Raw genomic sequence first — 55,523 nt, 5'->3', positions numbered from 1 at the left:
ATAAAATGTTATTTAATTTCAACTGGTTGATGTTTGCCTAATCATTGAGGCTGAATGTTCAGTTTAATCACCGTGTAAGCTTATTCGTTGATGATTAAAGTGAAGCCGTTGTGTTTATAAGTCATTGAAATAAAATGTTATTTAATTTCAACTGGTTGATGTTTGCCTAATCATTGAGGCTGAATGTTCAGTTTAATCACCGTTGTAAGCTTATTCGTTGATGATTAAAGTGAAGCCGTTGTGTTTATAAATCATTGAAATAAAATATTATTTAATTTCAACTGGTTGATGTTTGCCTAATCATTGAGGCTGAATGTTCAGTTTAATCACCGTTGTAAGCTTATTCGTTGATGATTAAAGTGAAGCCGTTGTGTTTATAAATCATTGAAATAAAATATTATTTGATTTCAACTGGTTGATGTTTGCCTAATCATTGAGGCTGAATGTTCAGTTTAATCACCGTTGTAAGCTTATTCGTTGATGATTAAAGTGAAGCCGTTGTGTTTATAAATCATTGAAATAAAATATTATTTGATTTCAACTGGTTGGGGGTGCCTAATCATTGAGGCTGAATGTTCAGTTTAATCACCGCAGTAAGCTTATTAGTTAATGATTAAAGTGACGCTGTTTTTATCATTCAGACTCACTTTAATCATGTGCGGAAATAAAGTCTTTGTGATTAAAATTTTGTTATTGCCACTGCGTTATATTATCAGGTTATTCTCTCTCCTATTGTTACTTTTAATTTTCCCTGTTTATTGACGTACGGCCGTTAATTATTTACTTGCACTCATAGTAGTATGTAAGTATCATGGTTTTATTCAAAAAACTTACATGTATCACTTATTGTTACATGTTCTATTTAAAGTTACATAATCGCAGTCATTCTTATATAGGATTTACATATGGATAGCATGATACAGTCAAAACGGATGGCAGCTCGTGCTGGTAGCATGTTGCAATCGTTAACTACTGATATTACAGATAAAAAACGTGAGTTTGAGGCTGTAGATTACTGGAAGCGTTATACTAAGCATTCATTAAAAGATCTGCCAAATCTATCGCGAGCTCAAGCTGATAATGCTATACATGATATGGAAGTTGCTGGTTATGTGTTTCCTAAAATTCCTTCAGGCTCTACCGAAAAATATAATTTAACTATTCGTGATGTATCTAATCTTTACGAACACCGTGGTGTAGCTAAATATCGTGATAGTCATCGTGGCGGTTTTGTTGTGTTTGTTACAAACCTTAAAGGTGGAGTTAGCAAAACGGTATCTATTGTTAATCTTGCGCATGGGCTACGTGCTCACGATAATTTACTCAAAGAAGATATTCGGGTTTTAGTTGTAGACTTAGATCCTCAAGCATCAGCAACAATGTTTAATGATGAAACGCTTGCGATTGGCCAAATTGATAACAGTTCAGCGCAAGCTATACTTCAAAATGTTAGTCTTGCTGAATTAAAGAGTAATTTTATTAAGCCAACTGGTATGGATGGTGTCGATATTTTACCGGCCAGTATCGAAGATGCTTTTATAGCAAGTGATTGGCTAGAGATCTGTGCAGAAAACTGGCCGAATAAGAATCCATACGAATTATTGCAGCAGAATCTTATTGATAAACTACGCGATGATTACGATTTTATTCTGCTTGACACTGGTCCTCATCTAGATGCATTACTTCTAAACTCTTTAGCATGCGCTGATCTGTTAATGACACCTGTTCCACCTGCTCAAGTCGATTTTCATTCCACGCTTAAATATTTAGAACGTCTGCCTGTTTTACTTGAGCAACTTCTTGAAAGTGGTGTCGAACCTCATTATTTAGCCAATATTGGCTACATGACCAAAATTTCTAAAAATAAAAGCGATCATAAAGAAGCACAACGCTGGGCAAAAAAAGTTTTTGGAGCTGATTTTCTAGATGTTTCACTACCTAAACTTGATGGTTTTGAGCGCGTAGGTGAATCATTTAATACAGCTATTTCGGCGAATCCTAAATTTTATGATGGCAGTGCTGCAGCGCTAAAATCTGCGCGAGAAGCTGCATTTGATTTCGCATATTCTGCGTTTGAACAGATAGAAACGCTACGTCAAATGAATTCAGAAGAAGAATAGGCACTAGAATGAATAAAAATACTCCCATTGGTCGTCGCGGTTCTCTGAGCAGATCATCGTTACATGTGTCGTCTGCGATGAAAGGCGGTACATTACCTCAACCACTAAAACTGGATGATGATATTGTTGTTAATTGGTCGTACTTTGAAACTATCAAAGGTGACAAAATTGCTGATATTTGTGTTAAACACGTTGCTAATACACGCTCAACTGAAGATCTTAATGCCAGAAATCTATCCGATTTAGATGATTTACATGTACAACAACGAGAGTACTGTTACGCACAATTAGTTGACGGTAAGTTGCATGTATTAGAGGGGTGGCGTCGAACGAATCAAGCAAAACTAAAGCAATGCGATCTAACTTACTTAGTTACTGAAGATGAGCTTAGCTATGCTGATTGGTTAAAAGTAGTTAAAAAGTTGAGTGAAAAGAAACCACACTCTCCTCGTGATCAAGGACTTTTTTATCTTGATTATATGCGTGATCATGATGTTGATATTTCTGCATGCGCTGACGTACATAAAATAAGTGAAAAAACGATAAAACGTTATATTGTTATAGCAAAATTATCCCGAAGCTGGTTAGATATTATTTTCGATTTTGGTACGCTTTCTCACACTGACTTTGCGCTACTTAAAAAGGTTGAGAACTATTTTGCATCAACTGTAAAAGAGAGTACTCCTAGTTTTTATAAGAAAGAGAAATCTATACAAGTTGAACTAGTCAATCAGGCTGTTGAAAAAGGGATTACGGATTTAGCTAATCTTTGTACTGATAGTGAAATAGTAGATAAAGAGTCAGCTGAAAAACTGAAATTTATTAATGAGGTTTTTTTTCCAGTAATACCCGTGGAAAAGAAGATTACGTCTCTTATTAAAGTAAATAAAAATAAGTTTGCTAGCAAAGAAGTTAAAGGTGATGTTACAACATTTAAGTTAAGTCAAATGCCTAAGGAACTCTTAGAGCAGATTGAAGATCTTATTGTTAATTACAAATAACATTAATCAATTTTCTTCTTTCATGGATTTGAGAAAAGATCTTATATCCAATGTTTAACTTAGGGTTTTACAATAAAGTTGAGCATGTTTGTTATTAGCTATATCAGCAGTGTTTTTTATTCTGCTGATATAGTTTCCGAAGAATATTACTCTTTGATTCATCTCGGATTTATAAAAAGTTATCTTTCCCGAGTGAAGGTTTTTATCTATCATTATATAACCCCACAAATAGTCTCTTATTTCACATTCGAAATGATTCAAATTCTTGGGTTGCAGTTCTCCGCTCCACTTCTATATTTTAAAGTTAATAGTAGTAATTAAATTTTGATGGGCGAATAGTAGATTCATGCCTTTGTTGAAATGCTTGACTTGTCGTTGTTTAATCCCCTTTCGCAGATATACCTTTTTAATTAAGTGCATTAGTATAGTAAGAATCTTTACCTGTATTGAGAGGTTACTATTTAGTTTTTAATGATTTTGACTTAATTTTCCTGAGCCAGCATGAAGAATTTAGCCCTGTGAATTGAGGCAATGTAACTCCTTAGGTAAGGATAGCAGAATAAAGGATTTCCATTTTAATTCAGGGGGGATCATTGTTTAAATAAGGAAAGCCGTTATTTTCAGTCCCATTTTGGTTTGGCTTAAGGTATAAATATTGATACGCTTTGCTCATAAGTAAAAGTTACATCATCACTTTCGTAATCTGCTAAATATACAGCAGTTATCCATTGGATTTTTACGTGATTTTCTAAATCTTTCGCTGTATGAGTTAGATGTTTTTTATTCCCTCAATATTTCAGTAACTATTGTTGTGCTTATTGACAACAGTATTCAATGATTGAAGACTATGACCTTCCTTTGTTAACTCTACCGGTAAAATAACGGCACTATAAGGTATTTTTGATAAATGAGTGATCTCATAATGATATTGCTTTATCCATAAACTAACTCAAAATAAATTTTTAAGTGTTTATGTTGATTGAAAATACTCTTGCTAATCCATCTTTCCTATATTTATATAAAGCTACAATTATACTTATTTTAGGTCTATTTTGTGGCGGAGATTGGATAGTAAAAACGCAGATTAATAATTCTTTGTTATCTTGTTAAATAATCCAAAAATATTTTGCTATTGTGGATGTGAGATGTTGATATTTACAATCAGAGATGATGTATGAATGACGGCTATTTATCACTTCGTGTCTTGTTTGAGATTGTTTGCTTTTATATTTTTAAGTTGTAACACATTGATCATTATTTTGAAAACATGTCCGATACTTATGTGATTCTAGAAATGCCATGTATTTGATGAACTGGTCATGATATTACAGCGTTATTGAAACATCATCAGAAAAGATTTAATAAATCGATCTATTCCCCATTGGTGCTTGTCAGTGCTGAGATTGTAATCAGAACAAAAAGGGTCAGGCCTGTCCAGAATTGGAATTTGGACAAAAAGGGTCAGGCCTGTCTAAAATTGGAATTTGGACAAAAAGGGTCAGGCCTGTCCAAAATTGGAATTTTGATCGTCTGTTTTAATCGTTAACTATCTAATATTAGTTAAGTAAGAATTTTATAAGCTATGAAAAGTATACTGATTGTATGTCCCCTTTTTTAATAATAGATATTCAAATATGTAAATGCTAGCCATTGATGCTGTTAACCTCTATTAATTATACTTCTGTCATGACAGAGGGATAAATACCAACCGATTCTGTCATGCTCTTATATTCTAGTTATCATCTTACTTATTTTACTAACACTTCTATATTCATTAATTCTAAGCTTTCTGATGCTTTGGTAGTGGTAATTTCCATCGTAATATTTTGCTGTTTAAGCATCTTCATCGGTTGTATTGATGTCTATGGAAGCCAATAATGTCAGTTCGATAATCTTATCTTCAACGAGCTCCGGTATATGGTTTTTACTGCGTTTATGTGGCTTATTAATTATTTTAAGAACGATTGGTTTTTGTTCTTCCATCATTTTTTGGTCAGTATAAAAGTAGCCAAGGATTCGAGCTGCTTTAGCTATGCTACCGAACTGCTCAACAAGTTCTAACGCTTCTATTTTTCGATAAACCTCTTTACCGTATTCATGGTATTTTCTAAGTTCTATTAACTCTGTGATATCAAGCTGACAGTTATCCAAACAAGTGGAGAATGTGCTATCAAACAGGCACTAGATCTCTACTTTCTGACTCGATTTTTATATCGTTGAGCACATTTAATATGATGGATATCGTCCGCCCAAGCTTGCAAGGTTTTACACTTAATAGCGAACCTGTCATTCTTTTCAAGCAATTCGGATAGATGTTGCAGGTTAAATTGAATTAATTAATTTGTATGAGGTTTGAAGCTCTTTTTTGAGTGAATCTGGGATTTTATTAACTGGTGAGTGGACTCTATTATCATGAACAACGAACCAGTAGCTGTTACGGTATCGAGTTAGGTGAGGTTCTACAGTTCTCCACGATGTATTAATTAAGGTTGTAGCACTATTAATGCTGCTCTTTTGCTGATGATATCGACAGTGAATTGGGAGTTGGAATCTATATAGAACATCTTTCGCTGCTTCTAAAGTTTAATTAACTACTTTATAGGGGGAAGCTAATTGAGTTTCGTCAGATCCCCCTCGGTAGTTAGTGTCATGACAAAGTCGCTTGGCGATCATAAAATTTTGACTTACTTTCTAGTATTAAATATGACGATGTTGTTTATTTGATTTTGGTAAATAATACTAGCCATTATGAATTTGTGATGGTTTACGGTTACTCTGATGCCATTATCAGTATCAAATTAACTTATTCTGGATTCTATAAACGATTAAAATATGAAGCCAGCGTTATGGTTGAAAACAAAGCATTAAGAGTCGCGCTGGTATTAGCGAAAGAAAATTAAGAGTTCTCTCAAGAACGAATTTGCAGTAATGAAATACTGGCAGCGACCAATGAATATTACTTTGATAAAAGGCTAATATTATGTGAGATATCTATTAGGATTATTCTATTTGAAGAATAACTCCACCTTGTTCAACTTAAAATTTGTGATAGAACTTATTGTTTAAGAAACTGAAAAATGATCAGTTGTGATTAGTTAACTTGTTTTTCAACGTGGTTGATGTGAATGGGGTTATCAATCGATAATCATAACCGTAGCGGCGTATTATTTTTCTTTGGGTTCATACGCTGAACTTTTTCAGTAAGTTCTATTTTCACTCTCGGTAAGAAGATCGATATATTAAGAAACGAATACTGATCGATTTTGCTATTGGATACTTACAAATAATTCTGCAGTAGTATTAATTTTTTTAGTTGCCTGAAGTATTGTTTGTTCAGCTTGTATGTTAAGAGGTCGAATATTTAATAACAATTGAGCCCGATTATTCTGCAGCCTAAATTGAATATCGCTTTTGCAAAAAGATCATGCCCTGGAGTAAGGTATTAACACTATCTTGGAATGTAGCTATTTTATCTCTTGATGAGCACTATTTGAATATGGGCTTAGGTGGCAATTCCACGTTATGGAAAGCAAGATAACCAATAAAATCATCTGGTTTTGATAGCTATAAAGGTTACTCACGTGCGAGCTATAAATTTGCTGACTGATCATGATGCTAAGATCTTAGAATAGCTATTTGCAAATCAGATAAAGAATATGTTTGATTTCGTGAACAATCTTTTGCTGATTGAGGACAAATTAAATTCTCTTTAGCCAGTAATCGATGTCTTGTTTCGATATCGGCCGAAATTATTTATCGATAATATTAAAGTTCATTATGCGCGCATAAGCTAACGATTGCTCCAACTTGATTAATTGCTTTTTAAGCAGAAAAGGGTTGATGCAAGTAATGGTTATTAAATAATAATGACCAGCAATAAACTCAAACCGTTGAGTCTGTAATACAACAAAAGGAGCGTACATATAATATTGTTTGAGAGTGTCAACATATTGATTTAAATAAGATGAGTAGCCTTATTAATTTTAATAACTCTTATAATATTGATAGTAAAAATATTGAATACCCGCAACACAAGCAGCTTGGTCTATAGAGCAGCGAGCAAAAAGTAATTCAATACTTTCTGGCTATCTATTGGTCTTTAAATCTCGAATATAATCTTTAGCGCCTAGAGCAATAGCAATTAATTTTTTAGATGTAAAAGCTATTTCTTTTGTATTCGTGATCCCTTGTGTTGATCCAATTATTGCGAGTAATCTCGTTAAACTAATTTTTCTACTGCGGCAATGACCGCATTAACATTATTTAAACCAAATTAACAATCAACAGAGTTTATACGTGCCAAAGCTTTAATATTTTGGTAAAGAGAGGGGGAATGTATTAAAAAGAATAAGACGTCAGTATCTTTTTGATCTAATGCAACGGTCTTCTAAATCAAACATGATGGTATCGATAAATGAATTTGGAACTACTGCAGCATTATGTACGGGAAAAAAGCATAGAACGACGAAGTTTCATAGTATTAACGACAGGGATGTTTCTTGCGATTAAGTTCAATGTAATATTCGTGGTTTTTATGTTAGAAACCGTCCTTGCGGACGGTTTTTAGTATGTTGGGATTATATTATCTTTAATCTACTTCTTTAATAAGAAAGTCGTCCAAGTTAGCACCATTTTCTATAGATGTTTTTAAAGCTTTTGGTGTGCGGCCTTGTCCCGTCCATGTTTTTTCATTACCATTATCATCAATATATTTATATTTACCTGGACGTTTTATTCGAAGATTTTTTTGCGTTTTATCTGGCATAGATAAAAGGTCTTCAGGAGTAAGACCATCTGATAATAGCATTTGACGATAAATTTCTAATTTTTCATCACGCTCCTTGGTTGCTGCTTTTTCTTGTTCTTCTTCTGTAATACGTTCATTTACAACTTGTGTCAGCTTATCTAAGGCCTCTTGTAGTTGCTCTAACGTCATTGATTCACGAGTAAAAGAACGAAGGTTACGAATGTCCATTAATAGCTTTATAGCGTCTGTCATGATTTCTTTTTCTTAATCGATTGATTTTGTATTTTACAATAAAAGATGATTTCCTTGATATGGTTGATGAATTATATTCGATTTAATATCTCTAAATAAAATAAGAATAGAACAAAAAAAGCACATAATGGCTATTGTTTGTGATCATTAGTTGCAGTTAATGTAAGGCTTATTGCTATAATTATTGTTTAATGCATGATTTAGTATTCTCCTTTGGTATAGTTGGTTTTTCTGAGATGATGATTGTATCGATCATTTATACGGTGATAATTAGGATTTTATACTGGCAAGGAACCCTTGTTAGTAATTAAAGCTTTTAATGTAATTATTAGAGTTGATAAATACTTATAAAATTATTTTATTCGATAGAGTTTTATATAAGAAAGTTTATTGAGATCGTTTATAGCGCGGATTTTTATCGTTAGAGGCTGTATCTGCGTGTTGATTGTAGCTGTTAATACTATAAACTACTTAAGCATAGTAAAATTTGACTGTTTTTAGGTACAGTGATAATCGATAAGTCATAGTGTAAACATAATTATATAATGGGATGGTTATGGAGCAAGAGTATAAATTACGTAATGAGATTACCAATAATATTCGTTGTAAGTTGTTGATAAAATTAAATGAAGTTAGAGAGGCAATAATTTCGGAAGCTCAATGCAAATTACCCGAACTCCTAATGGAGTTAGATTTGTATCAACAAGAGTTCGAAAAAATCTATATTAAGTAGTGGTATTTAAAACTCGTGAAAGTGATCATTTCTATGTCTGATGATAGTTAACTTTCAGATTCTATTAATAGATTTATCGTTAAATGGTCATTATTGAGAGGATCTTTTATCACAATTAATTACATTAATATTATTGAGTAATTGAAAAGTCATCTCATGATTTTTTGTATTTGGATGTTATATTGAGCTGTTAGAGCTTAAAATAGCAGCGACTCAGTCGCTGCCAAAAAAGATTAAATTAATGCTAATATTTAAATTTGTTTAGCTTATCTTCAACCTCACTAGTTTGTTCTAAGATCCCTTGCGCCTCTTGGTTTGATATTTCGGCGCCTTGAGCGGCTTTGATAGTTATATCGGTAATGGCATTGATATTACGATTGATATCTTCAGTTACCTGATATTGTTCTTCTGAAGCAGTGGCTATTTGACACATCATATCTTGGATGGTTGATATGGAAACCATCAATGATTCTAATTCTAAGACGACTGTTTTACTGCTCTCGATACTGTTATGGGTAAAAGTTCTGCCATTTGCAATAGTATCTGCTGTCAGTTTTATTTGGCCTTGGAACTGGTTAATCATCTGCTGAATTTCTTCAGTGGAGTTTTGCGTTTTTGATGCCAATTGACGTACTTCATCAGCAACGACGGCAAAACCACGACCGTATTCACCAGCGCGTGCAGCTTCAATCGCGGCATTTAAGGCTAGTAAGTTGGTTTGATCGGAGATACTACGGATAACATCTAGAATACCTCGAATCTGGTAGCTCTGAGCTTCTAGTTCAATAATTGTTGAAGAGGAACGTTCCATTTCCTCGCCTAACTTATTGATGACACAGGCGCTATCATTGACAACATCACTGCAACGGGTAATGGCTTGGTTTGCTTCCTCAACTGAACTTGCGGTAGTGGCAACATTATTGGCGACTTCACTGGCAGTAGAGGCCATTTCATTTATGGCGGTCGCAACCTGTTCTAGTTCCTGACGCTGCTGTTGTACATCTTGATGCGATGTTTCAGCAATAGTCGCTGAACGATTTGCTGATAATTTTAAATGATCGACTGAGCCAGCGATATCGTGGATCATTCTCTGTAATGACGCCATCAAAATATTCAGGCCATTCATTAGAGCGCCCGTTTCATCTTTTCTTGTTACATCTAGACGGTAGGTTAGATCACCGCCAGCCTGACCGAGCTTCTCAACAATATTGACTACTTGTTGGATCGGTGTAGAAATACGTTTAGCTAATATGTAGAGGAAGATGAGTGCTAAGACAGAAATTGATAGACCCGCTATTAATTGAGCGTTAAGAAAATTACTGAATGATGCTTTTAACTCTTTTTGTAATCCATAAATGTTAGCAAAAAGAGTAGCTTTAGGAATCGTAATCGATAACGTCCATGGGGTAGTTGTGTTTCCTACTTTAATCGGAGTCACTAGAGTGTAGGTCTTATCAGTAAAGTTCCATGACTGTTTGTCTGCTTGAAATTGGGATTTTTTCTGGTTCCAGTTTGGTACTACAGAACCGAGTTCGGCGTCAGAATTAGTGTCGCCAGCAATAACACCACGATAAGTGATAATGCTGATATGAGAGCTTTTACCAAATTGATTTTGTTTCAGGTTAAGTGCTAGCTTATTAATAAAGTTTACCGATAAATCGATGCCAATCATGCCTATAGTTTTGCCATTGGCTTTAATCGGAGTAACAATATTGGTCATTAACACCTGTTTGCCCTGAACATTATATGCCCATGGGTCGATCAAACAGGTACTACCTGTCTCTAGTGGACAGAGGTACCATTCACTGACGCGAGTCCCTATTTTGGTTTTATCCTGGTCATAAAATCGATCGGAATCAACCGATGATGCTTTTAGTTGGTTATCGCTGCCTCGGGTCCAATACACGTTGAATTGGCCTTTACCATCGATAGCTTCGTAACGAGCATCTTTTCCATCCCAAGCATTGGGTTCGAAAGCGATATAGGCTCCTAGAAACTTTTGGTTACTTGCTAGAAGATCGCGCACTGCCAGTGACAGATCTTTACGACTGAGCTTGGGTTGACCGTTATTGCTGCTTGCCATTCCCGATACGACACTGGCTAGAGCTTCAACGGAATTCATCGCTACAGATAGCTGGTTTTGGACCTGCTCTGCACTGTATTTACTGGTATCTTCTAATACCTTGGTCAGTTGTTGATCTGCAAAAGTATACGTTTTGTTGTATACCATCTTTTCAAGTTGGTTGGAATGTTTTAAGCCAACCAGCAGTATCGCGATGAGCGAAATAAAGAGACAGATTGCGGCGCCAACGATGATTTGATAGCGTATGGATTTAAGTGAAATCACAATGACTCCCCAGTTTTGATAAGATCTGCGGCATGCTCTGCGATAATTTTATGCATTGCGGTTGTTGGATGAAGTCCATCCCAGAATAAATTATGGTTTGGCTGAGCAATAACTGCTCCTGTGGTGTAGTTATATGCCGAATTAGTCACGTTAGTGATCGTAATATCCAGCTTGGCATCACGGTACTCACCATGATTATTTACATCATTAATTACCTGATTATATAAGGCAAAAGTATCAAAATAGAAAATGTCGATATTAGGATGGTTTGCTGCCAGCTTTTCTAATCCTGTTTTTAATGCTTGGTTATGCAACTGGATAAATTTGGCCGTTGCGTCCTGTTTACCTGAGAACCATGGTGCATTAATAAAATTTGGAATATTTGCCACTAAAATATGTTTGGCACCGGCGTCAATTAAGGATTTTATATCTGTAACAGCGTAGGATGCTGCTTTGTCACCCGTTTGGTTGAGAGTACCGAATAGAGTGAACCACAGATTGTTGGTTCCGCTCATATAAGTGACCAGCTCGTTGCCATTGAATTTGCCTTTGTTGGCAATACGCTGTTTAATTTGTTGACCACTATTTGATAGAACATCAAGGCCTGAATAGGCGGTGAAACCATTAGTGGCATCAATATCGATAAAATCCCCCATACCTGACATTGCACCGCCAACAGACCAATTAGTACCTAATAGAGCGGCACTTTTATAGTGATAGATCATAAGCTTGTTGTCTTTATTTTTAAGAACTACATTGCTCTCAATTTTACCATGGGCGCGAGTCGGCATTGGCATCGTAAGAAAATTGGCTAGATATTCGGTCCAGACAGGACCATTACTGAAGTGGCCGTTGGAATATGGTTTAGGGGCACGAATGCCAATTTTTCCTGAGGTTTTATTACTCATATCGACAGTAATCATATGCTTGTTACCGATATCAGACAGACTGTCACCGAAGTTTGATATGGTATTGAAGTCCGCTGCGTGAGCATAAAGAGGTATGAGCGCAACAAGAGTTGCTAAGGTGAATTTTTTCATGTTTTTCTTATAGGTTAATGTGAGTAGTAATAATCATTTACATGATATAAGGTGTTAAGTGTTTTTTAGAAATGATGACAAAGACATTGTTATGCTGTTACCTTATTCGAATTCGTAGATGCTATATCTGCGTTGACAAGATGACAGGTAACAGTGCTGAACAAGTGGCCTTGTAAGCATTCAATTTACATTAATAATTAGATTAAATCTAATGCAAGTAATAATTACATTAGAAATTATTAATCATTAAGAAACCTTTATTAGTATTTAAATACTTGCAAAGATTTCGATACTATAACTTTACCGTTTATGATGTATAAGAGCACTTAATTTCATTTCTTAAAAATTTCTTTCCTAGGTTACATAAGAAATTGTATTTATAGCAATATAATTCACATTAATGATGATTAATAATTCAAAATAGTGAGCGTAATGCGTTATTTTTATTCAATTGTTACTTTTTTTAACATGTTCACTTTTATGTGATACGATTCGTTGCTAACGCAATATGTAAAAATTGGCTATTATTAAACTGGGTATGTTAAGCGGATTTGTTGTATAAATGTAAAAATACGGAATAATAAACTTTAAAGTGTAATATTCATTTTACAGCCTGAAATTTTTTGTATCTGATATCATTGTATATCGAATCATTTTCGATGCAATATATCAAATATGATGATTGTATCGATAATTTTCTTATGTATGATATTGTTTATAAATAACTTACTGATAAATTAATATGAACTTAAAAATGTTAAGAGCTTCATTTTTAATCACACCTTTATTTTTCACTTGTCTCCACGCCTATGCTGGAACTGACGGTTTTGTGTATTCCAAAAATCCAGATGGATCAGAAAATAAAAATATTATTGTTGATTATATTGGCAAAAAAAAGCAGGTAATTATTCCCAACTCGGTGACTAAAATCGGAGAGGGCGCGTTTTTGGGTAATGATTTAACGAGCATAACTATTCCCAATTCTGTGACTAAAATTGGAGGGTATGCATTTTCTAAGAATAATTTAACCAGCGTAACAATCCCTGATTCTGTAACTAAAATTGGAGAGTATGCATTTTTTGATAATGATCTAATAAGCGTTAAGATCCCTAATTCGGTGATGAATCTTGGAGAAGGGGCGTTTAAAGATAATGCGTTAACGAACGTGACCATTCCTGACTCAGTAACTGAAATTGAAAGTGGAACATTCGGAAATAACGCTTTAACGAGTGTAACTATCTCTAATTCAGTGACTGAGATTGAAAGTGGAGCGTTTAGTAATAATAAGCTAACAAGTGTGACCATTCCTAATTCAGTGACTTTCATTGGGTTGATGGCGTTTAAGTATAATAAATTAACGAGTGTGACCATCCCTAATTCGGTGGCTACAATTGAAAGTTCAGCTTTTTCAACGAATAAATTAACGAGTGTGACGATCCCTGATTCCGATACTTTTATTGGGAAAGGGGCATTTGATGATGATGTTACTATAAAGTAATTTAAGTTGATGTTTTGGTTGTTAAAAATTGTAAATGGTTAAGTATTTGTTTATAATGATTTTTTAACTCTAAAATTAATCTATGTCAGATTATCTTAATACGCACCCTATTGATCATGGCTGGATTAGATAAAAGTAGCAGCTAGCATTTTTTGATGCTTATTAATTAGATTGAATGTACTGAACTATGAAAGTGAAAAATCAATAGCTTTATTTAATATAAGCATTATTAAATAAGGTGATGTTTATTTCATTGGTTAATGTGTTTATGTGTGCGTAATAAAATTGAATTGAGAGTTAATAACAGTATAATGATTGAATTTTAGAACGTTATGATCACTTCATTAACCTACATAATATTCCATTAATAAATAATAATTATCCTAGAGATGCGAAGTATAAATATATGAGATCAATTATCACTCCTGAATACATCAAAAACTTCTCGTGCATTGCTGACAAGTGTGAAGATCATTGTTGTCATAGTTGGGATATCTCCATAGATAAATCAACATATAAATTCATGACACAAAAGAGTTTATTAAAAGTAAAATCAGCTGATGTAATCATGCGAACTAAGGGTGATGAATCTCCTTATTATGCAAAAATTAGTCTTAATAGTGACGGTATTTGCCCTTTCCGTGAAGAAAGTGGATTATGCGAAGTGCATAAAGAGCATGGGCACAAACGTTTATCACTAACGTGTCAATCCTACCCACGTACTTTTACAATCCGTGGTAATAAGAAAGAACACAACTTATTTTTGTCTTGTCCAGAAGCTGCAAGACAAGTATTGCTTAACCCTGCAGCCATGCAGTTTCATCAAAAAAATACCACTAACGATGCATTTGCTGCAAACAACTATACTCGCCCTAATTGGCATGCTGCAGTTCAACAGTTTCTCGTCGACATTCTTTTTATAAATGACATTAGTTTAGAGCAACGCCTTTTCTACATAGGAATAACATTACGTTTAATTGAGCCTCATAAAGATAACGCTACAGAATTACACAAAAGATTATTGCTATGTTGTGAAAAAATTAATAATAATAATTTCGACAAACTATACCGTGAGCAACGTACCTCATCTGATTTTTATCCGGGCCTATTAATTCAGTTTTTTAACTACCATATACATGTTAAATCAACTAGCGGTTTCAAGGTGGAATCTACACGTTTCAATTTACTGTACCAGCAACTGCTTGAAGCACTAAGCCTTACCAATGATGATAGCAATGAGCAATACAAAATTCTTCAACATGGTTTCAATAATCATTATAGAGAATACTTTGCCAAGAATAATCATATTTGGATTAACTACATTCTTTATGTGTTCTACCAAAATGACTTCCCTTCAAAATCCATGCAACAAGTATTCGATAACTTAATCGATGATATTTTTATCATTCGTGGTGCATTATCAACATTAGCTTCTATGCGTCCATTAACTGATGATGATGTAATTTTAGTGGTACAAACCTATCATCGTACGCGCAGCCATACTGCTGATTATATTGATAATATTAAAAGGATACGGAGTGAGGTAGGTATAGATGAAGATCTGCTTTCATTAATGTTAATAAAAATACACTAAAAATTGTTATTGATTAGCTTAAATAGTTAGCTCTAAATTAAAATTGTCCTTTCTGTTAAAGACAATCGGTACTCAGTGGGTATATTTATCTATTAGTACCGATTATCAGAACGAAACCTCTGCTAATTATGAAAACAAGCTCTTGTCGAAAAATTTAAGTCAAAGAGCTAAAATTAACGATCAAAATCCGTCATGATATTTTTCTTATGTTTACTTCCATCAGACGTTATTCTCGAAACTATCCGTTATTATGATGTTTATAAACTCAATTATCTCTGATGGCTTTAAAACACTTAATGAAAATTAAATGGTTTCTTTTGATGTTTCCAATGGTTCTCAAGGCCTACTAGTACCGGTAAGAATATATAAATAAATGTAGTAATGTTTATCGAGAAATCGGTGGGTCTTTTTTATTGCTATTATTTTTATTTCAAATAGGCAAGGTATACCAAAATAGGTGTATCTATTCTTTGTCACGATATAAAGATAGTAATTTGACGATAGGATCACACTTTTTCTACTTGGGGTGCGCTATTCTTTTCATAAGCATTGAGGAGGTATTATTTTTTTAGTATTACAATTGAAATTCCATATAAGCTCCAATAAAAACCACACCTTTATGATGTGGTTTTTTTGTACCTAAAATTCAGCTAAACAATGCTATTTACAGTATCTATCAATTGTTATTTCTACAAAGTCCACGTTCTATAGGCTTAAATCCTAAGTTATCTTATAGCAATGATAGTTAAACTTACTGTGTTCCTCTCGATCTTCTAATATTTATTCCAATAGGTGTGTATTATTGTTTCTATTTGGTAATAATCTTTTGTATTTTTGGTGGATTGTGTGTTTTCGTGTAATTGTTAATATAGCCCCATCGAAACGCAGACAGCGTTCAGCAATAATAATAAAGATTAAGGTTATACGACTCATGAAAACAGTTATTAAAGCAATTATCGCTACCGCTATTATCGCCACTTCTTACACGGCATCGGCACGTGATGGCGCTTTCACTGGTAACGTTAGTTTCAACAACCAAGCTAACAATACTGTGGTTGCAAGCCACTACGCAGTAAATGGTACGGCGGATAAATCACACTCAGGCATTGTGGTTACCAACAAAAACACCCACATGAGCTTTAATGAAAAACTGCTATCAGCGGCTGATAAGTAATATTTCACCACGATGGTAAACAAACGCTTGTTACACCTTCTTATTATTACATCTAAGTAAAAGTGTTTTGGTTTTATCTCTATTGTTACCAAATGGGTGGGGTGTAGAATGACAGTATCGACACCAACAATAACAAATAAACTCGATATAGCTTCTTACGCTATCACCCCTTTATAACGCGCTATCAAACAAATTCAGACTTATGGCTATCGCGGTAAGTCACTATAAATTAATTAAAAATTATCGGAGTTTTACTATGAGCAATGTATTTTACATGCCACCTGTAACCTTAATGGGTCCTAATGCTATTCAATCTTTAGGTGCTGAATTAGCGTCAAAAGAATTGAAAAAAGCGCTTATCGTCACTGACGGTGTGTTAGTTGAAGTGGGTCTTGTTAGCAAGCTAACGGATGAGCTAACAGCACATAACCTTGATTACGTTATTTATGATGGCGTTCAACCAAACCCAACAGAGAAAAATATCGAAGACGGTCTTACTCTACTTGCACAAAGCAACGCTGACTTTGTAATTTCATTTGGTGGTGGTTCTTCTCACGATACTGCGAAAGGTATTGCATTGGTTGCTGCTAACGGTGGCCATATTCGTGATTACTCTAAAGGTGTGCATCTATCGAANTGATTACTCTAAAGGTGTGCATCTATCGAAGAAACCACAACTTCCATTGGTTACAGTGAACACAACTGCGGGTACTGCATCAGAAATGACGGTATTTGCGATTATCACTAACCAAGAAGATGAAACTAAATACCCTGTAGTTGATAAGCACTTCACGCCTATCATCGCGGTTAACGATTCAGAGCTAATGGTAGCAATGCCTAAGTTCCTTACTGCAACCACAGGTATGGACGCATTAACGCACGCGGTTGAAGCGTATGTTTCAACAGCTGCGACACCAATCACAGATGCTGCTGCAATTAAAGCGATTGAGTTGATTGTAAATAACTTAGAAGCAGTAGTGAATAACGGTCAAGATCGTGCAGCACGTGACGCAATGCAGTACGGCGAGTACTTAGCCGGTATGGCATTCTCAAATGCTTCTCTCGGTTACGTGCACTCAATGGCGCACCAACTTGGTGGTGTTTACGACCTGTCACACGGTCTATGTAACGCAATCCTACTTGCTGAAGTATCACGCTTTAATGCACAACAAGTACCAGAACGTTTTGTTGATATTGCTAAAGCAATGGGGATCGACACTGCAGCGATGACGCAAGAGCAAGCAGTGAATGCCGCTCTAGAAGCGATTGATGCACTATCTGAGAAGGTAGGTACAAAGCAACGTTTAGCTGACCTGGGTGTTACGGAAGATAAACTCGCATTCATGGCACAAAATGCCCTAAATGATGCCTGTTCTCTAACCAACCCACGCAAAGCGAGCCTAGAAGAAATCATTAATATCTTCAAAGCACGGATGTAATTACCCTGACTATCGGTAATGACTCTTAAATAAAAAGGCCGCTAAAGCGGCCTTTTTTAGATCTGGATGTTGATGAAGGATAATTGGTGTATTTAAGCGTTGATTATTTATGCGAAATTGTTACGTGCCTAACCCCAGCCAGCCAGCCAGCCAGCCAGCCAGCCAGCCAGCACTGGGAAACTTTAAGCATAAAATGCAATAAAGTTAATATTTTCAATTAATTAAAATTAAAAGCTATTATATTTGTTATACATTTATGGGTGTGATGTGACTTCTAAAGGCAACAAATACCGTGTACTTCGACCGCCAGCGCCTGATTTTACTAAACAACCCAATTCAACCAACAAGGCTAAATGACGAGTTGCAGTCGGCTTACTGACCTTCGCTACTTTATGGTATTGGGTGGTATTGATCCCCTGTTCAAAGTCGCCATCCAGCATTCGATTAAGCACTTTTACTTGCTCTGCGGTGAGTTTAGTTTGATCGATTTGGCGCCAGTAATTGGTTTTAAAGACGGTTTGATCTATCTCTGTTAATACCCCATCAAAGGTGGTATTTAACGTGGTTAAAAACCAACTTAACCATGACGTAATATCGAGATCGCCTTTTTGAGTTTGCTCCAACACATCATAGTAACTGTTACGGTTGGCCAAGATCCCTACTGACATCGCATAGAACCTCACCGACTGTTGTTCGGCTTGGGCTAATGCTAAATCAGTAAGCAAACGAGTAATACGACCATTACCATCATCTAATGGGTGAAGGGTCACAAACCATAAGTGGGTAATAGCGGCTCGAAGTAATGGGTCGAGTGAAGTATCAGCCTTTGATTGATTAAACCAAGTAATAAAGGTATTCAGCTCTGGCTCAAGGATTGTGCGCTGTGGCGCCTCAAAATGCACAATGGGTCTATCAATTCTGCCAGAGACTACTTGCATCGGTGCATCGCCTCTTAATTGCCCGCCGATCACCGGGTTAAACATCGTATAGCCTTCAGGAAATAAGCGTTGATGCCAGGTTAAGATCCGCGATAGCGTGAGCGGCGCATCGAGGTTTTCTACTGCATCGAGCATAATTTCGGCTAATCCATCGGTTTGCTCTGTGGTTGGAAATGGCTTGTCTTCCGTCATGCCCAGCTTATTAGCTAACGATGAACGCACTGAAAAGGCATTGAGTTTTTCCCCTTCAATAGCACTAGAATGAACAATGTTAGCCAATAGCGTATCAAGCATATTTTGTTTTTGATTTGGTGACTGGCAGGTGATCTTACCCAATAAAATTCCTTGGTTAAGACGCGTTTGTCTCACCATTGGTTCTATAAGGTGATGATCCCAACGGAAATGAGGCCAGTTATCTTGCTGCCATACCCACATAATTCATCCTTTGATGCGAAAAAAGTGCTTATTCTAATCACATTTTGATTTGAATAAATGAATTAATCAAATCAAATTTGCTGAAACGTTAAGTTTATCGAATACAAGGGAGTATGTGTGTGATAGATGGATACTGTTAATTATGAGATTTTTAAATAAAAAAAACCAACTCAAAAAGACAGAGTTGGTTTTAGGCTTGCTGACTAAGAGCACAAAGGGTCATAAATATGGGAAAATTTTGGTAGGGAGCACTCAGATGTCTGTTATCTCGCCTTCTAAAAATCTTCTTTAGATATTATATATTGATGTAAGGTATTGATATCAAGTAGCAATATCAAGTGATAAGAAAGCTTTGTTTTTATGTGTTAATAATGACCAATTTGATGTCATGTGTGTTTAGATACCATCTAAAAAACGACTAATTGGCGGACTTTGCTTCGCTTTATAGTTAAATACTGTCTTGGAAGTGAATTTTTATTTTGGTATTGAAGGTGAAATTACTGAAAAATGACAACAAAGGCTCCAAATATTTCGCGTTTGGCATCTGGTCGTTCAAATTCTAGTCTTGAAGCTTTAGTCAGTTATGCTCAAGCATGTGGATTTAAACTAAATCTTGGCTTTAAACATGCCTAATTACTGTTGGTTAAATTTCAAGGTTGTTTATAGTAGTGGCTTTTTATGGACGATAAATATTTAATGACTCTTCTGCGTGAAAGCTGTCCTTGTTAGTATGCTGAAGAACGCTGATTTTACTCAATTTTTTTGTGATCAATATCTTATTTATAACAATACCTAATACCTAAAAAGGTGTAACTTATTTATGTTTATATAGCGGTAGCTTAATAACTACTTCTGGTTTTTTAGTTATTGATTATTAATGTTAAATAAGGGTGTGTTATTATATATGGTAGAAGATAAAGTAGTTTATTCAACTTCTGATTCTTTGGAAATAAAAAGCCAAATTGAGCTAGCTGAAGCTAAGAAGGGCGAATCTTTAACTGATGTAGAAAAAGAAATAGTTATTGCTGAAACATTGAAAAAATTGGCCGCTTATAAGTTACGAGCTGATGAATTACGAAAAGCAAAAATTCGTAAAACTCACGATAGAAAAAAAGAGTCAAATTCAGACGTAAATTGGAGCTGGTCAGCTAATACATATCGACGATAAAACTACCGATGGTGCATCAGTTAAAAGCATCATCGGCATCCTAATTAAAACTCGTTACATTTTTCAAAACTATTCAACTAAAAATTTATAGAAAAAGAATCTATTTGATTTTACTGAGGTTACAAGCTGTCGGATCATTAAAGACTTATCATCGTGAAGCGATCACTTAGTATAACCATCGTCACGATAGCTAGTTATAGCATATTAACCAGTTGCTTTAATTACGATAATACTGTTTTGGTATTCTTACTTTGATTTAAGTTTAGTGAGAAGCAGAGTTTGATGGATAGAAACCGGTGGAATTCCTATCCATAAACTCTTTATTCGTTGCTTATTTTAGATGATTATTATTTAACACACAGCTTAGGAGACCAATTATTTCTAGGCCATACTAGGGTCGATATATCGCCTTCAAACGAGATCCACGGTAAATCTTGTGACATATTCTCATTTGGCATATCCTCTTCAAGGACATACATGCCTTTGTTAACTTTTTCTGTATCACCATTAGCAATAACTTGTTGGGCAGCCAAATCTGAATAATACAAACCAAACATGTCAAAATAAGGTGTCCAATCTTTACCGGTGATTTTACTCATTGATATCAACATGAAATCATTACCTGGAATTTTATCTACCGTGTCTCCTTTCGCTTCAGTGGGTTTATAATCAAAAAGACTAAAACCTAGCTCATCCTTACGGGTATTCCATAGATCTTTCGAAGCAATGTATTTACTAAAGATGCGTTCATGTTGATACATTAAAGTAAATAGACCAAAGCCATTATCTAAGCGAGTGCCATCAGACATCGTTTGTTTATCTGCTCGTAATGCAGCTTGAATGTAAAATTCCATTCGGTAGCCATTATAAATGGCATAAGCATTACTTTCCCAAGGACCAACAAAACGTGTTACATCTCCGGATGTATCTTTACTGAAGGCATGACAATTCGAGTCATACACCATACGACGGCTATTTGTACTATCTTTCAGCCCTAGAGCATCAGACATATAAACAGCAAATAAATCTCGCTGATTCATATGTCCATCAGTCATTGTGCCTCGCTTCCCGTTGGTTTGATAATATGCTCGCCATTTTGCATAATATGGGAAAATATTATTTGAGTTTTCACCAGAGCGAGAACTATAAGTTGTCCAATCATTACGTGTATCAGGGCCCTTTGTATAGGCTACAGATAAACGATAGCGCTGTAAGTTATGTCCTAACTCGTGGTTAACCAACCAACCGCTAGGATAGATGCCTGAGAATGATGTAAAAGGGTTACCAGAACAACCTACACCACACTGTGCGTTTTGATCGTAAGCTTCATGTTGGATCAAATAACGCTTGTTGATGGTTTTATCAAAACAGTCATCGGCACTAAACAAATTTTGACAAATCGTAGCAGTGTACGCTGGTAATTGTTCGTTTAATGGTTTTTGTGAAATGGTGAAACCACTCAAGCCATACAAGCTTTCTAGGTGATCTGTCATTATTCCATTAAGTAAATCTTTAATTGTTGGATAATCAGCATTTATGCTCTCTAAGAACCTATCTTTGCGTGCGTGTAACTCTGCCGCTTCTGTTTTTAGATCAATATAAGGGAGTTCTGTTGAATCCAATAATTCTTTAAATTGTCGAATCTGATCAGCATTATCAAAGTCAGTAATTGTCGGATGATGAACAATATTCTTTATCGAAAATGAAGCTGATAAATTTTCATTTTTAGTTCTTGAGCCGATTTCAAAATATAATGGACCACCATAAGGGGATGAAAAGGTAATAGTTTGTCTCGGTTGTATACTTAATCTGTCTTGCATTAACTCTAATGGTCGCTCTAGTTGACCTCGCTGATAGCCGCGGTTTGTATTTGGCAACTGAATGTTCATTCGTAGTTTAACTGTGGTATTTTTATCATTATCTGTGCGCGTTAATGCGACCGTCTTCCCTGGTAAAATAAACCATCCCGTTGTTGTCCATTGATCTTTAAATGGGACCGTAAAACTTTTGATATCATCAACCGTTGTCGGGAAAGCGAAACTATCATTAACACCTACGGCAATTTTTGAGCGATCTTTAACAAATGAACCTAGATCTGGCTGAGCGGTATTTTTTGCGCGTTTATAGCTAATTGCACTATCTGCAAACATTGCCGATGCGAGTGCTTCAACATTACTATTAATTACAGGATAATCAATCTCAGCACGTTTAACATCTGCAGCCAATAACACCGCATTATAGATATCAAAACTACGTTGCGAGAAAATATCCATACCTGCTTCATCTATGTTTTTGAATATATTACGATAAAAATCAATGCCTTTTTTAACATCAGTGTCTAAAAATGGTTTGGAAAAATCGCCACCGCAGCTAAGTAGATAGTTGCCTGATTTCGCGCAGCTATCTAAAATTGCAGGGCTAATATCAACATTTTTATTATTGATATCATTTAATAATTTAATCCCGCTATCTGGTATTGATAACTGGCTGAGTTGGTATTGATAGTTAAAGTTATTAATTTGCCATTGAGACCAATAATTCGTAGATGCTGTTATTTGTTTAAGCTTTAATGCTGCTTGTAGTGCGAAAGAAGGATCACGCTCACTATTAACAAAAAGAACCGGTACTTTATTTTTAATTAAATATTTAAGATTGTTAACATATTGTTCAGTGTTCGTTACATCACTTGATGACATAATAACAACATCTGGTTTATTATTTTCGATACAAGACTGTAGCTTATCACCGTCACAAACCCCATGTTCATTTAATGTAAATGTTGGCTTATTTTCTGTATTTTTATAGTTTTGTTGGAGCCAGCGAGAAAACCAATTATACGTCTCGTGCCAATAGTTGTTATTACTGGTATTTAAAGTCACTATATTAATGCACTGACTCACATCTTTACCTGCAAGCCACATCAGCATATTTTTTGCTAATTTTGATAATTCCCCTGTTGCAATATTGCCATCACTGGCGCCACGATTATTTTCTGTTTCAATAATATCAGCGCTGGTTGCAATAAATCGTTGTCCGTCTAACTCACTAGCAATCGCAAGAGCTGCCGTTCCTTTATTATTATTCCCAAGTAAAATAACTGAATTTGTTGGGTTTATTGAGTTTAAAATCACACTATCGTGACTCGGATTCCAGTTAAATTTTCCTACGGACTGAGTAATTTGGTTATTAATATCTAATTTATGGGCATCAATTATTTTTGCCTTATGATTAATAAAATCAACATATTGCTCATAGGTTGCCAAGCTTGCATCTTGCTGTTTTATGGCTTTTATCACCGGATCAATGTTGACCGTAAATTTCACCGTTGCAGTTGTACGATGTTGACCATCACTTACATCTACAGTAACGGAAAAACTGCCTTCGTCATTATCCATTGCATTTGCTGTTATTTGACCCGTTTCAGCATTAATAGACATGTATGCTGGTGAGCCACTTAATGAGTAAGTTAAGTGATCATTATCATCATCTTGGGCTTTAATCGTATATTGGTACGGTGTATCAGCATTGATAACTTGTGGCACTATTGGTGCAATAATAGGGGCAATATTTGATTTGTTAATAGTAATGTTAATAACAGCTGTTGCAGAGCCTCTACCATTAGTAGCAGTAACCATCACAGTATAATTGCCATTATCATTACGATTAGGTGTGCCCGATAATTCACCCGTTTTAGAATCAATCGTTAACCAAGTTGGATTTCCGAATAATAAATAGACGATTGAGTCCCCTTGCTGAGCCGATGTCATTACTTGCCCGTGAACTGGTAACCCTGCTATACCTGTTACTGTCGCCATCGGTTTAATAAACGGCAGCTCGACTGATGGCTCTTTACTTGGCAAAAGTTTAGAAGCTGATGTTTTTGGTTTTTGTGTCGGTGGATTAAAATCGCTGTCATCAGTATGGCAACCAGACAAGGCGAATAAAATTACTGAAGAGAGCAGTGTTTTTTTTAAAATCATTGTTATTAATGTAATGGATGGCAAATGCGGCATTTATAGCATATATGTATATTTAATATGGAAAATAATCCCAATAAAGTACGAGTTATATTCGTAACTTAAAATTTTCCATTAGCAAATTTTGAATAGTCTGTGATGTTATCGCTGTGATCGCGCCGCTAATTTTACCAAAGAAAACCCATAAATTTTATGTGCCTAGAGATATACAAAATTCGCATAATATTCAGGTTTGGGTGGATTGGTTTGGAATCTATAGTATTTAGTAGCGTTGTTTTGAAGAAACATTATTCTTGGGCATTCCCTAAAAATTGGCGGTTTATATATTAGTGTAACAGCGTATTGGAGTGCTTTAGATGCAATAGATTAAACAAAAACCTTTCTTAGGATTTTTTTTTTGGTGAGATTTGCCGATAAATAACTTATTGATAAATAAATAAGTATATAGAAATGTTAAAAAATTACTTTTTAATCGCTCCTTTATTATTGTTTTGTTTCCATGCTTATGCTGGAAACGATGGTTTTGTGTATACCAAAAATCTTGATGGTTCGGAAAACAAAAGCACGATTATCAATTATATAGGTAAAGAGAAGAATATAATAATTCCTAATTCGGTAACTACTATTGGAAGGGCGGCGTTTGAGGGCAATGCCTTAACAAGCGTGATTATCCCTAATTCGGTAACTGTTATAGGGAGAAAGGCTTTTTCAAATAATGCCTTAACAACTATAACCATCCCTAATTCAGTAACTGAGATCGGGGAGGCTGCATTTTCAAATAATGCTTTAACAACTGTGACTATTCCTAATTCAGTGACGACTATTGGGGTTTATGTGTTTGAAGGTAATGCCTTAACAAATGTGACTATTCCCAATTCAGTGACGACTATTGGGAGAGAGGCGTTTGAAGGCAATGCCTTAACGAGCGTGATTATCCCTAATTCAGTAACGGCTATCGGGAATGAAGCGTTTGAAGGTAATGCGTTAACAAATGTGATTCTTCCAAATTCAGTAACGACTATCGGAGATTTGGCGTTCGCAGCGAATTTTTTAACCAGTGTGATTATTCCTAACTCGGTGATAGATATTGGAGATTTTGCGTTTGAAGGTAATGCTTTAATGAGCGTGACTATTCCAAATTCAGTAACGAGTATCGGAAATGGGGCATTTAATAATAATGAAATAACGGAAATTAATAATTCACCCTCTGATGGTATTATTTACGCTAGAAATGCTGATGGTACAGATAATATCAGAACGATTGTTTCGTATGGTAGTAAACAAATGGATGTTATTATTCCTAATTCGGTGACGACGATTGGTAAAGGGGCATTTGAAGATAATGGCTTAACGAGCGTGATTATCCCTGATTCGGTTACTACTATCGGCAATGAAGCCTTCGCTGCTAATTCTTTAACGAACGTAATTATTCCTAACTTAGTGACTGCTATTGGTGAAGGAGCGTTTGCAGCGAATTCTTTAACGAGAGTGACGATCCCTAACTTGGTGACTGTTATTGGTGAGGGGGCGTTCGCAGCCAATTCTCTAACGAGTGCGACGATCCCTAATTCGGTGACGACGATCGGTAATTGGGCATTTACTGATAATTCCTTAACGAGCGTGATTCTGCCTGATTCGGTAATTGCTATTGGGGATACGGCGTTTGATGAAAAAGTAAATATAAAACGACTTTAAAATGATATTAGCCTTGCAGTTAAATACCGCCCTTTGTGGCGGTATCGAATAATGTAGGTGTCTATTGATTAAATGTTAACTTTTATAAGTGTATTTTCGGTACTTGAACAGGTAATAATAGTTTAAGTCATTTCAATTATAATTAACCATAAAATGAGTATGATTGCAGGCTTTGTGGTGTAAGGGGAACCTATCGCTTTGGGATAATTGTTTTGTAATTATTTACTCTTAGAGCTAATGCAAGCTAAATTTGTGTTATTATTCTCCATTAATATAACTATAAATAATAACGTTATGACCAAAAATAAAGAGTACTCAAGTAAAAGTAATTTAATATCAACTACCGATACTCAAAGTTACATTATCTCAGCAAATAAGGATTTTTGTGACGTCGCAAAGTTCAGTTTAGATGAACTAAAAGGGCAACCTCACAACCTCGTTCGACATGAAGATATGCCTAAGCAAGTATTTAAACAATTGTGGGAGTATCTTCATAATGGCAAATCTTGGATGGGGCTAGTTAAAAATAATTGCAAGGGAGGGGATGAGCATTATTGGGTTTCTGCTTTTGTCACTCCAATACAAGATCAAGATGGTAAAACCATAGAATATCAATCGGTAAGAATGCAGCCAAATGATGAGCAGCTAAAGCGAGCTGAGTTGCTATATGCAAAATTAAAGAAAAATAAAAAGATCTCATTATTTCGGTTGCAATGGCATGTTGTATCCGTTTTTCTTTGGTCGCTAATGTTTCTCCTTTCAATGGTTGCTGCTATTTATTCTATGTCATTCATAGAGGGAATGGGATGTCTTTTATCTGCTATTGGTATTGGGACTGCTATTGCTCAAAGAAAAAGGTTTGGTGCTTTAAGGAAGGCATCTAGAGATATTTACCAAAATGACCTGATGGAAAAGGTTTATAGTGGCCATTTAGATGACTATTCACAGGTTGAGCAGGCTTTACAGATGAAAAACTCTGAGGTTAGAGCTATATCAGCCAGATCTTTTGAGTCAGTGTCTGCTATTAATATAGAAGCTAAAAAAGATGCAGTCGAATTAATGGAGGTCAATCAAGATTTATCTAATCAGCATTTAAATACCGAGACGATGGCTGCTGCGATTGAGGAATTAACGCATTCTTTATCAGATGTTTCAAGTGGAGCGAGTAAAGTCTCAGAGCTATCTAGTGATGCTTTGGTATTATCTCAAGATGGGATGAGAAAAATCTCAGAAACTGAAGAAAATATTATTTCACTAAATAATGAGTTAAAGGATGCTGAAAAAATAATCATTGATCTTGCTAGAAACAGTGAAGATATGACAAAGATCTTGGATGTGATTATAGGAATATCCGAACAAATTAATTTACTGGCATTAAATGCTGCGATCGAGGCTGCAAGAGCTGGAGAGGCTGGCCGAGGATTTGCTGTTGTAGCTGACGAAGTAAGAGGGTTAGCGTTAAAGACTAAACAGTCAACGCATGAGATTAATTTAATGATAAATAATTTAACTCAATCTTCAAATAAAGCGGTAGAAATTGTTTCATCTGGAGGTTCATTGTCTGAGTTGTGTTTAGCGTCATCAAAAGACACGACTCATGCGCTTGAGGGGATAACGAAAGCCATTCAAGATGTTTCTAGCAGAGCTTTAGAGATATCAGGTTTTGTATCAGAGCAAGTTTTAGTGACTAATGAGGTGTCATTAAACATTGTTGATATTAGAGATAATTCAAATCGTTCGATGCAACGTTCGGATAATATGGTGGCGCGTTCAGAATCACTTTCAGTTAGCACTGAGAGCCTTAAAATGCTGATGAAGCAATTTTTAAATTAGTTATTAAGAAGCACGTACAGTTACCGTTTGAGAGTAAATGATCGTCGCTATAGACGGTCATTTTGTCTCTTAGTCTTGAGGAGTATCGAATCGAATAAGATTTATATTATCAAATATAGCTTGATGATCACAATTTATAGCTTTATTTAGATTTAAGATACCTATAATAGCTTTCATCATAAGGATATGTATGAATATAGGTTTCAATCAGAAAACAGCGGAAGAGCGCTTGGTAGAAGAGCAACTATATAAACAAATTAGTGATGAAATACAGAATGGTTATAAACGCGATGGTTTGTGGTTAAAAGCCATATCTGATTGCGATAATAATAACGATAAGGCTAAGTCGTTATATGTAAAATTGCGTTTCCAAGCTCTTGTCGATGAACAAACAATCGAATGTAAACAAGTTCAGCCTAAGCGTAAGAATGAATCGCATATGGCAACTATTGATTCAGTTATAATCACTATGATTATTATTTTAATTTTCATCGCCGTTGGTATATTTTTGATGTCATAGATTTTCGATACCATGGTTAATTCAATTGTTTAAATGAGAATTCTCAATTTACCAGTATAGTGAATTGAGGGTTCTTTAAACAGGATAGAAATAAGAGCAATATTTTAAGTAACTACAACTAATTATTAATGGCGATGAAATTGACCTTGTTTAGTCTTTAGCACTAACAATCAAAATTGAATATCTTTTATATTGTAGCTACTTACTATGGAGAGATTTAAAAATAGCATTAGATGGAGGAAGTGACAATATTTAAACATAAATTTTATGTTATCGAAAATAGTTCCTCTTGAGCTAAAACTTTGTGCTATTTCTACTGATGATGTAAAGGAGATTTTAGTGCTATTATTTAGGGTAAATATAGTTCAAATTTTTAAAATTGATTAAATAAAGCCGATAATTATAAAGGCTAGTTAATAGTGTATTATGTGAAGACTCTTTTTAGAGAGATATTTTAATTTTAATGATGACAATTGATATGATTGCTTTATATGCAAAGTGTTCTAAAAGTAACCCACTACTTCATGTTGGTGTAATAACTGTACTTTTTATTATTTTTAACTGTAGTGTTTATTTGCTTCTTGATGAAGGTGATTTATTGGCGTTTTTAGGGGTAATTATACCCTTACCATTTTTCTTTTTATTCTCTAAGTCTTCAGAATATAAAAGGAAATATTTACATAAATAAAAGTCACATTTGACGTTGGCGGTCGGTTGATGACTTTAAAATCGATTTTAGCGTAATTTTAAGGTGGACTCGAATAAATAGCTTTGATGTTAAATGACCGTCCATATGGACGGTTATAGTTGATTGGTGTTATGAAAGTTTGCTGTATTAAGAACTAAAATATTTAGACTTATATGCGAGTTTTTAGATGTTTTATAATGCATAGATGAAAGAGTTTCAGCAGTAAGACTATTAGAAAATAGCATTCGATAATAAATGTATCATTATGATCTTTAATAGAAGTTTATTATTTTGCTACTATATCTGCAGCAATGATTTTTTATGCAAAGAGCGAGGTTTATATTTATTACTATCTTTAGTTAATTAGGTGTTTTTATGAAACATGCTTTATATTTGATTTTATTTAGTTTCAATTTTTATTTAATTTTAATTAATTACTGTCGATATACTTAATATTAAAGTTTTATCAGTGATAGGCATGTTTTGAATTTCCTAAAGAATACATCAATTTTAAAAAAAATAACGTTCTCTTTTATTTTGATTTTTGTTTTTGTTATAGGTTTATTTCTTATAATAAATAAACAACTAAGCCAAATAGGCCATGAGGCAATAACATTATCTGAAGAATCAATACCAAGCTTAATGGTTGTTAATGGTATTTATAAAAATATTTCTGATTTAAGGAGGAATCAGTATGCTATCTTACAAAAAAATAGTGATAATAAAAGGAATGAGTATTTATCTTTAGTAAATAAATATTATAGTGATACTGATAATCTTCTCTTAAAGTATAGTAAACTTTTATCAGGCAGTGATGATGAAAATGCTTATAATAAACTAAAAAACACATGGCACATCTACAAAAGTGAGGTGGTTACGTTTAATGATTACCTTGAGAATGATAACGTTAAACTTGCAGAACTGACATTAGAAAATTCATATAATAAGTTTAATGAGATAGAGATTGCATCTAATAATCTACATAAATTGAACGTAGATTTTACGCGTGATGATAATAAGAAAATTTCAAATGAAATATCTGAAACGTTTCATATTTCGATAATAAGTTTTTCTATTTTGGCTTTATTGTTAGTTTTGATTAATGTTTTTATTAATCGTCAGATTATAAATCCTTTAACGATGATATCTAAATTATCCGAAGAAATATCTAAGGGTAATCTTACATATAAGTTTGATCGTAACAGTATTGCAAATGATGAATTTGGAAAATTAGCTGATATTAGTCTGATAATGAAAGATAATATTCTAAATCTTATTAAAGAAATAAGAGCATTAGTTGTGCAGCTTAACTCGTCTATCGATGATGTAAGCTCTGTTGCTCAACAGTCATCTGAAGGTATGCAAGATCAACAAAATCAGGTTACATTAATTGCGACGGCAATGGAACAGATGCGGATAACCGTCGCTGAGGTGGCTAATAATACCGAAAATTCATCGTTGTCTGCCAATGAGATTAATAATAATGTAAAACAAAGTATTAATGATCTTTCATCGACAATATCACAAATTGAACAGGCTTCAATTGAAATACATAAGGCTGGAGAGATAGTCAGTTTGTTAGAAAAGGAATCGATAAATATTAATATGGTTGTTGATGTTATTCGAGATATCGCAGGTCAAACTAACCTTTTAGCTTTAAATGCAGCAATTGAAGCAGCTAGAGCTGGAGAGCAAGGTCGCGGTTTTGCTGTCGTTGCTGATGAAGTTCGTACGCTAGCTGGTAGAACTCAAGATTCAACCGGTGAAATTATTTCTATTATTGAAAAGCTCCAATTGAGTGTAAACGCAGCCAAAGCTATCACATATAAAAGTGAAGAGTTAATCAATGGATGTGTTGAAAATAGCCATCAAACTGGCGAAAACATTAAATCTATTGGGTTACAAGTAAATGGCATGTCTGAGCTGAGTTTTCATATTGCAACAGCCTGCAGTGAACAAGATTCTGTAACTGAAGCTTTAGGAGAAAATATTGAAAATATCAGTAATTCTTCGATAGAGGTGGCTAATGGTGCTAAGTATGCAGCTAAGTCTTGTAGTGAAATTAGTCAATTATCGCTGTCATTACAAAATACAATAAATCGTTTTAAGTTAAGTTAATAAAATTAATTGTATTAAACAATATAGCTACTTGTCAGTTTTAAATAGGGTTATGGTTAACAACGTGTTTATTATTGCTCCTTGATACTATTTTTATCTAGATAGCTTGTATTATTAATACGGACGGCCCTCGATATAGGGCCGTTTTTTTGCTTTAGAAATATATAAACTTCACTACTGACTGCCTAAATTTTATAGGATTCATATTTTAATTCTTGAATCGTATGATACTTGCCTTTCCATTAGAAAAATTCGTTATTTAGTAACCATTAATTCAGCGCTACTCAAAATAGTTAAAGAGACTGAATTAACCGAATTTATATACTATTTAGTATAAAGATATTTATTAATGTTATGGAGTGCATATCAGCCATACTAGATACCTTTTGTTATGCTTATCTATAGCGATAGAGTTATTTTAGTTGTTTATAGGTAGGGATTTTATACTTTAGCTATAAAAGTTAGTTATTATATTTAAGTATAAAATGACAAATAATCTTATGCGTGTAGTATTATCATCTTACTTTTTGGTATTTATTTGGTGTTTTATCTTGATTAGTAATTATTAAAGATGATGTATACCTAAATGACAATTAATCTCAATAAATATGTTGACCATGATGCATATATAATAGAGAATAAATTCCAATTAAGAATGACTAGTTATGAGGTGATGAAAAAATAACAAATAAACATTTTTTTCCTTGAATTTGAAGTCATATATGATCAAAAAAATAATAATTTTATTCTTAGGATTTAATAATATTACTGTTTTTGCGGATGAGCTATTAGGGAATCAAATATTTTCCCCAGTAACTGAATCTCGTAGAGCTTTACAAAGTAATTATCGTGAGATCGAAAAGTTATCAGAGAAAAGTCAAACTGAACGTTTAATTAAAAACAATGAAAAAAAAATATCGACAAAAAATAACAATATATTACCTGATTCTAATATTTGTTTGAAAATAGACAATGTTTTTTGCAAGGGATCACCTTACTTGATAAGGATGATTTAAATAAAATAACCGCATTGCCTCTTAAATGTATAACAGCTAATAATTTAAATAATTTAGCTCGTGAATTAACTCAGCTTTATATTAATAAAGGTTATATTACTTCTAGAGTGGAATTTATTCAACCCAATGCTCGAGGTGAGCTTGGGGTTCAAGTTATTGAAGGGTTTGTTGAAGGAATAAAAGGAGGTGATCGAAAGGTTAATTCTAATTTTATTTTCCCTAATATTATAAATAAACCATTGAAATTAGAAGACTTAGATCAAGGATTAGATCAAGCTAATCGTCTTCAATCAAATCAGGTAACACTGGATATATTACCTGGGGAATATAATGGAGGTTCAATTATTGTTCTTAGTAATAAGTATCGTTCTCCTTGGTCAGCGACTGCTAGTTTAGATAATTATGGGCAAGAAAATACAGGTAAATGGTTAAGCAGAGCAACATTTTCTATTGATAGTCCATTAGGAATATCTGATTTTATAAGCTTGAATACGAGTACAACGTTAAAGTCATATTCAAATAAATACAGTAGAGCGTATAATTTATTTTATTCTGTACCTTATGGAAATTTAACATTCAGTAGTTTTTACAGTTACTCTGAATACTTAATAAAACAACATCTAAAAAATACATTAATTACGCTTAACGGCAATACTCAACAATATGGTATTAAAAGTGATTATTTGTATTATAGAGATCAAAATGATTTATTCACAATTAGTGCTCAATTAACTAATAAGCAGGTGAAAAATCTTTTGTTAGATTCTTTGCTTTTTGTTAGTAGTCCAGAATTGACGGTTCTTGATTTAAGTTTAAATCACACTCATATTTTCCCAACTAGTGTTTTAAACTCTAATTTAAGTATAGAAAAAGGATTGTCAATATTTAATTTTGATAAAAAAAGAAATATTATTAATAATGAATTTAGTAAACTTAAACTATCATTTAATTATAGTTACAGTTTTAATGTTTTTGATTCTATCTACCAGTTAAATAATCAACTTTTCGCACAATATAGCCCTCATGCTCTACCTGGCGTTGAGTGGTTAAGTTTAACCGATCGATCTGCCGTTCGCGGTTTTAGTCAGACGAGTATTTCTGGTGATAATGGGTGGTTTTCTCATAATACATTATCGAATTATTATTTTATTAATAACACTGTAATTCATCCGCGATTAGGAGTAGATATTGGACAGATATACCCTCACGGTGATAGTCAGAGTAATTCTATAGTTCTGGGACTGAGTACAGGAATGTCACTCAATTATAAAAAATTTATATTTGATATGGATATCAGTCATGGAAAAATATTGTCGGGGTTAGTTTCTAAAAATGAACCAATTACGGCATTATTTAATGTTACCTATAAAATATAATAATAGAGAGATAAGAATGAAAATGGAAAGATTTATATTATCGTCATCTAGTAAAGTTGCAGTCGCTATTACGCTGGCAATGATTTCTATGCCAACTCATGCCGCTGGGATCATTTCAGGGGATGGTGGTCCGCAAGTTGCGATAGCATCAAATGGTGCTGAAATTGTTGATATCGTTAAGCCTAATCAAAATGGTTTATCACATAACCAGTACAACCAATATAATGTTAATAAATCAGGAGCTGTACTTAATAACTCATTAATTGCTGGCCAATCACAACTTGCAGGAAAACTTGGGGCAAATCACAATTTACAAGGCCAAGCGGCCAATCTTATTTTAAATGAAGTGATAACTCGCAATCCTTCATTATTGCTCGGTAAACAAGAAATTTTTGGTATGGCGGCTGATTATGTATTAGCTAATCCTAACGGCATTACTTGTGATGGTTGTGGTTTTATTAATACCAATCGCTCATCCTTAGTTGTTGGTAATCCTTTGATTAAAAATGGAAAACTAGAGAACTATCAGACTGATAATCAAAACAAATTACTGGTTAACAGCCAGGGGTTAACAACGGCAACCATTTTAGATTTAATCGCACCCAGTATTTCTGTTAATGGACGAGTTGAAGCAAAAGAGATCAACGCAATTACGGGTCACAATGATGTATCGCGTGACACTTTAACCATTACCGAGAGCAAGGGTCTGCCTCATGCAGTAGATAGTTATTATCTTGGAAGTATGCAAGCGGGTCGTATTCGAATTATTAATACTGATGAAGGCAGTGGTGTCAATCTTGAAGGCCAGCTCAAGGGGCAAGATATTGTTGCTGTTGATGTCAAAGGTAATTTATTACTTACAGCAGCAAATATTGAAGGTGATAATATTAATTTAAAAGGCCAGCACATCCGTTCACAAGGTAAAATAACAACTCATACAAATAAGTATTATGGTGCTAAGAATTATCAGAATTACCGTGGCGGGATTGATATTAATGGGCAGACTGATAGTCAACATCTACAAAGAACAGCATTAGTTGGTAAAAATATCAGTATTATTGCAGCTAAAGATAATCATCTGACTGCAACTCTTATTGAGGGTGAAGATGTTGCAGTTAAAGGTGGCAATATACAACTAGATAGTGATAAAACCGTCAATAAACAGGTGGATACCAATAATAATTGGTTTTATTCCCAGACTAATTATTCAACAACTACCTCTAAAAAAACACAGCAACACGGCACTGTTATTGATGCGAGTAAAACTGTTAATTTAATTTCGACTCAAGGTGATGTCATACTTACAGGAGCAAAAGTAACTGCGAATAAATCTTTAGTTGTCAATTCTGCTGGTGATATTGTTTTATCTGGAACAATAGAAAAAACCAAAAATGATCATAATAGAAATTTACGTAATCATACTTCAAGTCTGATTACCGGCCAGTTTCATGATAGTAATGAGACTGATACATTAAAATCATCACAATTAATCTCTAATGGTGCATTAGGGATCAATGCGCAACAGAGTGTACGATTAAAAGCAGCTAAAGTTCAATCTAAGCAAGATTTGATCATTAATGCGAAGAAAATCATTGATATTAGTGTTCAAAATACAGCCAATAATAAAACAGTTAAAGATAATAAAACCTATTGGGGGGGGATCGGCGGTGGTAATAATAACAACAATAGTAATAACAGTGATATTAGCCACGGTTCTGAAATAGTGTCAGGAGGACATTTATTAGTCTCGGCCGATGATGGTATCAATATTACAGGTAGTAAAGTCTCAGGTAAAAGCGGGGGATTTGTTAAAACTCAACATGGTGGCTTGCTAATTGACAATGCAATAAGTACTTCGATTGATAAAGTTGATACCCGTAATGGTACAGCGTTTAATATTACTAAAAACTCCAATAAATCGACTCATACGACTCAAACTGTTCACGGTAGTGCATTGGTTTCTGATGTTGATTTAAAACTATTAAGTAAAAAAGATATTGATGTGGTGGGGAGCCTTGTTAAAAGTGCTGGAACGTTAGGTATTGAATCATTAGGTACTATTAATATTAAAGCAGCACAGCAAGATGAACAGTTAGATCAAACGAAAACTAAGCTATCTGTTGATAGTTATGCTAAGGAGATCAGCGATAAACAGTATAAAGCTGGTATACATATTGAGCATACTGCAACAACAGAGAAAACGCACCAGACTAAGCATATTGGTTCATTATTAGAAGGTGAAAGTGTTAATATTTCTGCTCAAGGTGATGCAAATTTCCAAGGTTCTAAGTTAAAAACCACTAAAGGTAGCGCCAATGTTAGCGCTGAAAACGTTTCATTTCTAGCCGAGAAGGATGTAACAACCACGACGAAGACTCAAGATACTGTCGGTGGTGGCATCTACTATATTGGTGGGATTGATAAAGCGGGCTCAGGTTATGAGGCTGGGTTTTCTAAGCAAAAAAGTGAGTTGTCGAAGGAAGATGCTTTAGTCTCTAGGACTGATATTGCAGGTAATCTTATTGTTAATGCGAAAGAGAAACTGACACAACAAGGTACAGAACATCAGGTAAAAGATCAGTATAAAGAAACAGCTAAAGATGTTGCTCACTTAGCTGCTATTAGCAAAGATGAAACAAAAACAACCAAAGCATCGGCTGGAATCGATATTGGTACCAATATTGATTACAGTGGGATCACTCGACCTATAGAAAAAGCCATCAAAAGTGGCAGCAAAGGGGGTCTTAGTGATGCTATCGATAACATCGGAAAGACGGGAGCTGCAAACATTGGTGTAGATGTTACTATCGAAGCCAAAACATCTAAAAATGTTAAAGGCTCTACCACCGCATTGGTTACTAAGATCACTGCAGGATCACTAGATATTAATGCCAAGCAAACAGTGACGGATGAAGGGACTCAATATAATGCAGATAGCGGTGATTATAAGTTAACCGCAAATAAACATATAGATCATGCATCCAACAATACTCAATATGAAAATAATAGTGAAACTCATGGCTCAGGTGGCCTTCGTGTTTATACGACAACAGGTGAAGATTTAACGATTAATGCTCAAGGCCAAGGGGGTAATTCGTCATCACAAACTACAGGCTCAGAGGCGGTAACGGGATCTATTGTCGCTAAGAAAAATATTAAGATTAATGTTACGCAAGATGCGGCTTATCAAGGAGTAAAGATTCAAGCCGAACAAGGATCAACTAAGATAATTGCAGGAGGGGATGTTCAATTTGAACAAGCAAATAATACCCACTCATCATCATCAGCTAAACTAAATGCGAATGCATCGGGTTCTATAGGTACAACTCCTAATAATAAAAATATGGGAGTGGGTCTTGGTGGTGGTGTGGAAAAAATCGCCTTAGAGGAAAAAAGTGCGGTTAGCGGTTTAATCTCTTCTGGTGATAAGCTAGAAATTATCGCTGGGCATGATATTAATTTTCAAGGTACAAAAGTAACGAGTGGTAATGACACCGTTGTTGCCGCTAAAAATAAAGTAAATATTGGTGTTGCTAAGTCTACATACACTAACAAAGAGAGTCATATTGCGGGTAAATTGAATCTTGGTGGTGGAAGTAACGACACTAAAGATGGTTCTGGTGGTAATGCTTCCATTGGTGGCGCTGTAAACCTGGCATTTAAAGATGAAAACGCTGTTAAACAACAAGGTTCTGAATTTACCAGTAATCATAAAATTAGTGTCAATGCTGGCTCTAATGATAATGATGCTATTCATGGTATTGGTGCTCAATTAAAGGCTAAAGATGCTGCTTTAACTGCAGATAAAGGTGGAATTGTTTTAGAATCTGCGCAAATAACCGAGCATAAGAATAATTGGAATGCAGCTCTAAATGGTAATGCTGCCGTCAGTCAGTCATTTAAGAAGGATGAACAAGCTAAAGTCATTTCGAATAGTGGAGCAGATACTCATAATTTAAATGTCGGTTTAGGTGTTAGTGTTGATAAACTGGATCAGGAAATTAATCCCAATATTAAGATTAATGCAAATAATATCAGTATCATAACTCAAAAAGACGCGCGTCTTTCAGGGGGAGAATTAACTGCAGACAAAATCAGCGGTGATATTGGCGGCAATTTAAATATTGAAAGTCGCAATGATCACGAACATAAAGTTATTGTTAATGTTGATACTGGTATTGGTCATACTAATGCGACATCAGCAGCTATTACATCTAAATTATCTAAAGTAGGTACCCCTCATTATTCTAAGCCTCTGAAAGAAAAGTTAGATAACGTAGTAGGCTCAGGTGCAGATAAAGTGACTGAAAAATATAATACGTTTGCCCGTCACCATGATAAATCACAAGCTTCAACAGCTGCCGTAAGTTTTAATAAGGCACAAGACAAAGTAACATTACCAGAAAAACTAACAGAAAAAACGCAAGAAAAAGCAGCATGGTGGGATCTCGGTGCTCGTAAACTTGGTAATGGTGTTAAAAGTACTTTGGTTGAAGATAAAACGAAAGGCCTTAGCGGCCATGCTGGTTTCAGTTTTGATGTTGTGAATAATAACTCCGTTACAGCACAAACGGAGATTAATGCTAAAGAAGGAGTAATGGTTAATGTTAGAGGCGATACCAATCTTACAGGGGCAAAGATACACACCCATCGTGGTGGAATATCATTAGGTGATTCTAAAATTATCAATAAAGATATGCATGGATATAAAAATAATTATAGTGCGAGTTTAGATGTGCCATTCACTGTCGGTGGTGTAGTCAGTACAATTACCAAAGGTGTGACTAAGGGAGAGTCACCTATAACGGCAACAGCGAATATGAATAAAACGATAACAGCTTCAGCGATAACTAATAAGTCGTAAGTGCTTTATTTTAATCATATAGATTTTTTGTCCTAAATAGGTAAACCATAGTTAAAACAGGCTAAGTTATCAACACTTGGCCTGTTAATGTGCCAGCATGGTTAAGCATAAAGTACTCATGAGCAGCTGTTAATGATCACGATATTCTCCAAATTTATAAGCCTATGCTGTTTTAATTATGACTTCTGAAATAGATGCAAATTTACTCAATTGCCGCATGGTTAGTACCAATACTGAATCTTTTCAATTTCGTGTTAATTACGTTTACTATCATGGCAGCTATAGATCATTTATAGACTAACTTTTAACAGAATAGCTGCCTCTAAAAATGAGAAACACCACTATTATTTATTTTTTTGTAACAATCTAGGGAGAATGAAATTATTATATATCTCTCGTTTAAACTGTAAGCTATTATACTTTAACGTGGTTTTTTGTCAGCGTATATGTACGACCTATGAGGTTGATTAATTTACAGATATTCTATGTAGAAAAGGCAGATTATATTTGGGATCAATCAGGAAAAGGGAATAATAGAAATGGCTATAAATTCAATGGGTGTATCTGATAATAAATCTGATGTCATGTGGTGTGTATATTCAATGTATACACATGAGTTGGTTGAAATTACCTCTGATATCAAAGGTTTTTGTGCGTCAGCTAATTTGGGTAAAAGCGCTTACATCCAGATATATAAAACACATCAAATTTGTCCAAAGAAAAAACGACCTTACCTTCCAACGTATAAAGGTTTTTTTATTCGCCGTCATGGTAATGATTCTATTTCTTTTCCTGACAAAGTATTGCGTAAACCTGAGTTTCTCAATATTTATACATATCCTGGCTGTGAATTAATTGAAAAAATCCCCTTTTCGATGCTGAAAGAGTGGCTTATATCCAAAGGTTGTAGCGTGTATGGTACAACGCCAATGTATGCTACATATAAACGTAATCAAAAGAAGCAGTTTGCTAAGCTTCATTATAAGAATATGTTTGCTCGTCCAGTATATGGTGATATTCCTGACGACGAGCGAAAATATTATGATTTTGAAATCCCATTTCCACCAATCGTTAGATCTGACGAGTTTCGTAGTACAAAATATTGGGCTATTTTTAATGATTCTTTGGATCTAGTTACAGTAACTAATAATATTGCAGAGTTTCTTGAAAGTACCGTCGGTATACCAGCAGAACGTGGCAAGATGATTTATGCAACCAATCAAGTATCAAAACGTGTCCGTGACCAATATCCAAGTCCAATTACTGATTATTTTCGAGGATATTGCATACGGTTAGTAGAGGACTTAGAAGTAGGGACTAGTTTGCCATTACCTAAACCAATAGGTGATAATGCGTTGATGGGAGGCAAAGATCTGTTCGTATGGAATGAAAATGATCGTAACTCGATTTTTTCGAGTGAGGATTTTTATGCTTCACAGCTCGTTCCGGCATATCAGAAAACCTTTAGAACGGAGATTATTGATAAAGAAGCGCTTTATTTGCAAGCTGACAATTTTAAGAATGATCCAGTATCTCGAGTTGACGGTAAATTGGGGGCTGTATATGCCTCCGATGTGAGTGATGAAGAAATAGCGATGATTTTATCAGCTCTTGAAGTAAAGATACTCAAATGAAAGCTAAAAGTAAAAGCCGTTTACCTTTAGATTAACGGCTTTTATCAATTAGGCTCTTTGTTTGGTATTGTTTATAGATCGACGTTAATACCATGCTGTTTAAGTAATGCGTTGGCTGTTTGGAGGCGTTTTTCTAGCTCGATATTTTGAATCATATATTTTGCTATCAGGGTTGTTAGATCAGAAGTTTGTTGTTTTGATAAGTTAATAAGTGCTTGAATTTCAGTGTTTGTCGTAGGGTTTACTTCAGGCTGCTCGATTGGTTGAGTAAATGACATTGTGGTCGTAGCCCCTACCTCTTCTTTTATATCATCTTCTTCAGTTTTATTGCTGGCAGCGATTACTGGTTTTAGGTTATTGTTTTCTTCAGAGTATTCGGTATCGATTTTATTGACTATATTTTTAAGAATACGTGGATATTCAATCGTTAAGCCGCGACCAATTTTCTTTCTTACAATCGTTTCCTTCGTACTAAGAACGTTTAGTGCTTCTTCAATGACATCGACAGGATGATGTTCTGAAATATCCTTGTTGATCTTACCAAGGCTAGCAGAGCCTTCATTTTTAGTGAGGTAATGGAGAATATCATTTATACAACCATCAATATCCTTCGAAGGTTGTTCTTCAATAACAGTGGTAAAGTCATTGAATTTTAGTGTCGGCTCAAAGAAACCTTCACCAAGATCTTGTTCTTCAACAATAAAATAGCCATCATTAGAGAGTTCTATTAAAGCATCTTGAATGACTTCTGGTTTTAAATTTAGTTGTTCGGCAACCGTAGACGTAAAGAAATCGCCGTTTACAGTAGTCTTAAGCATTGGTAATAGTGACTCGGCAGAAATGGTATCAATTTTTTTTGGCCGCGGGGCAATATTGATAGTGCCTACGGTGCTAAGTTTCTCATTGGGGGATGGTTGGGTCACTGGCTCTTGAATTTCTATTTTATTTTCGGTATTCGCTAACGTATCGGATGCGTCCAATAGCTTGTAATCAATGAGAGTTTTTTGGTCTAATGTTGATGTCTTTGGATCGATAATGAGTTGTTTATCACCGTCAGTAAGAGCTTCGGATTTAATTATACCTTTAGAATTCAAAACGAGAATAGTTGCTTTTAGGAGACCTAAGAATTGACCGGTAAGTTCTCCAAGCTCACTTTGCTTAATTGAACCACCTGCTTTTAAAATTTCTTCGATTACTTTCTGATGAGGTGGACTCTGTGTGCTTAGTGAGTACGTTTCATTATTTGGCATATTAATTCTTCTTTAGTTATAAATGGCGCAAACATTTTGATAATTATAACGCTGCAATTATTAAATTCAACAAGTGTAATAGAAATGGTTAATGTAATTATATACAATCCCTTGTTGGTATATAATCGTTTGAAGTTTCGGTTTTGTTTGGGTTTTTATTATTTAAGTCAAATTTGTTTACAAAATTAATGCTTATATAATTGATTTTGTGCTTTTATGCATATCATTTAAATTGCTTTAGTATCTCTTTTATATGCAATAGGTAATAAAAACTGCTTTTGTTTTAGATAATTATATTGAGTATCAATTCAGATTAAAGTTTCTAAAGAGTTATTTCATTGCCGCGTTATCAAATTTTGCTAATTGGAAGGCTATCGGATGACAAAGAAATACTAACTAAATGTCTAAGATCAAAGGCTAAAGAAAGAGTCGTCATGGTATTACAAATAACTATTATAAAGTTTATTCTATATTTATCTTAATCCAATAGTTTATGATCTCTAATGAAGGCATATTTTAGCGTGATGGTGCGTATCATTAATATGTATATCAGCGGTTAGATTAACACGATAAGTTACGAATTGTTTGAAATAATGATAAATGTAAGACAGTTAATGCTAAGTATGCTGTTGCTGAGACTAAAATCATTCATAATAATAAAGATTATAAGTACTTATTTTGTGATACTGAGCTACAGGTGAACCTACTCTCTAAAATATGTTACATATCTATCAATTAATGTTAGTTGTTTGGGGGCGATAATTAAATAGAAATAGTTACCATTTAACTTACAAAAATAACCATATATATATAATAGTTTTAAGTAATGGTTATGCTAGGGGTAAAAAAACGCATATATGTGAGTGGTACCTTATGGTTGCTAAAGTGGTAACTACTCCGCTAATAAAATATACCAGTGGTGGTTGGTAAAATATGCATTTTAAACAAGATTAAATAATTTGCTGATATCGATACTGATTCATTATGGGAGAATAATTATTATAGTTATATCTTATAGCTTCTCATTATAAGTAGAGTGAAATGTTACTGGTTGATTTAAATTAAAATACAAAGCTATCATCTTTACTAATAACCTATAATTGTATAAATAACAATGATGTATGACTTACTTTCTGTTAATTATTTTACGTGAATTATAGTTTCCTGCATTTATAATTTAGTGATGAAACTTTTAAATAGATATCAAGTAAGTAATTAAATGCTATAGTAAATTAATAGTTGCTCATATTAACTTATGGGTATATTAATAAATTATTATAGGTAGTGCTGTTTATCATCCATATTATTTATTTTATATAAAAAAAAGCCTTTAATGCGATATATTATCATATTAAAATCTGCTATTATTTAGATTAGCAGTCATGCTGACCATAATTAAGCTTATTTACCATTATTCTTTTTTTAAGATGTTGTTGTAATGTGTATAGAACCTAGCAAGATATAATTTATTTAAGTACAGAATTGCTACTTAGCACTCATATCTGTGGATATTGATATGCTAAAATAGTATTAATAATACTTCTCATTAATATGGAAGATAGAGTGACCACTGCTTATATAGGTTTATATATATTCTATTTAAATTTTTAGAGAAAATACTGTTAATAACCTTTTAACTAAGACCTTGTTATTGATAAGGTTATTAAGAGCATTTTTTAGTAAAAAAGCATTAGCAGCGCGACTCTAACTATTGTTTTAATTGACTTTTTAATGTTGACTTGAGTATTGTCTATAGTATGATATTTGAAGTTAATTTGGATTATACCTATGAATAACTATAAATTTCTCCCAACGGATACGTGTATTCACGCTGGCTATGACCAAATTGGGTATATTAACCTTATCATCGAACATGGTGCAGGCCGTGATTATCCATTTATCGTGGTAACAAAAAATGAACAAGAAGCATTGCATCTAGTTACAGACTTAAATTTTTTATTAAATGGTATCTCTATTCACTATTTCCCTGATTTAGAGGTATTACCATATGATCAAGAAATGCCGTCCTCTGGATTGGTTTCAAAGAGAGGACGGGTTTTTCATGCACTCATGTCAGGCGCAAAAATTGATGTTATTGTAACAACGGCAAATGCTTTAATGCGCAAGAGTGCAGGAACTGAGCATTGGTTGGATTCAGTAATTACATTTAACGTAGGACAGCAGTTTGGCATTGATACAATAAAACAACAACTTAATGCGATTAACTATGAAGAATCGTTGCTAATTGAAGATTTTGGTCAATATTCTTTTCGAAATAATGTCTTTGATATTTATCCTATCGGCGAGAGTTCAGCATACCGAATTATTGTTGCAGATGATGGCAAAATATCGGAATTAAAATATTTAAATACGTCGACTCAACTCTCTCAAAGCTCAGCGGTTGAATCGATCACTGCGATGCCAGTTTACGAATTTCCATTTAACTCAGACATTATTCCTGGGTTTCGTACTAAATGGCGGAAAACGTTTAAAGATCTAGCTAATGTAACTTCTGCTCGGCAGTATAAAGACGTAACAAATGGCATTATTCCTCATTCAGCATGTTTTTATATGCCATTTTTTTGTAATAAATTACTCTCTTTGTTTGATCTTATTCCGCAAAATTCTACTTTCTTTTTTAATGAATCATCACTTGATTCAATAAATAAATTAGTGAATACAATTTCATTTCGTTATTCAGATATGCTAGATATTAATAACGGCTTTATATTGCAACCTTCAGAGTTATGGTTAACTGAAACTGTATTATCTGAAAAGCTTGATCAATATAACGTAAATGTGTTTTCAGAAATGCAGCATAAAAGTGCAAGTTCGCGTGATATTATTGCAAATGGGATTTCTCGATTTCCCACTATAGCAGCAACAATTAAGACTTTAAAACAATGGTTTGAAAACGTAGAAAATGTACTTTTTGTCATTAGTTCAGATGTTCGAGATGAGAGTCTTCGTAAACTCCTTTCGTTCATGAAAGTAACCTTTATGGATGTTGATTCTTGGGGTGATTTTTGTGGTCAAGGCGGCTTTTGTATTACTAAAGGTATACTTGAAACAGGTTTTTATGACAAAGACAATAGCCGTCTAGTTATTACCGAGAACGAATTGTACGGAATGATTTTGTCTCAAGCTGTAAGTTATAATGAAGAACTTGACAAGGTTGCTGTTGATTCTCGATATTTCTCTGATCTTGAAGTTGGTGATCCTATCGTGCATTTAAAATATGGTATCGGTAGATTTCATGGATTTGAGATGATGGATACAAATCCCACTCAAAAAACAGAACTAATCAAGATTGCTTATCAAAATGATGTGGTTAAGTTCATTCCACCTCAAGAACTTGATATGGTCTCGAGATATAGTGGAATTGAAAAAAACACAGCGCCATTTGATGAATATCATTCTAAGAAATGGACTAAAGGTCTGCATAAAGTCGTATCGGATATAAGTGCAATTTCGGGTAGCTTGAAAGATCTTCATAAAAATAAGCGAGATAATTGGAAAGGCGTTCCATGTGATAAGCCAGGTTTTGCGTACCTAAAATTTTGCAATGAATTTCCTTATCCGCTTACCATGGATCAGAGTAAAGCGATCAATGATGTTATCGTAGACTTAACTTCCGAAAGAGTAATGGATCGCTTGGTTTCTGGTGATGTCGGTTATGGAAAAACTGAGGTCGCTGTTCGCGCTGCATTTATAGCTGCACATACCGGTTATCAAGTTGCAGTTATGGCGCCAACCAGTATTTTAGCTGTTCAGCATTTTGAAACATTTAAAAAGCGATTCGAGGGCTCTGATTTAAAAATTGCACTTTTATCAGGCAAAGGTGATGCTGCTAAAGATGAGATATCTGTATTACAAGGTCTAGCAGATGGCTCTATTGATGTTGTTATTGGAACAACTCGTTTGTTGCAGAAAGATGTAAAAATACAGGCTCTTGGCTTAGTCATTACTGATGAAGAACATAGGTTCGGCGTTAAGGATAAAGAGAAGCTAGGTAATTTCTCTATAGGTATGAATGTACTATCTATGACAGCTACACCGATCCCACGTTCTATGAGTCTATCGATGCATAATATTCGTGACTTATCTATTATTGCAACGCCTCCAGCTAAGAGACTCTCAATACGCACATATGCAGTAGATAAGGAAGACTACAGTATTTCAGAGGCGATTAATCGTGAATTGGCACGCGATGGACAAGTTTTTGTTGTTCATAATCGAGTTAAAACTATCGAAGCGCGAGCAAAAGAAGTTGCAAATTCATTTCCGAATGCTGTCGTTAGGTTTGCTCATGGCCAGATGCCTGATCATGAAATGGATGCAATTATCTCTGAGTTTTTTGATGGTAAGATAGATATCCTTGTAGCAAGTACCATTATTGAAGTGGGCATAGATGTTCCTAATGCAAATACAATCATTATTGATGATGCCAATAAGATGGGCCTCGCCCAGTTACATCAGCTGAGAGGTCGAGTCGGTCGTTCACATTATCAAGCATATGCTTATCTAATACGGTCACCGTCTATTACTGAAGATGGTCGATTGAGATTATTGGCCATGGAACGAGTTAGTGGACTTGGTAAGGGACTTGAGCTTGCTAAGTATGATATGGAAATTCGTGGTGCTGGGCAGCTATTAGGGGATTCTCAGAGTGGCAGCATAATGAATGTTGGCTACGATCTGTATATGAAACTTTTAAAATGGAATTTGAAGTTAATTGATGAGGAGTCTTCTAAAAAGTCGGCTTTATTGGCTTCTGGATATAAAGGTAAGACATTCGAAGATAGTCTTACTAGAATTGTGACAGAGATTAAAGCTGGCGTCCCATCATCATACATTGTTGATACCGCCAATCGTTTTTCTGTTTATCATCAAATTTTAAATGCTGATGTTAATGAACTCAAAAATATTAAAATTGAGCTTAAAGATGTTTATGGTCCGATACCTGAACCAGTTGAAGTGCTTATGCTTATTGCAGAATATAGTCGTAAGCTTGCCGAAGTTGATATACAGACAATTTCAATAACTAGAGCAGTTTCAACAATAAAAATGCTTTCATCTGAGAGAGTTGACATTTCAGAGCGTGTGATGACTGGCTTAAATAATATGGGATATGAATCAGCGTTAGGTTCTGAGGTATCAAATAACAGGGACGATTCAGCTAAGAAGATTAAGTTATTTGCGACATGTACTAATATGACTGAGCTAAGTTTTATCCTAGCAGATCTTTATCAATCGGCTCTTAAATCAAACCATGATGCTATAAGAGAGAGAGAAATTAAAATCTCAGCATAGAGATGAGTTAGGAATAAAAAGAGAGCTATATAATGAGAATAATATCGCATTTAATTATCAGCATATAGTCTCTTTTTAGGACATTGATATTGGAAATTCATTGAAAACAATATTTGTATATATCTTGTTATTTTAAAGGTTTTTTTATTATCTTCTTAGCAATAGATAGTTTATTTCATCTTCTTTTTATCACCAACCTCCGTTATTCAAAGCGCTTTCGTTTCCACTTCAAGTTCTACTAATCGTCTCTTGTATTTAAATCACCTAGTGATCTATTATTTATGACTGTTAGCATGAATTTTGCATAAAAACTATGTATTAGTGAATATTTATTCTTTAGATGGTTCTAATCTTTAATTAATACACAAAACAAATTCAAAAATAAAAAGCTGTTTGTAATATGCACTTAAGAAAATTTATTGATTGCAAGTATATGCATGTAAATATAAAAACATTTACATACAAAAAATAACTCTCATTAAATTTAAAATCTAACCACTCCATCTACAAATACAACATACAATTAAAGTGTGACAGCGTCACAAAAAAGCACTTGAGTGGATAATATGTTACATTGTCACTTAAGTTTAGAGCTCTTACATAAGTGTGCTCTTTTAACGCGAGCACAAATACGGTTTCACAGCCAAATATTGAAAATAGAATGCTTATTAGCCTTTGTGTTGTGATGAAGTGTAATTCATCACAACACAAAGGCTAAATATAAATTATAAGAGAATTTGAGATATTGAACGGTGGCTAGCGAACGGTTCTGATAAACGTTACGACGTAATTAAGGTTGGTGATATTAAATTTAACCTAATTAATTGTATGATGTAGAGCTGTTCAATATATTAAAATATGCTCTATTTGACGTTATTAATAATAGACTATTGTTATTAAAGCTGGTGATCAAATTCGTCGTTGCGATTACTTTACTAACGTTAATATCTTTATTTAAATCATGCAATTATGTTATTTTTTAGCGCTAATTTTATGATATTAATGATTACAAGAAATGATGTTCTATTCTCGCTAGGGTTTGTCTGGTGTTATCTGTATATGGTATAGTGCGGCTATTATTTGTCGTTGGTATGTATAACTTCGAAGGTTAGTAATTACATATTTATTCGTACTTTTTTGATTAGAATTAATTTCGAGTATATTTTATGCGTAATATTATTGTATTGTTAAGTGCATTATCCTTAGCTGGCTGTGGCGGGAGTTCAGATCCAGAAAAAACTGTTGCTGTACCGTCAGCTATTATTAAACCTATGACTGTACAAGCTGTAATCCCAAAAGATCTATCCTCAGTATTTTTCCATGTTGGTTTATACCAAAATGGTGCTACAGATATAAAATATATTGAAAAAAATTCTAGCTATGGGCTTAATCTAACGGTATTGAATAAACATGATCAGTATCAAGATAAGATATCTCATAAACTCAATTACACCGATGCTAATGGTAATATTTACTCTGAAAACTATGTAGTTGATGTACAAAATAAATTGCTCATAAAAGTTAATGAAAGTATTTTGCACAAAGATCAGACATATAAAACGTTTAATTATAATGGCCAATATATACAATTTGATTTCAACTTAGAAAAAGGTCAGGAACGAATTCAAAAATTTAACGTAAATACGTATGATAGCGCCTCGCATGAACTGCTTGTTATACCAACAAAAGTGACGACAAAATATCTCGGTTTAGATAATCTCGATATTAATAATACTCGTTATAATGCTGGTAAATTTGAGACTATTGAAGAGCTTGGACACTTTAAAGCCACTATAACCACTTGGTTTAATATTAATAATGGTATAGTTTTAAAACAGCTTAAAATTATTAAAAATTCTAAAAATAATACACTAGAAACAGATGCAATTAATATCGTAGATTCTTCTATTAATTATAGCTCTGTCTATAACAATATTACCTTTACTAAGTTCAACCGTACTAGGGATAGTGAAAATAATGAGTTTATTACAAATGTTGTTTATGGTGATAGTTCAGTCACTGATGGCGTAGATACCTTTATAATAAAAAAAGGCTAAATCATTATTTATGGGTTACTTAAAAGGTGACCCTTTTGTGTGTTTGTAGTCACAAAAAATTATAGTGCATTAGAAATTCAATAATCAATCTTGGAAATGGGATATTTGTTCTTATCTCATTTTTATTGCTTTAGTTGCAACAATCCACCTAATAGAAAACACTTCGCATTGTTACAGTGTCACTAATCGCTTGATAAAAAACATTTAACTGGCACGATGAACCTTTCTCCCACAGACGTAATCTTTCGGATAAGCATTCCTTATTTAAAAACTTAGCTCGGTAATAATACACGGATCGGAATGATTATAGGTATTGAAGTTTTCTCGTCACACTGTGATCAACGTATAACCCTTGCATGGAAGAAATAGACTTTTATGGCAAAATATTTTCAAGGCCGAGGTTGTTTAAATCAGTAATTCAATTTGTATCTAATCCTTATTTACCTCATTATAGGTAGATATTTTGGAGCAAATCAAATATGAATATAAGCGTATACGACAAGGAAAAGTTTGAATCATTGCGTAACCACTATGGACTCATTCCGGCACAATTACGCAACTTATACTTAGATCCTAATGACCTTGAAGTTGAACATATTACTAAAGCTGTTGAGAAAGCTAATGAGTTAGGTATTCCAATATATGAGATACCACATATGGCTGCTGCGGTAGAGGTTTTATTAAACGATTTTCTTAACCATGGGTCGAATCACCGCTCTAGATCTATTAAAAGACTTAACGATGGCTGGAAAGCATTCGTTAAATTCTTTATTAATGAAGATAAATGGAAAAATCATAGTTATATACCAGCAAAGCCAAAAGCTGTGTGCGATTACATAGAGTACCGATACAATAATGGGATTCATCGCAATACCCTTAAATTAGAACTATGGGCGATTCGTGCTGTTCATAGGGCAACAGGGATGCCTGATCCAACAATGGCTAAATCTGTTGAGCGCGCGGTAGGGAAATTGATCACTCAACAAGCACTGGATGAGCGTTTTATCAAGCAAGCAACCCCTTTAGGTTATGATGCTATCACATTGCTACTACAAAAATGGCGTTATTCTTGCAGTATAACAACGCGGCGTAATCTAGCATTTATTGTTACGGCTTATGAAGGATTATTTCGTTATTCTGAGATAGTTAATATTAAGATGAAACACCTAAAGCTAAGAGATGATGGCTCACTATTAGTAACATTGCCAATAACAAAAACCAACCATTCGGGTGATGCTGATATTGTAGTGCTTTCAAAACATACTAGAGATTTAATTGAAGAATACATGTCATTAGCGAACATCAGTTACAAAGATACATCAGAAGAATCGCCATATTTATTTAAACCGGTATCTGCTTGGGGGAAAGAAATAAAAACCAATAATAAAATACTTATGCATAATAGCATTATGGCACTATTAAAAAATGCACACAAAGAGGTCTATAAGGGCTTTGACGAAGACGAAACACCAAAAACATATACATCTCATTCAATGAGAGTTGGTGCTGCTCAGGATATGTTTAAACGTGGTATCGAATTATCACGTATAATGAAAGCAGGGCGGTGGTCGTCATCTAGTATGCCAATGCGTTACGGTCGCGGTCACATTGCAGATGGTGCGACAACTGAAATATTACAAAGCCTGTTCGAGAAGTGACGATAGGGCTAATAACTTCCACCAATATCAGCATTTTTTCAATAGCCAGGAAGGAGGAAGTAAAAATCGTAGTGATGACGAGATAGGTAACATAACGATACTATTGTATGTAGCCATACGTTTACCATGCAGTGTATGACTACATTAGAGTTTATTGGCGCCTCGGTTTACCAAAAAAATAACCTTGGCCAATATGACAACCAAGAGATCGCATTATTAGCGCTTGTTCGTATGTCTCTATACCCTCTGCAATAATATTATGATTAGTACTCTTTAGCATCTTAGTCGTATAGGTTGTTAAGGTCGACACATCCGTCAAGGCGGCAGCATAAGAAGAAGTATTACGCTTAAATTTATATCGCTTTTTGTGCAAAATATTTTTAAGCGATCCATTAGGAATAGACTTGGTTAATATAAGTTTAAGAATCAAAAATAAGCCTAGATCATGGTAGTGTAGGCCGTTACAAAAGAACCTATCTAATTTTATCGTATTAATCGGCAGATAGGTTAAGTAATTAATATTTGAAGCCCCGGTACCGAAATCATCAATCGCTATATTAAACCCATTTGCTGCAATCTCGATCAACGCATGATATATCTGGGATCCCTTCTTTATTACTATTGCCTCTGTAATTTCAAACTCGATAAGTGTTGGGTCAATCTCAAACTCAATAGTTTTTGTTTTTATATATTCAACAAAATCACAATTTTTGTTCAATGATAAGCCGTCTATATTAATAGATATGCGTGTTGGTGTGCCGTTCAATCGCCATTCTTGACTTTTTTTGAACCCTGTAGCAATGACCCACTTATCAAGAGCTGATTGTAACGAATAAAATTTGAACCAACAAAGCATTTCGTCAGGTGGTACTAGGCCGTATTTGGGGTGATCCCATCTAAGTAACGCTTCCACACCCACCTTTTTAAATGTATTGAGATCGACTTGAATTTGATACCAAAGTTCTAATTGATCCGTATCTATAGCATTCAATAACTCATACTTACTGAACAAATAATGACTACTATTAATATTTACATTCGGTCCCTCTAAATCCTCATGAAAATTGATATCATTCATTAATTTCCAAACTGTTTTATCTCTATCACCAGAAAATGTTGCAATATTACATTCAACGTTAACCAAACAATTTGTATCACCAACAGTATGGAGGTAACCTCTTTTAAGGATACGTTTAAAATTTTTTTGTACAATAGAGTTCGTATCCCCTTGGCATAACAACGCCATTCTCGCTTTACCGAACTCGTAAGCATTAATCCATTTTCCAGGCATAGTTTTTTTTCCTGCCGCTAGTGCCCATAGTGACAGATAATGCATCATGCTTGTAAATTCAACTTGACCAGATATATGGGCATGTTTAGGTGCATCAATAGCATTAATAATGATAAGAGAAAATTTCTGCCTATCTTCTATTTTTTGCTCAATATCTTCATAAAGATAAAACTGAGGTCTGATCAAAATTTTCTCCTCGATAAATTATCACTGCAATATTAGATGCCTTAATAATCATATAACCTATTGAATCAGATAGTCTATTCATATCCAGCTTCAATATAGATTATGGTACAACACGGTTGTTAACCGTATAGATTGTAATTTAATATTAAATTTATAAAAAATATCAATTAAATATACTGTAATTAAAAATGAGTCATTTGTAGATAAAACTATTTTGAATACGCTATGTTACCAGAAAATCAACAGCCATGACGTTAAATAACCAACAAAACAATACTAGAATGGGAAGTTTTTAATCAAAACCATATCTCAACATCCCAATTAAATATATTCATTATCAATAAAACATATAAAAACCACAACCAATTAATTACACAAAAATAGGAAGTATAAGTTATCTCGTAAAATCGAGGGTTCACATATTGATTCATTCTTTGACCATAACTAAACCTAATTACCCCCTCTTTAACAATCAACACTGACCTCAATACTGAATACATAAGAGTTTAATCAATTTCAAAAAGGTTTCTCAACAGCTAATTTATGCAAATAGTAGCGATAGAAAAACAACATAAAGCACAGTAGAAAAATAGTTGCATCTGTCTTATGGGATTAATCTCAATAGTTACATAAGTTGATACACTTTTTCTCATCTAAAGTTATCTTTAACAAAATGATTTCTTGTGACTTTACTCATGACTAAAAGTAATATTTAGACATGAGTAAATGAGAACAATTTTCCATATGCATCACGATGATTAAAGTGTATACTTATTCAAGTTACAGAAGAATATTTAGTCATTAGCAATGAAGCATAAAATAGACATTATTTATATGCATTAGGTTGCAAATATAAAAATATGATATATAATTATTCAAGCAGGGAAGGAACATGATTGATGTTTTATCAGAGGAAGATAACATCAATCATGCTTAATAAAATTTGAGGTAGATATAAAAGGATAACAGAAGTAATTGATTCTGTGAAAATGCTATTAAAGGGTTAGATCGACGTAGATATATTTATATCTACATGGATTACGATAAAATGTAGATATAGATTTTCAAATCGATTTAAATGAATAAGTTTCTTTGCAATATTCACCATAATCAGGGAAAGATCGCAAATATATTTCAATACTGAACGTCAAAGAAGCAGTTCCCTCAACATAAGTCTTTACTGCCCTTTGATACTCTAATGATGATTTACAAAAATTCACCACATAGTTAGACAGCATTTGATCAAACTCATAAGACTTAATTTGTAACATATCAATTGATTTAGACATACAAGCTTTACATGTCCTGATAACTCTTTCCATATGCTGATCAAGAGTTTCCACTAATGATCTAGCAGCTTCATCATCTGTTAAAGGAATTAAGGCGCATTGAATTATTGATCTTAAGTTCTCCATATTTTTTATCGTTGTTAAACATGCTGAATATGCTGAAGAAGGTAGTTCAATGTAATAATTACATTCAATCTTATTTAAAAGTAATGGTAAATAGCCATTAATGATTCTAATAGATTCATTGTAAAGGTAATTAATAAATAGTACTCCAATATTTATTATGGTTGTCGAGCATGCCAAATATGCCGAAGAAGGTAATTTACTTCATCATACCATCTAATTGTATGATGATTATTATATTGCTAGATATCATTAGTGCAATAACTTATTGATAAAATAGATGGAAGATCGATACAACAGCCTAACCAATAACCACACGGAGCATAAAGCATACAGTTAAGTCAGAGTATTGAAAAATACCCCCGAAAAATACCAAATAGGGATTAATTTAAAGCTAATGATATAGCCTTAAGGAATTATTAAAATTGTAAACGTGCGAATAAATGAAAATTTGTTTCGTTCTCTAAGTTATAACCTACAATCTATTTCATCTATATTAAATGCAACATTAAAGGAACTCTTTGATTTAAATCTACTAAGGAATATTAATTCATAAATTATTACATTAATTAATGGATTAGGGCCATAAAGGATTAAATATCAGAAAGCGGTTTTACCAATAGAACATACCTGCAATATCCAGATCTGTTCTATTTGGTAGCATTCTCGCTATGCACTTATTTCATGAGAGATATTTTCACCCATTTTTTTAATATCAAACACTTCTGATGATATGCCAGCTTTCTCTACTGCCTGTGGCATACCATAAACAACACAACTTTCTTTGTCTTGTGACCAAATCACAGATCCACTTTCCTTCATTAGTCTAGCTCCCTCACAACCATCCGATCCCATGCCAGTTAAAAGCACCCCTAAAGCACCTCCAGGAATAGCCTTAGCTATTGATGTAAACAGAAGATCAACACATGGTGCATAATTTAGCCCCATAGCATCTTCAGATACTCTTAGCCTTACTACTTTCTGTCGTCCCTCTAACGTCATCTGGCGACCACCAGGAGCAAGATAAGCGACACCAGCCTTCAGCACCTCACCAGATTGTGCCTCTTTAACAGTAATATTACATATAGTATTAAGTCTTTCTGCAAAGGCCGTGGTAAATAGAGCTGGCATATGTTGGGCAAGCAATATAGGGCATGGAAAATTAGCAGGTAACTTCATAAGCACCTGTTGAAGAGCAACAGGTCCACCTGTTGACGAACCAATAACCAATAAATCGTATTTCCTCGCTGAGTGCTTAAATGGCCGGTTAGTAAAACTGCTCTTAACATGAGGGGGGGCAGCATCTGATAGTGAAGTCGGCCTTACTTTTTGACCGCTAACTGCCAAATGAGATGGCGATAAACGTAATGCGAGTGATGTAGAGTAGTTTGGTTTGCGATTAATAAACCGTGATCGTCTTGCTAAATCGGTTACTTTTTTTATTAAAACACTTTTAAAATCGTTCTCATTATCTGAAACCGTCTTAAAGTTTTTCAACATAAAATCAGAAGCGCCAGCATCTAAAGCATCAAGAGTCTGGTGTGTTCCTTCTCTTGTCAATGAAGATAACATAAGGATAGGTATAGGGTGATCTCTCACTATCCTTCTTACTGCAGTAACGCCATCCATCACCGGCATTTCAATATCCATTGTAATCACATCAGGCATTAACTCGCTGACCTTGTCTATAGCCTCTTTACCATTCACCGCTACGCCAACAACCTTAATAACCATGCTTGACTCAAGCATGCTGACGATCATTTTCCTAAAAAAGGCTGAATCATCAACTACTAACACCTTAATTTCTGTCATAATTATTTTAACCTATATGCAATGCCAGGCTCGCATCTAACCATATCAAACTTATTAGATAATCCACCAAGAGTTTCTGAAGCCCCTAGGAATAAATAACCTCCAGGGTTAAGTTGTGCTGCTATTTGACCTAAAACTTTTGCTTTCATATCCGGAGAAAAATAAATTAAAACATTCCTACAAAAAATGATGTCAAATTTACCCAACAGAGCATAACTATCTTTCAAATTTTGAGACCTAAAAGTCACCATTCGCTTTACTTTATCGCATAATCGCATACGACCATCCTTGTTATCCTCAAAGAAAAACCTTCTACGATCTGCAGATAATCCTCTAT

Annotated in this window: 31 protein-coding genes and 1 pseudogene (1 of these 32 only partly in view); 20 read left to right on the top strand and 12 right to left on the bottom strand. The window is 34.2% G+C overall.

Annotated features, from left to right (window positions below; all coding sequences use genetic code 11):
- The first annotated feature begins 905 nt into the window (after nt 1–905).
- Both PPBDW_RS22750 and PPBDW_RS22745 read left to right on the top strand, forming a co-directional pair.
- Nucleotides 906–2,120 (top strand): AAA family ATPase, encoded by a 1,215-nt coding sequence (locus PPBDW_RS22750; RefSeq protein WP_036788716.1) that lies wholly within the window; start codon nt 906–908, stop codon nt 2,118–2,120.
- Between the two features lie 8 nt (nt 2,121–2,128).
- A complete protein-coding gene (locus PPBDW_RS22745) occupies nt 2,129–3,121 on the top strand; it encodes a hypothetical protein (protein ID WP_036788714.1) in 993 nt (330 codons plus the stop codon).
- A 1,833-nt stretch (nt 3,122–4,954) separates the two neighbouring features.
- Here PPBDW_RS22745 and PPBDW_RS22740 read toward each other — a convergent pair.
- Nucleotides 4,955–5,272, bottom strand: coding sequence for a hypothetical protein (locus tag PPBDW_RS22740; RefSeq protein WP_036788712.1), 318 nt, complete (start codon nt 5,270–5,272; stop codon nt 4,955–4,957).
- Between the two features lie 569 nt (nt 5,273–5,841).
- Here PPBDW_RS22740 and PPBDW_RS22735 point away from each other — a divergent pair.
- Complete coding sequence (locus tag PPBDW_RS22735; protein ID WP_156312929.1) at nt 5,842–6,021, top strand: hypothetical protein; 180 nt, start codon at nt 5,842–5,844, stop codon at nt 6,019–6,021.
- A 1,185-nt stretch (nt 6,022–7,206) separates the two neighbouring features.
- On the opposite strand, the gene PPBDW_RS22955 is transcribed toward PPBDW_RS22735, so the two are convergent.
- The 4 genes from PPBDW_RS22955 to PPBDW_RS22715 all read right to left on the bottom strand — a co-directional run bounded on the left by PPBDW_RS22955 (nt 7,207) and on the right by PPBDW_RS22715 (nt 12,240).
- Nucleotides 7,207–7,350, bottom strand: a complete 144-nt coding sequence (locus PPBDW_RS22955) for an aldolase/citrate lyase family protein (RefSeq protein ID WP_081045158.1) — start codon at nt 7,348–7,350, stop codon at nt 7,207–7,209.
- Nucleotides 7,351–7,709: 359 nt separating this feature from the next.
- Nucleotides 7,710–8,120 (bottom strand): H-NS family histone-like protein, encoded by a 411-nt coding sequence (locus tag PPBDW_RS22725; RefSeq protein WP_036788710.1) that lies wholly within the window; start codon nt 8,118–8,120, stop codon nt 7,710–7,712.
- A gap of 977 nt (nt 8,121–9,097) precedes the next feature.
- Nucleotides 9,098–11,200, bottom strand: coding sequence for a methyl-accepting chemotaxis protein (locus PPBDW_RS22720; RefSeq protein ID WP_036788707.1), 2,103 nt, complete (start codon nt 11,198–11,200; stop codon nt 9,098–9,100).
- Nucleotides 11,197–12,240: an SGNH/GDSL hydrolase family protein gene (locus PPBDW_RS22715; RefSeq protein ID WP_036788704.1), complete on the bottom strand. Its 1,044-nt coding sequence runs from the start codon at nt 12,238–12,240 to the stop codon at nt 11,197–11,199. The genes PPBDW_RS22720 and PPBDW_RS22715 overlap by 4 nt, the downstream gene beginning before the upstream one ends.
- A gap of 742 nt (nt 12,241–12,982) precedes the next feature.
- Here PPBDW_RS22715 and PPBDW_RS22710 point away from each other — a divergent pair.
- The 4 genes and pseudogenes from PPBDW_RS22710 (at nt 12,983) to PPBDW_RS22695 (ending at nt 17,945) form a co-directional block, all read left to right on the top strand.
- Nucleotides 12,983–13,738 carry a leucine-rich repeat domain-containing protein gene (locus tag PPBDW_RS22710; RefSeq protein WP_081045150.1) on the top strand — a complete coding sequence of 252 codons (756 nt, stop codon included), beginning with the start codon at nt 12,983–12,985 and terminating at the stop codon, nt 13,736–13,738.
- A gap of 406 nt (nt 13,739–14,144) precedes the next feature.
- The gene (fliB, locus tag PPBDW_RS22705; protein ID WP_036788701.1) at nt 14,145–15,332 is read left to right on the top strand and encodes a flagellin lysine-N-methylase; all 1,188 of its coding nucleotides are present in this window, start codon (nt 14,145–14,147) and stop codon (nt 15,330–15,332) included.
- A gap of 931 nt (nt 15,333–16,263) precedes the next feature.
- Nucleotides 16,264–16,506 carry a hypothetical protein gene (locus tag PPBDW_RS22700; protein WP_036788698.1) on the top strand — a complete coding sequence of 81 codons (243 nt, stop codon included), beginning with the start codon at nt 16,264–16,266 and terminating at the stop codon, nt 16,504–16,506.
- A 256-nt stretch (nt 16,507–16,762) separates the two neighbouring features.
- Nucleotides 16,763–17,945: pseudogene (locus PPBDW_RS22695) on the top strand (iron-containing alcohol dehydrogenase).
- A 254-nt stretch (nt 17,946–18,199) separates the two neighbouring features.
- Here the strand turns inward: PPBDW_RS22695 and PPBDW_RS22690 are convergent.
- On the bottom strand, nt 18,200–19,318 hold the full coding sequence (locus tag PPBDW_RS22690) for a Fic family protein (RefSeq protein ID WP_036788695.1): 1,119 nt from the start codon (nt 19,316–19,318) through the stop codon (nt 18,200–18,202).
- A gap of 507 nt (nt 19,319–19,825) precedes the next feature.
- Here PPBDW_RS22690 and PPBDW_RS22900 point away from each other — a divergent pair.
- A complete protein-coding gene (locus PPBDW_RS22900; protein WP_269059484.1) occupies nt 19,826–19,951 on the top strand; it encodes a hypothetical protein in 126 nt (41 codons plus the stop codon).
- Between the two features lie 271 nt (nt 19,952–20,222).
- Complete coding sequence (yjbD, locus tag PPBDW_RS22685; RefSeq protein WP_181950664.1) at nt 20,223–20,486, top strand: DUF3811 domain-containing protein; 264 nt, start codon at nt 20,223–20,225, stop codon at nt 20,484–20,486.
- A gap of 347 nt (nt 20,487–20,833) precedes the next feature.
- On the opposite strand, the gene PPBDW_RS22680 is transcribed toward yjbD, so the two are convergent.
- Entirely contained in the window at nt 20,834–24,466 is a 3,633-nt protein-coding gene (locus PPBDW_RS22680) for an ImpA family metalloprotease (RefSeq protein WP_181950663.1), read from the bottom strand.
- 447 nt (nt 24,467–24,913) lie between these two features.
- On the opposite strand from PPBDW_RS22680, the gene PPBDW_RS22675 reads away from it, so the two are divergent.
- The 8 genes from PPBDW_RS22675 to PPBDW_RS22640 all read left to right on the top strand — a co-directional run bounded on the left by PPBDW_RS22675 (nt 24,914) and on the right by PPBDW_RS22640 (nt 40,207).
- On the top strand, nt 24,914–26,158 hold the full coding sequence (locus PPBDW_RS22675) for a leucine-rich repeat domain-containing protein (RefSeq protein ID WP_054262254.1): 1,245 nt from the start codon (nt 24,914–24,916) through the stop codon (nt 26,156–26,158).
- Between the two features lie 237 nt (nt 26,159–26,395).
- Complete coding sequence (locus PPBDW_RS22670) at nt 26,396–27,991, top strand: methyl-accepting chemotaxis protein (protein WP_054262253.1); 1,596 nt, start codon at nt 26,396–26,398, stop codon at nt 27,989–27,991.
- Nucleotides 27,992–28,181: 190 nt separating this feature from the next.
- Entirely contained in the window at nt 28,182–28,511 is a 330-nt protein-coding gene (locus tag PPBDW_RS22665; protein ID WP_036788690.1) for a hypothetical protein, read from the top strand.
- Between the two features lie 1,171 nt (nt 28,512–29,682).
- Nucleotides 29,683–31,317, top strand: coding sequence for a methyl-accepting chemotaxis protein (locus PPBDW_RS22660; protein ID WP_036788688.1), 1,635 nt, complete (start codon nt 29,683–29,685; stop codon nt 31,315–31,317).
- Nucleotides 31,318–32,039: 722 nt separating this feature from the next.
- On the top strand, nt 32,040–32,333 hold the full coding sequence (locus PPBDW_RS22655) for a hypothetical protein (protein ID WP_054262251.1): 294 nt from the start codon (nt 32,040–32,042) through the stop codon (nt 32,331–32,333).
- Nucleotides 32,297–33,709 carry a ShlB/FhaC/HecB family hemolysin secretion/activation protein gene (locus PPBDW_RS22650; protein WP_054262250.1) on the top strand — a complete coding sequence of 471 codons (1,413 nt, stop codon included), beginning with the start codon at nt 32,297–32,299 and terminating at the stop codon, nt 33,707–33,709. The genes PPBDW_RS22655 and PPBDW_RS22650 overlap by 37 nt, the downstream gene beginning before the upstream one ends.
- Nucleotides 33,710–33,731: 22 nt before the next feature.
- On the top strand, nt 33,732–38,573 hold the full coding sequence (locus PPBDW_RS22645) for a hemagglutinin repeat-containing protein (protein ID WP_181950662.1): 4,842 nt from the start codon (nt 33,732–33,734) through the stop codon (nt 38,571–38,573).
- Nucleotides 38,574–39,112: 539 nt separating this feature from the next.
- Nucleotides 39,113–40,207: a hypothetical protein gene (locus tag PPBDW_RS22640; protein WP_036788683.1), complete on the top strand. Its 1,095-nt coding sequence runs from the start codon at nt 39,113–39,115 to the stop codon at nt 40,205–40,207.
- A 71-nt stretch (nt 40,208–40,278) separates the two neighbouring features.
- Here PPBDW_RS22640 and PPBDW_RS22635 read toward each other — a convergent pair whose 3' ends face one another.
- Nucleotides 40,279–41,457, bottom strand: coding sequence for a hypothetical protein (locus PPBDW_RS22635; RefSeq protein ID WP_036788680.1), 1,179 nt, complete (start codon nt 41,455–41,457; stop codon nt 40,279–40,281).
- 1,788 nt (nt 41,458–43,245) lie between these two features.
- Here PPBDW_RS22635 and PPBDW_RS22630 point away from each other — a divergent pair.
- From PPBDW_RS22630 to PPBDW_RS22620, 3 genes are all read left to right on the top strand, one after another.
- Entirely contained in the window at nt 43,246–46,770 is a 3,525-nt protein-coding gene (locus tag PPBDW_RS22630) for a DEAD/DEAH box helicase (RefSeq protein ID WP_036788677.1), read from the top strand.
- A gap of 1,166 nt (nt 46,771–47,936) precedes the next feature.
- Entirely contained in the window at nt 47,937–48,827 is an 891-nt protein-coding gene (locus tag PPBDW_RS22625) for a hypothetical protein (protein ID WP_036788674.1), read from the top strand.
- Nucleotides 48,828–49,306: 479 nt separating this feature from the next.
- Nucleotides 49,307–50,485: a tyrosine-type recombinase/integrase gene (locus tag PPBDW_RS22620; protein WP_036788671.1), complete on the top strand. Its 1,179-nt coding sequence runs from the start codon at nt 49,307–49,309 to the stop codon at nt 50,483–50,485.
- A gap of 151 nt (nt 50,486–50,636) precedes the next feature.
- Here the strand turns inward: PPBDW_RS22620 and PPBDW_RS22615 are convergent, their stop codons facing one another.
- From PPBDW_RS22615 to PPBDW_RS22600, 4 genes are all read right to left on the bottom strand, one after another.
- The gene (locus PPBDW_RS22615) at nt 50,637–51,962 is read right to left on the bottom strand and encodes an EAL domain-containing protein (protein ID WP_036788668.1); all 1,326 of its coding nucleotides are present in this window, start codon (nt 51,960–51,962) and stop codon (nt 50,637–50,639) included.
- Between the two features lie 1,064 nt (nt 51,963–53,026).
- A complete protein-coding gene (locus tag PPBDW_RS22610) occupies nt 53,027–53,377 on the bottom strand; it encodes a hypothetical protein (protein ID WP_036788665.1) in 351 nt (116 codons plus the stop codon).
- Between the two features lie 666 nt (nt 53,378–54,043).
- Entirely contained in the window at nt 54,044–55,186 is a 1,143-nt protein-coding gene (locus PPBDW_RS22605) for a protein-glutamate methylesterase/protein-glutamine glutaminase (RefSeq protein ID WP_036788661.1), read from the bottom strand.
- A 2-nt stretch (nt 55,187–55,188) separates the two neighbouring features.
- Nucleotides 55,189–55,523, bottom strand: the 3' portion of a protein-coding gene (locus tag PPBDW_RS22600; RefSeq protein ID WP_036788735.1) for a CheR family methyltransferase. 490 nt of this gene lie beyond the right edge of the window; 335 of the gene's 825 nt are visible here — the last part of the coding sequence; the start codon falls outside the window, past its right edge; it ends in the stop codon at nt 55,189–55,191.

The organism is Photobacterium kishitanii, from assembly GCF_000613045.3.
Classification (GTDB): Bacteria; Pseudomonadota; Gammaproteobacteria; order Enterobacterales; family Vibrionaceae; genus Photobacterium; species Photobacterium kishitanii.
This window is presented reverse-complemented; position numbering and strand designations above follow the sequence as displayed.

Bases quoted from the DNA above. Each gene is read 5' to 3' on its own strand.
- PPBDW_RS22605 (WP_036788661.1), bottom strand. From the start codon at position 55,186: ATGACAGAAATTAAGGTGTTAGTAGTTGATGATTCAGCCTTTTTTAGG.
- PPBDW_RS22725 (WP_036788710.1), bottom strand. From the start codon at position 8,120: ATGACAGACGCTATAAAGCTATTAATGGACATTCGTAACCTTCGTTCT.
- PPBDW_RS22680 (WP_181950663.1), bottom strand. From the start codon at position 24,466: ATGATTTTAAAAAAAACACTGCTCTCTTCAGTAATTTTATTCGCCTTG.
- fliB (WP_036788701.1), top strand. From the start codon at position 14,145: ATGAGATCAATTATCACTCCTGAATACATCAAAAACTTCTCGTGCATT.
- PPBDW_RS22625 (WP_036788674.1), top strand. From the start codon at position 47,937: ATGCGTAATATTATTGTATTGTTAAGTGCATTATCCTTAGCTGGCTGT.
- PPBDW_RS22670 (WP_054262253.1), top strand. From the start codon at position 26,396: ATGCAAGCTAAATTTGTGTTATTATTCTCCATTAATATAACTATAAAT.
- PPBDW_RS22635 (WP_036788680.1), bottom strand. From the start codon at position 41,457: ATGCCAAATAATGAAACGTACTCACTAAGCACACAGAGTCCACCTCAT.
- PPBDW_RS22700 (WP_036788698.1), top strand. From the start codon at position 16,264: ATGAAAACAGTTATTAAAGCAATTATCGCTACCGCTATTATCGCCACT.
- PPBDW_RS22610 (WP_036788665.1), bottom strand. From the start codon at position 53,377: ATGGAGAACTTAAGATCAATAATTCAATGCGCCTTAATTCCTTTAACA.
- PPBDW_RS22900 (WP_269059484.1), top strand. From the start codon at position 19,826: ATGACAACAAAGGCTCCAAATATTTCGCGTTTGGCATCTGGTCGTTCA.
- PPBDW_RS22665 (WP_036788690.1), top strand. From the start codon at position 28,182: ATGAATATAGGTTTCAATCAGAAAACAGCGGAAGAGCGCTTGGTAGAA.
- PPBDW_RS22710 (WP_081045150.1), top strand. From the start codon at position 12,983: ATGAACTTAAAAATGTTAAGAGCTTCATTTTTAATCACACCTTTATTT.
- PPBDW_RS22645 (WP_181950662.1), top strand. From the start codon at position 33,732: ATGGAAAGATTTATATTATCGTCATCTAGTAAAGTTGCAGTCGCTATT.
- PPBDW_RS22620 (WP_036788671.1), top strand. From the start codon at position 49,307: ATGAATATAAGCGTATACGACAAGGAAAAGTTTGAATCATTGCGTAAC.
- yjbD (WP_181950664.1), top strand. From the start codon at position 20,223: ATGGTAGAAGATAAAGTAGTTTATTCAACTTCTGATTCTTTGGAAATA.
- PPBDW_RS22715 (WP_036788704.1), bottom strand. From the start codon at position 12,240: ATGAAAAAATTCACCTTAGCAACTCTTGTTGCGCTCATACCTCTTTAT.
- PPBDW_RS22750 (WP_036788716.1), top strand. From the start codon at position 906: ATGGATAGCATGATACAGTCAAAACGGATGGCAGCTCGTGCTGGTAGC.
- PPBDW_RS22640 (WP_036788683.1), top strand. From the start codon at position 39,113: ATGGCTATAAATTCAATGGGTGTATCTGATAATAAATCTGATGTCATG.
- PPBDW_RS22690 (WP_036788695.1), bottom strand. From the start codon at position 19,318: ATGTGGGTATGGCAGCAAGATAACTGGCCTCATTTCCGTTGGGATCAT.
- PPBDW_RS22675 (WP_054262254.1), top strand. From the start codon at position 24,914: ATGTTAAAAAATTACTTTTTAATCGCTCCTTTATTATTGTTTTGTTTC.
- PPBDW_RS22745 (WP_036788714.1), top strand. From the start codon at position 2,129: ATGAATAAAAATACTCCCATTGGTCGTCGCGGTTCTCTGAGCAGATCA.
- PPBDW_RS22655 (WP_054262251.1), top strand. From the start codon at position 32,040: ATGATCAAAAAAATAATAATTTTATTCTTAGGATTTAATAATATTACT.
- PPBDW_RS22630 (WP_036788677.1), top strand. From the start codon at position 43,246: ATGAATAACTATAAATTTCTCCCAACGGATACGTGTATTCACGCTGGC.